This window comes from Brevibacillus schisleri, from assembly GCF_055685845.1.
On the sequence record NZ_JBVNDM010000002.1, the window covers coordinates 1 to 57671 of the forward strand.

At 41.9% G+C, this 57671-nt stretch carries 61 protein-coding genes, 1 other RNA gene and 1 pseudogene; all 63 read right to left on the reverse strand.

Translation table 11 applies throughout. The features are described 5' to 3' along the window. A pseudogene (locus ACUUHJ_RS31980) lies at nt 1–305 on the reverse strand (hypothetical protein); the annotation flags it as partial. 780 nt (nt 306–1085) lie between these two features. Next, nucleotides 1086–2336 carry a helix-turn-helix domain-containing protein gene (locus tag ACUUHJ_RS31985; RefSeq protein ID WP_472301264.1) on the reverse strand — a complete coding sequence of 417 codons (1251 nt, stop codon included), beginning with the start codon at nt 2334–2336 and terminating at the stop codon, nt 1086–1088. A gap of 168 nt (nt 2337–2504) precedes the next feature. Continuing rightward, nucleotides 2505–3212 carry a hypothetical protein gene (locus ACUUHJ_RS31990; RefSeq protein ID WP_472301265.1) on the reverse strand — a complete coding sequence of 236 codons (708 nt, stop codon included), beginning with the start codon at nt 3210–3212 and terminating at the stop codon, nt 2505–2507. Between the two features lie 763 nt (nt 3213–3975). Then, nucleotides 3976–9798, reverse strand: coding sequence for an Ig-like domain-containing protein (locus tag ACUUHJ_RS31995; protein ID WP_472301266.1), 5823 nt, complete (start codon nt 9796–9798; stop codon nt 3976–3978). Nucleotides 9799–10383: 585 nt separating this feature from the next. Further along, nucleotides 10384–12447 (reverse strand): CARDB domain-containing protein, encoded by a 2064-nt coding sequence (locus tag ACUUHJ_RS32000; protein WP_472301267.1) that lies wholly within the window; start codon nt 12445–12447, stop codon nt 10384–10386. Between the two features lie 49 nt (nt 12448–12496). Then, entirely contained in the window at nt 12497–13285 is a 789-nt protein-coding gene (locus ACUUHJ_RS32005) for a copper amine oxidase N-terminal domain-containing protein (RefSeq protein ID WP_472301268.1), read from the reverse strand. Between the two features lie 74 nt (nt 13286–13359). Beyond that, nucleotides 13360–14124, reverse strand: a complete 765-nt coding sequence (gene cpaB, locus ACUUHJ_RS32010; RefSeq protein WP_472301269.1) for a Flp pilus assembly protein CpaB — start codon at nt 14122–14124, stop codon at nt 13360–13362. Between the two features lie 15 nt (nt 14125–14139). Further along, the gene (locus tag ACUUHJ_RS32015) at nt 14140–14568 is read right to left on the reverse strand and encodes a hypothetical protein (protein WP_472301270.1); all 429 of its coding nucleotides are present in this window, start codon (nt 14566–14568) and stop codon (nt 14140–14142) included. Between the two features lie 6 nt (nt 14569–14574). Next, on the reverse strand, nt 14575–14994 hold the full coding sequence (locus tag ACUUHJ_RS32020) for a DUF4320 family protein (protein ID WP_472301271.1): 420 nt from the start codon (nt 14992–14994) through the stop codon (nt 14575–14577). Then, nucleotides 14994–15227 (reverse strand): hypothetical protein, encoded by a 234-nt coding sequence (locus ACUUHJ_RS32025; RefSeq protein WP_472301272.1) that lies wholly within the window; start codon nt 15225–15227, stop codon nt 14994–14996. Before ACUUHJ_RS32025 ends, ACUUHJ_RS32020 begins: the two co-directional genes overlap by 1 nt. 17 nt (nt 15228–15244) lie before the next feature. Next, a complete protein-coding gene (locus ACUUHJ_RS32030; protein ID WP_472301273.1) occupies nt 15245–16147 on the reverse strand; it encodes a hypothetical protein in 903 nt (300 codons plus the stop codon). An 18-nt stretch (nt 16148–16165) separates the two neighbouring features. Beyond that, a complete protein-coding gene (locus tag ACUUHJ_RS32035) occupies nt 16166–17053 on the reverse strand; it encodes a type II secretion system F family protein (protein ID WP_472301274.1) in 888 nt (295 codons plus the stop codon). After that, nucleotides 17044–18402, reverse strand: a complete 1359-nt coding sequence (locus ACUUHJ_RS32040; RefSeq protein ID WP_472301275.1) for an ATPase, T2SS/T4P/T4SS family — start codon at nt 18400–18402, stop codon at nt 17044–17046. Before ACUUHJ_RS32040 ends, ACUUHJ_RS32035 begins: the two co-directional genes overlap by 10 nt. Further along, nucleotides 18399–19079 carry a hypothetical protein gene (locus tag ACUUHJ_RS32045; RefSeq protein WP_472301276.1) on the reverse strand — a complete coding sequence of 227 codons (681 nt, stop codon included), beginning with the start codon at nt 19077–19079 and terminating at the stop codon, nt 18399–18401. The genes ACUUHJ_RS32040 and ACUUHJ_RS32045 overlap by 4 nt, the downstream gene beginning before the upstream one ends. A gap of 12 nt (nt 19080–19091) precedes the next feature. Further along, nucleotides 19092–19289, reverse strand: a complete 198-nt coding sequence (locus ACUUHJ_RS32050) for a helix-turn-helix transcriptional regulator (RefSeq protein WP_472301277.1) — start codon at nt 19287–19289, stop codon at nt 19092–19094. 287 nt (nt 19290–19576) lie between these two features. Continuing rightward, a complete protein-coding gene (locus ACUUHJ_RS32055) occupies nt 19577–20776 on the reverse strand; it encodes a hypothetical protein (protein WP_472301278.1) in 1200 nt (399 codons plus the stop codon). A gap of 32 nt (nt 20777–20808) precedes the next feature. Further along, nucleotides 20809–21762, reverse strand: coding sequence for a tyrosine-type recombinase/integrase (locus ACUUHJ_RS32060; protein WP_472301279.1), 954 nt, complete (start codon nt 21760–21762; stop codon nt 20809–20811). A gap of 21 nt (nt 21763–21783) precedes the next feature. Next, entirely contained in the window at nt 21784–22473 is a 690-nt protein-coding gene (locus ACUUHJ_RS32065) for a hypothetical protein (protein ID WP_472301280.1), read from the reverse strand. Between the two features lie 80 nt (nt 22474–22553). Continuing rightward, nucleotides 22554–22970 carry a hypothetical protein gene (locus ACUUHJ_RS32070; RefSeq protein WP_472301281.1) on the reverse strand — a complete coding sequence of 139 codons (417 nt, stop codon included), beginning with the start codon at nt 22968–22970 and terminating at the stop codon, nt 22554–22556. Between the two features lie 184 nt (nt 22971–23154). After that, the gene (locus ACUUHJ_RS32075; RefSeq protein ID WP_472301282.1) at nt 23155–23544 is read right to left on the reverse strand and encodes a hypothetical protein; all 390 of its coding nucleotides are present in this window, start codon (nt 23542–23544) and stop codon (nt 23155–23157) included. A 439-nt stretch (nt 23545–23983) separates the two neighbouring features. Further along, the gene (locus ACUUHJ_RS32080; protein ID WP_472301283.1) at nt 23984–24196 is read right to left on the reverse strand and encodes a hypothetical protein; all 213 of its coding nucleotides are present in this window, start codon (nt 24194–24196) and stop codon (nt 23984–23986) included. 49 nt (nt 24197–24245) lie between these two features. Then, complete coding sequence (locus ACUUHJ_RS32085) at nt 24246–24473, reverse strand: hypothetical protein (protein ID WP_472301284.1); 228 nt, start codon at nt 24471–24473, stop codon at nt 24246–24248. A gap of 319 nt (nt 24474–24792) precedes the next feature. Next, nucleotides 24793–25035 carry a hypothetical protein gene (locus ACUUHJ_RS32090; protein ID WP_472301285.1) on the reverse strand — a complete coding sequence of 81 codons (243 nt, stop codon included), beginning with the start codon at nt 25033–25035 and terminating at the stop codon, nt 24793–24795. An 86-nt stretch (nt 25036–25121) separates the two neighbouring features. Beyond that, nucleotides 25122–25286, reverse strand: a complete 165-nt coding sequence (locus tag ACUUHJ_RS32095; protein WP_472301286.1) for a hypothetical protein — start codon at nt 25284–25286, stop codon at nt 25122–25124. Further along, nucleotides 25261–25659, reverse strand: coding sequence for a hypothetical protein (locus ACUUHJ_RS32100; RefSeq protein WP_472301287.1), 399 nt, complete (start codon nt 25657–25659; stop codon nt 25261–25263). Before ACUUHJ_RS32100 ends, ACUUHJ_RS32095 begins: the two co-directional genes overlap by 26 nt. An 886-nt stretch (nt 25660–26545) precedes the next feature. Continuing rightward, the gene (locus ACUUHJ_RS32105; protein ID WP_472301288.1) at nt 26546–26878 is read right to left on the reverse strand and encodes a hypothetical protein; all 333 of its coding nucleotides are present in this window, start codon (nt 26876–26878) and stop codon (nt 26546–26548) included. Between the two features lie 632 nt (nt 26879–27510). Continuing rightward, on the reverse strand, nt 27511–27681 hold the full coding sequence (locus tag ACUUHJ_RS32110) for a hypothetical protein (RefSeq protein WP_472301289.1): 171 nt from the start codon (nt 27679–27681) through the stop codon (nt 27511–27513). Nucleotides 27682–27742: 61 nt separating this feature from the next. After that, nucleotides 27743–28039: a hypothetical protein gene (locus ACUUHJ_RS32115; protein ID WP_472301290.1), complete on the reverse strand. Its 297-nt coding sequence runs from the start codon at nt 28037–28039 to the stop codon at nt 27743–27745. A 15-nt stretch (nt 28040–28054) separates the two neighbouring features. Next, a complete protein-coding gene (locus ACUUHJ_RS32120; RefSeq protein WP_472301291.1) occupies nt 28055–28414 on the reverse strand; it encodes a hypothetical protein in 360 nt (119 codons plus the stop codon). A 210-nt stretch (nt 28415–28624) separates the two neighbouring features. Next, nucleotides 28625–29029, reverse strand: a complete 405-nt coding sequence (locus tag ACUUHJ_RS32125) for a hypothetical protein (protein WP_472301292.1) — start codon at nt 29027–29029, stop codon at nt 28625–28627. Between the two features lie 21 nt (nt 29030–29050). Continuing rightward, the gene (locus tag ACUUHJ_RS32130; RefSeq protein ID WP_472301293.1) at nt 29051–29359 is read right to left on the reverse strand and encodes a hypothetical protein; all 309 of its coding nucleotides are present in this window, start codon (nt 29357–29359) and stop codon (nt 29051–29053) included. 213 nt (nt 29360–29572) lie between these two features. Continuing rightward, on the reverse strand, nt 29573–30148 hold the full coding sequence (locus ACUUHJ_RS32135; RefSeq protein WP_472301294.1) for a hypothetical protein: 576 nt from the start codon (nt 30146–30148) through the stop codon (nt 29573–29575). A gap of 93 nt (nt 30149–30241) precedes the next feature. Beyond that, a complete protein-coding gene (locus ACUUHJ_RS32140) occupies nt 30242–31309 on the reverse strand; it encodes a M23 family metallopeptidase (protein ID WP_472301295.1) in 1068 nt (355 codons plus the stop codon). A 110-nt stretch (nt 31310–31419) separates the two neighbouring features. Then, nucleotides 31420–33825, reverse strand: coding sequence for a VirB4 family type IV secretion system protein (locus tag ACUUHJ_RS32145; RefSeq protein WP_472301296.1), 2406 nt, complete (start codon nt 33823–33825; stop codon nt 31420–31422). Beyond that, on the reverse strand, nt 33822–34139 hold the full coding sequence (locus tag ACUUHJ_RS32150; protein WP_472301297.1) for a hypothetical protein: 318 nt from the start codon (nt 34137–34139) through the stop codon (nt 33822–33824). Before ACUUHJ_RS32150 ends, ACUUHJ_RS32145 begins: the two co-directional genes overlap by 4 nt. 2 nt (nt 34140–34141) lie before the next feature. Next, nucleotides 34142–35158, reverse strand: a complete 1017-nt coding sequence (locus tag ACUUHJ_RS32155) for a conjugal transfer protein TrbL family protein (protein WP_472301298.1) — start codon at nt 35156–35158, stop codon at nt 34142–34144. Nucleotide 35159: 1 nt separating this feature from the next. Further along, on the reverse strand, nt 35160–35522 hold the full coding sequence (locus ACUUHJ_RS32160) for a hypothetical protein (RefSeq protein ID WP_472301299.1): 363 nt from the start codon (nt 35520–35522) through the stop codon (nt 35160–35162). Between the two features lie 52 nt (nt 35523–35574). After that, nucleotides 35575–37971 (reverse strand): AAA family ATPase, encoded by a 2397-nt coding sequence (locus ACUUHJ_RS32165; RefSeq protein WP_472301347.1) that lies wholly within the window; start codon nt 37969–37971, stop codon nt 35575–35577. 173 nt (nt 37972–38144) lie between these two features. Continuing rightward, on the reverse strand, nt 38145–39950 hold the full coding sequence (locus tag ACUUHJ_RS32170; RefSeq protein WP_472301300.1) for a VirD4-like conjugal transfer protein, CD1115 family: 1806 nt from the start codon (nt 39948–39950) through the stop codon (nt 38145–38147). Continuing rightward, nucleotides 39947–40678, reverse strand: a complete 732-nt coding sequence (locus ACUUHJ_RS32175) for a relaxase/mobilization nuclease domain-containing protein (RefSeq protein ID WP_472301301.1) — start codon at nt 40676–40678, stop codon at nt 39947–39949. Before ACUUHJ_RS32175 ends, ACUUHJ_RS32170 begins: the two co-directional genes overlap by 4 nt. 23 nt (nt 40679–40701) lie before the next feature. Further along, nucleotides 40702–41223, reverse strand: coding sequence for a prepilin peptidase (locus ACUUHJ_RS32180; RefSeq protein ID WP_472301302.1), 522 nt, complete (start codon nt 41221–41223; stop codon nt 40702–40704). 22 nt (nt 41224–41245) lie between these two features. Then, entirely contained in the window at nt 41246–41689 is a 444-nt protein-coding gene (locus tag ACUUHJ_RS32185) for a hypothetical protein (protein WP_472301303.1), read from the reverse strand. 358 nt (nt 41690–42047) lie between these two features. Then, entirely contained in the window at nt 42048–42914 is an 867-nt protein-coding gene (locus ACUUHJ_RS32190; protein ID WP_472301304.1) for a ParB/RepB/Spo0J family partition protein, read from the reverse strand. A 747-nt stretch (nt 42915–43661) separates the two neighbouring features. Continuing rightward, nucleotides 43662–44060, reverse strand: coding sequence for a hypothetical protein (locus tag ACUUHJ_RS32195; RefSeq protein ID WP_472301305.1), 399 nt, complete (start codon nt 44058–44060; stop codon nt 43662–43664). Between the two features lie 827 nt (nt 44061–44887). Beyond that, on the reverse strand, nt 44888–45034 hold the full coding sequence (locus tag ACUUHJ_RS32200) for a hypothetical protein (RefSeq protein WP_472301306.1): 147 nt from the start codon (nt 45032–45034) through the stop codon (nt 44888–44890). A gap of 74 nt (nt 45035–45108) precedes the next feature. Continuing rightward, nucleotides 45109–45420, reverse strand: a complete 312-nt coding sequence (locus tag ACUUHJ_RS32205) for a hypothetical protein (protein ID WP_472301307.1) — start codon at nt 45418–45420, stop codon at nt 45109–45111. 283 nt (nt 45421–45703) lie between these two features. Then, nucleotides 45704–46879: a DUF3560 domain-containing protein gene (locus ACUUHJ_RS32210; RefSeq protein ID WP_472301308.1), complete on the reverse strand. Its 1176-nt coding sequence runs from the start codon at nt 46877–46879 to the stop codon at nt 45704–45706. 156 nt (nt 46880–47035) lie between these two features. Then, complete coding sequence (locus ACUUHJ_RS32215) at nt 47036–48565, reverse strand: DNA cytosine methyltransferase (RefSeq protein WP_472301309.1); 1530 nt, start codon at nt 48563–48565, stop codon at nt 47036–47038. A 137-nt stretch (nt 48566–48702) separates the two neighbouring features. Then, nucleotides 48703–49008: a DUF5983 family protein gene (locus ACUUHJ_RS32220; RefSeq protein WP_472301310.1), complete on the reverse strand. Its 306-nt coding sequence runs from the start codon at nt 49006–49008 to the stop codon at nt 48703–48705. 62 nt (nt 49009–49070) lie between these two features. Next, nucleotides 49071–49439 carry a hypothetical protein gene (locus ACUUHJ_RS32225; protein ID WP_472301311.1) on the reverse strand — a complete coding sequence of 123 codons (369 nt, stop codon included), beginning with the start codon at nt 49437–49439 and terminating at the stop codon, nt 49071–49073. 626 nt (nt 49440–50065) lie between these two features. After that, nucleotides 50066–50476 (reverse strand): type II toxin-antitoxin system HicB family antitoxin, encoded by a 411-nt coding sequence (locus ACUUHJ_RS32230; protein WP_472301312.1) that lies wholly within the window; start codon nt 50474–50476, stop codon nt 50066–50068. 102 nt (nt 50477–50578) lie between these two features. Beyond that, nucleotides 50579–51484, reverse strand: coding sequence for a DNA methylase N-4/N-6 (locus tag ACUUHJ_RS32235; protein ID WP_472301313.1), 906 nt, complete (start codon nt 51482–51484; stop codon nt 50579–50581). A gap of 154 nt (nt 51485–51638) precedes the next feature. Further along, nucleotides 51639–52394 carry a hypothetical protein gene (locus ACUUHJ_RS32240; protein ID WP_472301314.1) on the reverse strand — a complete coding sequence of 252 codons (756 nt, stop codon included), beginning with the start codon at nt 52392–52394 and terminating at the stop codon, nt 51639–51641. Between the two features lie 125 nt (nt 52395–52519). Next, nucleotides 52520–52807: a hypothetical protein gene (locus ACUUHJ_RS32245; protein ID WP_472301315.1), complete on the reverse strand. Its 288-nt coding sequence runs from the start codon at nt 52805–52807 to the stop codon at nt 52520–52522. 95 nt (nt 52808–52902) lie between these two features. Beyond that, a complete protein-coding gene (locus tag ACUUHJ_RS32250; RefSeq protein ID WP_472301316.1) occupies nt 52903–54453 on the reverse strand; it encodes a DNA cytosine methyltransferase in 1551 nt (516 codons plus the stop codon). Nucleotides 54454–54483: 30 nt separating this feature from the next. Beyond that, an RNA gene (locus tag ACUUHJ_RS32255) (hammerhead ribozyme type II) lies at nt 54484–54549 on the reverse strand. Then, the gene (locus ACUUHJ_RS32260; protein ID WP_472301317.1) at nt 54548–55021 is read right to left on the reverse strand and encodes a hypothetical protein; all 474 of its coding nucleotides are present in this window, start codon (nt 55019–55021) and stop codon (nt 54548–54550) included. The genes ACUUHJ_RS32255 and ACUUHJ_RS32260 overlap by 2 nt, the downstream gene beginning before the upstream one ends. A 372-nt stretch (nt 55022–55393) precedes the next feature. Further along, nucleotides 55394–55711: a hypothetical protein gene (locus ACUUHJ_RS32265; RefSeq protein ID WP_472301318.1), complete on the reverse strand. Its 318-nt coding sequence runs from the start codon at nt 55709–55711 to the stop codon at nt 55394–55396. Between the two features lie 102 nt (nt 55712–55813). Then, nucleotides 55814–56428 carry a hypothetical protein gene (locus ACUUHJ_RS32270; RefSeq protein WP_472301319.1) on the reverse strand — a complete coding sequence of 205 codons (615 nt, stop codon included), beginning with the start codon at nt 56426–56428 and terminating at the stop codon, nt 55814–55816. A 102-nt stretch (nt 56429–56530) separates the two neighbouring features. Next, nucleotides 56531–56935: a hypothetical protein gene (locus ACUUHJ_RS32275; protein ID WP_472301320.1), complete on the reverse strand. Its 405-nt coding sequence runs from the start codon at nt 56933–56935 to the stop codon at nt 56531–56533. 15 nt (nt 56936–56950) lie between these two features. Next, nucleotides 56951–57157, reverse strand: a complete 207-nt coding sequence (locus ACUUHJ_RS32280; protein ID WP_472301321.1) for a hypothetical protein — start codon at nt 57155–57157, stop codon at nt 56951–56953. Between the two features lie 26 nt (nt 57158–57183). Next, complete coding sequence (locus ACUUHJ_RS32285) at nt 57184–57324, reverse strand: hypothetical protein (protein WP_472301322.1); 141 nt, start codon at nt 57322–57324, stop codon at nt 57184–57186. 15 nt (nt 57325–57339) lie between these two features. Further along, complete coding sequence (locus tag ACUUHJ_RS32290; protein ID WP_472301323.1) at nt 57340–57642, reverse strand: hypothetical protein; 303 nt, start codon at nt 57640–57642, stop codon at nt 57340–57342. Nucleotides 57643–57671: the final 29 nt, after the last annotated feature.

Below are 57671 nucleotides of genomic sequence, written 5' to 3' on the forward strand. Positions count from 1 at the left end.
GCCTGATAACCCAGGATTGGTCCCCAGAAATCCAGAAAATAATTGTCCACTCCGGTGAAGTTCCCATGTTCTTTCGGTAGTGGATCTCGAAGGCGCTCTAATGAAAATTTCTTTACTTCTTCTTCCGTGTAGTATCGCTTGTCATTGACGGTCTTCTCGAAGGCTTGGATCTCTTTTGTACCAGTCTCCTTGTTTTCTCGCAGTCTAGTGAATGGGGCTTTCTCTTCTGTATCGACAAAACGGAAGTAAATTAATTCCGTGGTGCCGTTCCTAAGGTTTTTGTTCTTCCTATCCTTTCCTTGCATCCTTACTCCCTCTCTTTCTTGGGAAGCAAAATAAAAAGTCCTGATCTCCCGTCTAACATACGGGTGACAGGACTTTTCGTTTGCAAGAAAAGACGAAAAGTAACCCATAACATAATCTATCATCACCATGCAAAAGATGGCAAAATCCGCCGTTGAGTTGTCATGTGCCATTGTGTATAATGGACGTACAACTAAGGCAAATAGATAAAAAAGTCATGGATACCTGTTCACCCGGTCCGTTCAAAAACCGTTGGGTGGGCAGAGGTCAGAAAGTGCTGGGAACACTTCTGTCTCTGATCTGTGGCTTTTTTATTTTATCTTCCGATTAATTTTAAAAGCATTTGTCCGTTAATTGCATTATAACACATCATCAGACACCAAAAGCACATAAAATACTTAAGCCGTTTTGGTTAAAATTAGTCTAACATGCCAGAATAAGAGTTTCAATATAAAGTGAAATAGATATATAGTATGACTATTTCAAATCAATCACACTTTCTATTTTCCTAGATCGATAAACAGAAATAGCCCCTTAGACACATTACCAAAGACCTCATACCGCTGAACATGAGCGTAGATTGAGAGAGCAATGCCCTGTTAACACAATCAAAGCCCTCCATTTTGGAGGGCTTTTGTCGTCTTTTCTATTACCAGTCTGGTTCAACTTTATAGGGTTCTCCCTTCGGTTCGCACGCTTCCGATACTACCGGCGAGGAAAAGAACACCACAAGAGCAAAAATCCAGAGCAGCTTTTGCATAAAACTCTCCTCCTTCTATTGTTTACAAAATATTATCACATATGTTCTCAATTAACTCCATGTGTTCAAACGAAAGACTCTTATTATTAGTTCGGTGATGACGTAAGAACAGGCGTATTCCTTCGATGACCTCTGTAGCTATACCTATCCGCTTGTAATGCTTGATACTTTCAATCAGACTTTGAAATCCTTGATCAAATCGCTCCAACGAGATTAGGCAGAGTGCCTTACGTCTGTAGTATTGCGCTAGTGTCTTAATTCGGTACGGATGTTGCGGCATCGTCTCAGGTAGAAACGTATCCTCCGTTTCAATCAAACGTAATAGCTCGTCTGCCTTCCCAGCATCCAAATAGGATTCCATTAGGTCAACAACGACCGATATACGCCCTTCCCTGCTCGCCTCGTTTAAGCAAACGTTGAACAGGTTGATAGCTTCGTCGTGCTGCCTCTTTTTCGCGAGCAGCGTCGCACGAAAATGATTCTTTCGGAAATCGGCATATTCGCTGTTTTCGTACTCTTTTAAGTAGATCCCAGCAACATGATAGTCCCCATAGTAGATGCAGGAGTTAAACAGGGAAATGTATGCTGATGCTTTTGGCCTGCTATCAGCGCGATCCTCACGCAATCCCTGCCTACACAAATCAATACTTTCATCGTGTAAGTCGAGTATGTTGGCATGTACGCCCATTTTATAATAGTAATCAATGCGATCCTCTGCATACAGATGCTCGGTGTAGAGCAGCAACTCCTTCCCACGGTGATATGTTTCTTCGAAACGAGAGAAATCGTCTCGCTCGATCAAATACCTTTCATATAAGGCGTTTGCAAGATATGAAGGTATGCCCTTGCTCCTTGCGAAGTTAATAATTGAATCGCACAGAATACGTTTTATTCGTTTGTTCTGTGTATCTCTGGCTGTACTGGCGATATGCTCTAAAGCTCTAAACGTATCGATACGCGGAGACTCTAAATATCTCCCGGTAACTTTAGAGACAAGCGCCTCCCAGCCTTCGCTGATCACCTCTGCGAGTATGACCTCTAGCGTCTTAGGATGCTGTGTGGTGTCTACATATGCGTTTATAATGGCAATAGGTGCTACATCGATGGCTTCTGCTATTTTTCTCCATGTAGTATAACTTGGCCGTTTAGTTTCTCCGATTTCAATTGAGGATATGGCACTTTTGCTAACTCCTGACAATTCTGAAAGCTCTGCGAGTGATACATTTCGTCGACTACGATGACTACTAATGAGTTCACCTAATGAAAGCGACACCCTTTACTGAACCCCCTTGATATCTCCTAATTTTTGTATTTAGTTCCACTTTACCACAAAACAAATTTGTACAGGAAAATAAATTTTCTGTAAAAGAAAAAAGAGACTAAAGCTCTACTTCCCTCCAGCAAAAAGAGAGCCCACTATGGCTCCCTTTTATGACATTAATTAAAGGATTTTAGGCACAAAGCAGACTCCGATAGGCAAGTAAGCAGTTCCACTACCAACCACTACATCATCTAAAGGCCATGGCCTTCTTTCCATTACATCAAATTCATAAGTTTGATACCAGGGATACGCTGTAATAATTCCCGTTTTCCCTGCTGGAACAGTTATAGGTTGCTCATCTGAAACAGTGTAACCCTTGGTAACGCTAAATCCAACACCAGCACTAACAGCCTCAGCGCTAACGGAAACATTTGCACTATATGACGCATTTACGCTTTCAGAAATGATCATTTTACCCCCAGGAGGTGCATAACTAGAACTTCTAATTTTTTTTGTCCCGCAGGCTTCCGATTCACGTTTCAATTTTACGTATTGAGCTGCTAAAATTGTCACATCAGGTCCTGTTCGATCAATTAATTTAGGTGTTGATTTAACCATCGGTACAACCAAAGTGATTTCGCCAGTCGGCTTAACGTTCATACCACTTATTTCACCAAATTTTTTTGTATCTTTTATCTTAATTACTTTTTTGGTAATACCATCAAAATTTTGGTAACTAACATCACCTAGTTTTTCTAAACCGTCACAATAATTAACCTTATTAGTATCTGCTGATTTCGCAAAAACCCCTGTTGAAAGTCCTGTCGATAACGTCAACACAAAAACCAGAATAAACATCAAAGATTTGGAAAGTCCATTTTTCAACATTATCCCTCCTCCTTTTTGGTATAATATACCATATGTGTATTTGTAAGGAAATGTAATATTCTAAAAAAATACAGGAGTGTGATTAATTCATGGAAAAAATGATTGTTAAAATCGTGCTATACAGCTTTATTGTCAGTTTTTGTGCCCAAATTTTATTCACAAGTCGATACCAAAGTGTACCTAAACCAGGTACTGATCTATTCGATATTGTTTATCTTCCCGTTGACGAGTACATCCTATCAATTCTTCAAAATTCTATTGTTATTTCTTTTGTTACCTCTATTGTTTTTACCGGTTCCTTCTACCTGTATAAAATAATCAAAGAAAAAAACAAATCTCGCTGATGATAGCATGTTTGGCCAACACCTGCAGCTGCGGTCGGGACGGCTTCGCACGTCGCACTCCTGGTTGTCCTTCCGAATCGATGCGCCGCCATCGGCACGCGGAGCCAGCATGTTTGGCCAACACCTGCAGCTGCGGTCGGGACGGCTTCGCACGTCGCACTCCTGGTTGTTCTTCCGGATCGATGCGCCGCCATCGGCACGCGGAGATAGCATGTTTGGCCAACACCTGCAGCTGCGGTCGGGACGGCTTCGCACGTCGCACTCCTGGTTGTTCTTCCGGATCGATGCGCCGCCATCGGCACGCGGAGATAGCATGTTTGGCCAACACCTGTTGTTCCCTGAGAAAACACCTACCTTAAAATAATTGCGAACACCAAAACAAAAGAAAGAGTGCCGTTAAAGGCACTCTTTTTCTTTTGTTATTGTAGATCACGAACAGACTGATATTTTACGTTTCCGGAGAAGTATGCATATCGGATCAAGAACGTCACAGCCTCTTCTCTCGTCACTATATCTGTTGGAGCTAATCGATTGCCACTCTTTCCAACAAGCAAATTGTGGTTGGCTGCAATGGCCAAATCACTTCGATATTGCTGCTGTACGTCTTTCCCGTCTACAAAAGAGCCAAGCTTGCTTAGATCGCCATTTAAAGGCGCTTCCAGGGCCGCCATATCCGTTTCAATGGCGCGGTTTGCCAGCGCGACTAACTCTTGGCGGGTTAACGTATCTTTTTGGAGACGGAGGCTCTGAGCTGCTTCCTGCACGCGATTAAATTGCCGCTCATTCGTGAAGCCACGGAACATCTCCAACGCTTCATTTACCGAAATGGCTCCCTTCATATCCTTGGTGGCTTCTGGCTTCATACCCTTCATGTTGTGCATTTTCTCCACAGCATCTTTGGCCCATGAGCTGCTAGAGACTTTGGCCAATTTCATCGGCTTGTAGTACCCTTCCCCATCAATCCGTGTCTCGATTGTATCGACGCTTGCAATGAATGTTGGGATCAATCTCCAAGCCATGGTGGACTGGTCCAGTTTATACAAGCCCCATTCTTTCGGATCAGCGCCTTGTGGTAGCTGATAACGGGCCAGCATCGGAATATCCCCGACCACCTTCACTGCCTGTCCGTCATCTGCGAGTAGATTGATATTCAAGCCAACAGACTTGTCGTACACGGTGTAATCCACGGCGACGACTTTTACGACATCCTCGATTACGCTATTATCTGCAGCCCGCAATACCTTCACGGATGTGCAAGGGGAAACCCCAATTACGCTCATATTGCCCCCATCAATTTCGACATCTGGCAGGGACATGTTACCGCAAGAATTAGCTGGGAAGGTAATCGTTTCGGTGGTCTTTTCTCCTCCAATAACATCCTCTAAGTTGTCACTCGGCTTCGAGGTAGTTCCTCCTGGAGAAGGGTTTGGCATTGGTTTCGAACCACCTGTATTCTTGTCTTTGTCGTGATTTTTGTCCTTATCCTTATCAGGATCTTCTTCGGCTTCCACAACAGTGACCTGTGCAGTACCAGCTTGTTTGGAGTACGTAGCCGTCACGGTTACTTCTCCCGTTTCCAAAGCAGTCAGTCGATTGCCAGAAATCGATGCGACTGACTCATCATCGACTGTCCACTTAGTATTGTTCGTGACATCACGTTTTTTGCCGGTAGCATAAGTGGCGAAGGCACGTAGCGTCTGCTTGCTCCCTTCTTCCATTTTCGCAGCCGCTTGGACGGTGATGCTCGTTACGCTTCCTGGTTGCTCGATGATGTGAACCGAAGCAGAGCCGTTCTTTCCTTCGTAGGTGGCGGTTACTGTTTCTGTGCCGATCGCATCGGACGTCACTTTCCCACTTTGAACAGATACGGCGCCAGAAGCACTCCATTCTGCCTCTTCTGTTACTTCCCAGCTTTGGCCATTCTCAAAATGAACGGTTGCCTTCAACTGTTCCTGCTCCCCAATGATGACCTCTAAGCTTTCTGGGGATACTGTCAGCTCTCTCACTACCAGCTGATACGCAATGTCTTGGGTTTGCTCGGTTTTATTCCCGCCAACGTCTACTGCGACGACAACAAACCGGTTTGCACCTTCTACAAGAGGAACGTCGATATCCGCTTTGTAGTAGTACCCCTCAAATTTCACAGGGTATGGCTTTCCGTTAATCAAAACGTGATCAATGCCTTGGTTGTCCTCCATCGTAATGAACAACGTAGCGGCCTTCTCGTTCTCTTTTAGCTTGTAGCTAATCGACGTAATCGTAGGCGGCGTTGTATCCGGAATAGCAAGTGTCGTGACTGTGTACGCATCCGGATCGATCCATAGCGGCTCTCCTGGAAGCTTGATTCCAATACGAACATCGTATTTGGTACTTTCCGACAGCTGCATCACCTTTACCGGCGTCTTTTCTTCTTCGAGAATCTTGTTGACATTGGCTTTTTTATTCTCTGTTGCAACGTGGTACATCTGCCCAGCCTTATGCTCGACATTAAAATGAGCATCGTAGCCATTGCTTTGCTCGTTAAATGTCACGTATTCTGCGTTAAGAGACAGAATTTCGTAGGGAACATCCACGACATTTCCAACGATATCCGACACCCTGACGTTACCCTTTTTGAATTTGTTGTCTTGCGAAAGAGATTTAGACAACTGAGTGATGTCTAATTTCTTCCACGAGTCTGTATCTGTTTGATACCACAGGTCATAGGTAAGGTTATCTGAATAGGTCATATCGATTGCAGCTGCGCTGTTTTTAGAAACTTTGTCATACGCAAGCGACAGATTTGGCGCGATCCAATCGGCCAGATAGAAATACACGTAAGATCCTGCGTCTTTTCCAAATTGATTCTTGAAGTTAATAGTTACTTTGTATAGACCAGGAGAATCAACATGGAAATCTTTTTTAATTTCGTTGTTCTGCACGGTACTCCACTCGGACCACGCCCCGTCATTGATTGAATATCTCCACTCAACAACGTTTGTTAACTGAGAGAGTTTAAGCGGTAGCTCTTGCCCTTTCACCAGCATTGCTTTATTATTACCTCGCCCATCCAGCTCGATGGTTTTTCCATTCCGATCATCTGGATTAAACTCCGAAGGGGCTGGGTTTTCTGGGTCTTTTTCATATTCCCCTAGCGCTTTCCTAGTCTCCGCACTACCAATATCTACGACTACTGTTTCGATGCCATCTCCATTTTTAGCAACGACTTCGTATTCATTCAAAGTTTCGTTTGCAAGAGGGCTATTGTCCCAGGTTAAATCAGGAGACCAATCTCGCACATTACCAGTGGTCTTATTCGTGATTTTATAAAGGGTGCCTTCTGGATTGTCTGCCAAAAGGGTTACCTTAATATTTTCATAGCCAGCATCATACCTAGCCGTAGTCACACGATTAGCCAAGGTGTACAGCTCAGGACTGAGTACAGCTGCAGATTCAACTCCGTCCGCATTGCGCGTCTTGATTTCATACTGCTGTTTCGTATTGGCCGTCAGATTGAGCAGCTGCAGAAAATTATTTCCTGCTACCCATCCGGAATCATAGCTATCTCCTTGGACACTCTTCACCAATACTTCCGTCACCATTGGATTTCCATTCATGTCAAATGACAAGAAGACTTCATTTGGACTGGCGACATTCATACTCACATTGATTACCGGCTTGGATAAGGAATACACATCTTTGGATACCGGCTCTGTCACGTTATTGAGCTGATCCCGCGCCAAAATGGTAATCGTATGTTTGTCATTGGCAAGTGGGGCTGGCAGCTCAAAGTTGACATTGGCATCGCTGTACGACAGAACCGTTCCTGTTGCGCCGTCCGAAATCTCGTATTGAGTTTCAGATGCGTTCTTCCCAACATTGAAAGAACCTTTGATTTTTCCATCTATGGCAACCAACGTCACATCTTCCGCTTTGATCGGATATGCTTTCGTTGTGACAGTACCTACCGGTATCGGGTCCGATTCACTATTTTGCCCTTGTGCTTGAGCAACAACCGTATAGGTCCGATTCCCTTGAGGGAGATCCTTAAAGGTGAAAGACAGGTCTGTTGAATACTCCGTCTTATCCGTTACCCCATCCACCCAGAATCGATATTTGGTACTGGCTGCATTATTATTCGGATCGACCGTTACTGTGAAGCTATTCTCCGTGACGTTCGAGAAAACTCCATGAGTAGGGACATCGACTTTCGTTATAGCCTCCGCTGTCACGTAGTCTGTTGCGATCCCCTTTTGACTAGGCCGTCCATTGAATGCACGAAGGCGTATCTCAAAATGGGTATCCTTGTCCAAACCATTCATGATATACAGATAGTTCGAGCTGGCTGAATTAGCAAATGGCAGCCAAGCAACATCTCCCTTTTTTCTGTATTCAATCTCATGATTTGTATAATTAGGGTTTACCGGCTTCACTTTGAGAATGATGCTCGTTGTAGTCGTCTCAATAGATTCAATCTCCGGAGCAGCCGCTAGTGAATACGCTGTTTTCGAAGGGGACAACGGCGACTCAGCTATCGCATTGTAAGAACGCACATTGTATGTCTGCTCCGTATTAGTCGGGAGGTTCGTATCCTCTACTTCCAGACCAGGGATGTCGCTAAATTCTTGTCCCCCACGATAGAACTTGTAACCAGTGGTGTCGGGTGTTGGTTTTGTTTTGACATGAATAGATGTCGGAGAAGTGGCTTCCACACTATCCAATTGTGGGATTTCGTTGGCACCAAATGCATACCAATTGCTCCAGTCGCCTAGAACACCAGTGTTTGAGATTGGTCGGATTCGCCATTCATGCACGCTTCCCCAATCCAACGGATTGCTAGACGGTTGAACGAATTGACTCGTTGCCTGCTCGATCAAGGCCGAATCATACAGTAATGTTGAAGCTCCAATCTTCCGGACTTGTAGGTAGAATCCTTTTTGGTCCTCCCCTTCGTCCTGTGAATAGTTCCACTTATAAGTAGGTGTGACAGTGTGAGTTTGCTCTCCACCGCTCGGCCCAATTGGTGTGATGACAGGCTTATGACTTGTTCGGAAAAGGAAATCCGGATCATTATTCATGTAAGAGTATACCGGCTCGTTGTGGCCATCTTTGGTGGATAACCGTAATTTAATCATTCCATCTACACCGGCCGCATCCCATCTATACTGAATATTGCTTCCTTGAATCGAGAATAAGGAGTCGGTTATCGTTTTATCCGTGAAAATCGGGTTCCAGTCATTGCTTCCTTCTTGTTGCCATTCCATACTCATCAGCAAGCTATTTTCAGGAGTATAATCATCTGTTGGTTTGCTGAAAGAGATGTTACCCCCATCAGATAAATCTTGTGGGGCTAGAAGCGTTGGAGCCACAGGTTGGAAATCCTTATAGTCGTAATTAATAATGGCGTTGTATGCATAAGTAGCAGTCCGATAATTAATAGTAGCTGAGTAGTCCCATCTAGTCTCGTAATTATAGACAGGAACTTCTGTGGTTGTTGTCACGGGCCTGCTGCAGGTAATATTACCGTTACCTCTTGAACCACTACCTTGATTCCATGTAAACCAGCCCCCGTAGCTGTGGGAAGTTGATTGTAGGTTGCAGTTGCTGTCGTAGGAATGATCATATTCAGTGGCAGATGTATACCACCGTTCAGTCCCATGCTCATCTTTTTCGTAACCTGAAGTTGACCAAGTGATACTCCACGAATAGTTACTAAAATGTTGATAAGTGGTTTCTGTTTTGGTTTGTGTGTACGGAGGAATACGAACCTGATAAGATGTACCGCCTGTCCAACCAGCTCCCAATGTATCACCATTCACAGTCGTTTCCAATGTACCGTTTGTTGTTGTCTTTGAAACAACATCATAGAGTCCAGGAATTACTTTACTTGCTGATCCCGTGCTTGTCGTGTTTCCATTATCAGTCAAAGTGGTCGAATCGCTCTTGAAAGAAGTTGGATTCCCTCCTTCCAAAGTAATAGTTGCTTGATTCTTATTAAGAGAAGCACTTCCCTTTCCATTATCTGAGGTAACAGTTGTGCTTGTTACCACATTCGCTGGTATAGTAACCGTTTGTGTTTGTTTAGCATAAATGCCTGTAGAGGTTACCGGCATCGATCCTTTCCTTATAACAAAACCATTGGTCAACTGCTTCTCCGGAGCTACTTGATCTGCTAATGCGATTGGTATATTTAAATTAGAAGGTGATAGCAAAACAAGAAATGTTAATAAAAACAATACTAACTTTCTAAATGATCGTTTCATGTAGAGCCTCCCTGTTACTATTTATGATTTCTAGCTACCCTATGACTGATCCAATTCCCGAAAATAATGAATATTCTGATAACGCAAAGACAACCTCATTGCACCCCTCATTTCACTTCGGAAATATTCAAGAGATTTTATTAATGTTTAATTAGCTTTCAACACCTCAGCTTGTCCACCCCTCTTTCCTAGGAAAATCGGGAGGGGCAAAAATACAGTTGTAATGACATCTCAAGCAGGCTTGGGAAGTCGGCGGCTCACAATAGGCATGTGCCCGGAATCGATTGCTTCAACTCTTTCCTGAGGTTCCGGGCGGCATGGCCCACATTGCCGCCGACCGGGTGCTGTCAAGGGATCGTGGAATACCGGAGCGCAGGACCGATGACGAACGCGCTCTTGTTCGTTATTGGTCCGAAGAGAGGATATGCCGCGAAAGCCCTTGATAGCTCCCGCCTTGCCGGTTAAGGAGATCTACTCCTAACACGCAGCCTTATCTTTTCCATTCCATCTACCTCCATTTAAAAAGCGGATATAAAACACCTTGGACAAGGCTTTTATATCCGCCATTAAAACTGTCTCCTGATGTTAGTTTCGCTGTCTTACGTTTTGTGTATCGTCATACATGCTGCCATATATAGTTATTACTTGCGTATCGCAGAAACTAAGATTGTTTCTTCCTGCACCAGTTGCTTCGATTCTTACATGCATCTTTCCATCTTTTGTTGTTGGGGGAGTCATAAATTTCCGATGGTTTACCGATCCGCCTGTTTTGTAATATGAGAATGATCCTTGTGGCAATTCCCATGTATCATTTATCTTATTCCCAGACGTTTTGACAAGATCAACAACTCCTATGACTTTTCCTTGTGTATCTGTGAAAGTTGCTTTCACTTTAGTAGGCCCGTAATACTTGCCTCCGTATGGATCTGCTGTGCCGTGGTAACCTTTTGGAACTTTTGTCTCCCAATCGGTCCAGTATTTTGTTTCGACTTTAAGCTCAATACCATATCCTGCTCGTGTAACTTTATTGGGGTCAAGCCCATTTTGTCTTGCCCAAGGGATGATTTCCCATGATCCTCGACTTTCCCAATCTGTAGATTTTGGTTTTCTAGGATCTGTCGTAATTCCTTGCTTTGTATTAACTTTCACATCAACATCTAATTTTTCATTATAGGTGACAGTGCTCGTTGACCAGATATCATGGTGGCCATCATCATCGGTGTAATGATCTGAAATATAGTTGTATGAGGTTTTCCAATCGTCACTACGTTTTTGATTGCCACATGCTGGTGGTGTGTTATTGATTTGGTTAATATCCAAATGCAGGTTGGCCGTATTGTTCCCACGATCAATGTCAGGTTTTTCGCTTTTAGGGTCAACTATGACAGAAATGTTTGCATCTGGTGCATTTGGTACTCTCCAGTTGAATGAGACGTTTTGCGTTTGATTAGCTGAAAAGTTCTTTCTTGTATCGTGTATGACCTTTCCTTCATGGTAGAAGGTGATTTGAGTGTTGTTGGTTGCTTCATTTGCAACGTTTTTAATATCTGCAGATAGCCTAATTGTGCTGCCTGCTTCACATGGATTCCTACTTGATTTAAGATTAAGAGCTTGTAAGTCAATAGGTGCAGCTTTTGTAGTGAAATTCAAATCGAATGTACTATAGCGTTCAAAACTATCCGAAACGGTGACAGTCAAGGTGTTAGTACCATCTTTTAATAAAGACTTATATCCAGACATGTCTCTTGTTATATTGAATTTGTAACCGAATTCACCATCTTTGCCTACATTTTTATTAGCTTGTAGGACTATCTGATTTGGATTTTTACCAGTTGAAACAGCTAATGGATTTCCATTTAAATAAAGATATACGTATGCTCCGGTTTCCCAGCCTGAATAATTGTTAAATGAAGCATTTAGTGTGTACGGCTTATTCTTATCGATCACTGTCGTTTTTTGACTACCTTGTGTGAATGATACATCCAGAAAACGGGGGAAGGGTGTAGTAATCACCATAGCTCGTCCCATATTAGGAGAGGAAGCAACCTCTCCACCAGTTGCAGCTATGTCTTGTGAAGTTCCGCAAGGCTTACCTATATAACTGCTACATTTCGTTCCGTGCCTCGCCAATGAATCTGTTGCCCCACTCAGATACGCTAGATGGCCTGCTGAGAGCCAATAGGATTCCTTCCCTAAAAATAGATCCCAGGTCTTGTAAATTTCTTTTGGAAGTGTTGAACCGTGCGCTTGTTCGTACAGAGTTTCTACTTGACCTGAAACATATTCAGGATTTCCGTTATACCTCTTGGATAGTATTTTTATCTTATTGACCCGCTCACTTTTGTTTTCAGGTAAGTACACCATTGAGTAGCCAGTAAGACCGTTAAAACGCTCACCGACATTTTCTTTCAAATTAAAGTTTTGAACTTCACCTTTATGCTGAATCTTCTTTTCATCAGTAACTGTAACGTACTCCCACTGCATTGTTTCGGCCATATGCACTTCATTTTTAGCACTTGGGGACGGAGAAAAGTCACCAAAAAATTTGACTTCCTCTGCCGGTATTACTGAGTGAGGGTAATTAAGTTCTTCCGCACCCACTGTATTGACAGCCGAAAGCAGCAATCCGACTGTAAGCAAGGCGGCCAAGAGTCTATTTTTCCTCATTTCCCTAGACCACTCCATCCATGACACTTTTTTATTGTCCACTTACAATTTCCATCGAAGGGTACTCGATACCAACAGATCCAAAAGCAGTTCCGTTTTGACCCGCAATACCAATGCCACCTTTTGCATCTGTTAGTTTCAGCTCAAATGACTCTCCTGGTTGCATGTATTTAGTTTTTACGACTTTTCCATTCTCACCTTTGAATTGAACCAGCGCGTAACCAGTGACATCGCTAGGAACAGTTCCTTTTAGCACACCATTTTCAACTGTAAAACCTGCTGCCATACGCTTTAAAGCATCAACATTCTCTGCTTGCCCTGGACGTTGAGCAGGATTCGCAGGTGTTCCTGTTATAGGAGGTTTGACATTGGAATCCTTTGTGGTTGTTGAAATAACGACTGTTCGTTCAGCTTCATTCCACTCTACTTTTGCTCCGAGTGTTTCGCTGACGAAACGCAACGGGACAAAAGTTCGGTTATTTTTCAAAATAGCTTTTGCATCGAATTTCTTTGCTACACCATTAACATTCGCTTGATTCTCTCCAATTTTCAGGAAAATCGACAATGCTTGATCTCCAACTTTCAACATACCGACTACTTGAGTTTTCGGATTCCAGCTCACATGTGACCCTAATTCTTCTGATACAAACCGTATAGGAATCATCGTTCTTTTATTAGCTGGATCGATATATGGTTGTGCATCTGGAAATTTCACTTCTGCTCCATTAACTTTTACTTTTACTGGTTGTTCAGCAGCTTGAACATATACCGGCAGAGTCAGAAGAGAAATAGCCATTAAAAACACAAGAATTTTCTTCATTGAAATCCCACCTTTTCCATTATTTGTTTATTTTTGCTTTTTTGAAAGAGAAGCCGCTGCAGACTTCTCTTGCCTTACTTCTTCTTGCTACTATCCAGAATTTGCATTCCCGCTTTTTCTTCTGTCTGTACTGAGCTGGTAGCTACTTTCGGATCGAAACCTGACGGGAGAAGATAAATTCTGCCCTGTTCTTGATAAGCAACTAAATCAGCAGCAACTTCTGGCTTTACTTTTAAAATTGCTACAGTTGGAATCTTGTTACGACCTTCTGCCTGATCTGGACTTTTCACATCCGCATTTTGCCGATCGTACACAAGCAGACCCTTTAGCTTTTTATTCTGTGCTGGTGTAATGAGGGCTGGTGGAGTTTGCTGATCGCCTTCAATATACACATAAGCATCAACTAAAACCCCTGGTTTGATGTAGTCACCTGTAGATCGAACTTGGTCAGTAGCTACCCCAACGAACAGCTCCCCATTTAATTCCATAGGGGAACCAAATTTTGACTCTCCAGCTGATACCAGTTGAGAACGTTTCACTGGATATCCTTTAGCGATACCTAGTTCGCCGCTGTACTGTAATCCCGAGCCTTGTAGTTCTTTCAAATCTGTAATTGCGTCCTGTGGAATCTCAGCCTCTACTACTTCTCTTGTCTTTAATTTGTTTTCAATCTTTTCATACGGCTTGATATCTTCTGCAGCAACCAGCACTTCTCTCGTTTTGACACGCCCTTCAACGTAGCTCGCATTCAAAGCTACAGCAGTAAAAGAAATTAATGCGGCTCCACCCAAAATCAAGGCTATGCGTGTATACCTGTTCCAAAGACCTTTGATTTTCACTTACAACGCTCCTTATTACTTATAGTTAACCAGATACGGTGTCTTCTTTTTAACGCTTATCGGGTAGGTAGGTAATCCAAGAATTATCCCGCTCACAACATCTACTTTTGTTCTAAATTCAGCCTCAATTCGTGGCTTATTTCCGGTGTAAGTGACAAACAAATCAAATTCACTGTCCTTGTAGTGATCATTCACAAGGTTTGAGTCCAAAGAAAGCGTATCAATAAAGATTTGCCTCCCCGCTTGATATGCGGTCATCTCGTCGAGTCGAACTTCTCCAAATTGGTAATCCTCTTCCTTGCTGGCAGCAATAATGGCTGAGTCAATTGCTTGATTCATCGTTTTTTCCAACCGCTCATATGATGCTTTAACAACCAAAACATCCTGGGTTAGTATTACAGCAAAGAGTCCAAAAATGAGTAATCCTATTAACTTGTATGGCATTGGTTATCACCTCACAAATGTATGGGCTAAACCGTTTACAGTGACCTCAGCCGGGAAAGTGATTGTATAACCAAGAGGCTTTAATGCCACACATTCATATGTTGCGACAACAGTTAGCTCGATAGGATCGCCACGCTGTACCATGGTATCCTCCGGACTAGCAGTAATTGTTAACCGGTTCGGATCGACACCTAATTGGCTAATGAATGTATTGAATTGATCTCTTGTAGTTGAATCAAAAATGTTTTCAGCTTTGAAAATTTCCATGGTTTCATTGGCCGCGAGATTCATATTTTGTTTGAGGTTGATATACCCATAGATATCAACGCCAAGGTAAGCCAAAATACAGAAGATAAAGAAGGAGTAGAGAAAGATGATGACTTGACCATCACCCTTCTCATTTTTCAAATGCTTAAGCATTTTCATTACAGGCCATTCAAAGGACCAAGGATTTTGCTTTGTATAAAGTCTGGCAACCAACCAGTCAATAAACCATGAGCAATTACAACTACGGCAACAGCAATAACTCCAAAGCCCACATTTTGGATCATATCTCCGCGTTCATTTGATACTGTACGCAGCGCATATTGGCCAAATCTCTTTACTTTTCCAACAGTAGTTATCAATCTGTTCTGAACAATATTTGATACCTTTTTCATAAAATTCCCTCCGGATTTTAAATTTCGTTGATTTTCATGAACACTTGCATGAATGCAATAATGACTGCTAAAAAACCATGGAATGCAAGTAAGACATATAATTGCTTCATTTGTTGGGGTTTGTTCTTGGTTAGTTCTTCCAATGAAGTTTTACGAATTACTCGGAGGTCATCTTTAATCATTTCAAAGTAGTTCTGAGCCTCTTCGTACCCTACCTCAATTCCAATTTTCACTGCAGCTGCGAATGTTTGCATAATAGGGATTCCCGTTTGTTTGGCAAACAATTCAATTGCTTCTGTTTCTTTCATAATTCGCATGTTCCCAATTAATCCTTTAAGCATGTGAGCCATAATCGGGTTGCTTGTTTTTTGAACTTGCTTAAATGTGACCGAGAACGGTTTCCCAGACTCTAATGCAATCATCATTTTATCGATTAGAGTAGGTAGATCTTTAATAATCTTCGCTTGCCTCTCTTTATACTCTTTTTCGATACTTCTCAAATTTTTCACAAACAGAAATACTGCAAATATTGGTGTTGCCAAAAAGTAGATAGGTGTTTGAGTCAAAATAGGAAGAATCAAAGTCGGTAATGAACCGGCAATTGACCAAAGGACCAACTTTGCTATCCGCTGCTCAAATGATTCATCCAACCCCAGCAGATTATACTTTTTCCGGAGTGAGCTACCAAATATTCTATCTAACGGTAGTTTTTTCTCCACCTTCGGAATGATTCTGTCCGAAATCAAGTTAACAACCGCACCATCTTTACCCTTGCGCAACTCACTATCTGTTTTGATAATCTGACTTGCTCGGCTTGCATGTCTTTGCTGCCCTTGAAATCCAGGTAAGATCAAATGCAAAATCGTAATGGTAAACAACGCAAGTCCTAGTGCAAGCAGAATCGAAACTATACCTTGCAATTAAGCCCCCCCTTCCTTTTACAATTCATCCAGATTTAGAGATAGGTAATCATCCCCTTTCACAAGGGCATATATGGTACACACAAAGAAAGAGACAATGAATATTTGACCAAACCAAGTGTCCAGAAATATATTCCCGTTGTCACTATTTAAGCCACTTACAATCATTGGCATTGCCCAGCAGCAAGCAATGACAAAAAGGAAGTTCTTCTTTTCTTTCTTTGATTTAATATCAAGAGCATTGATCTCTGAAATATCGAATGCCATTGCCTCAATCGAATCTTTCAGGCTTTTAATGGCTTGCTCTGTATATCCATCACTGTTAGCCATAAGCAGTTTTTCTATGAAATCATAAAATTTATTGATTTTTACTTTTTGCGCCATTTCGTAAAGGACAGCCTCTGGCTTTAGCCCAAGGTCCAGACCATTCTTTACGACTTCGAACATTTCTTTGGTTTCTCCGGTCATATCTGCAATTGAAGCATTTAGTGCCTGTTGCAATTGAGGAAAGTCAACTAATTTGGATGTAAGGATCTTCAAATTATCAGGAAGCTCCTTGAGTATTGTCATTCTTTTTTTCTTTTTGATTTTCAAAACCATATACCTTGGTGCATAGAAACTCAGAAAGAACCCAACGATGACGAAAAAGAAATTCTTAATGTACATGGAAATGAGGACACATATCCCCACTGCTGCAAACGAAATTATCAAGAACTCCTTTTTGTTAATTCTCCAACCAGCACTTTCCGCTTCCGCTCTAACCTTGTCATACCCTAATGCAGAAATTAGTCCGTTTCCTTTTTCATTTACTACCTGAACCTTTTGGGTACGTGGTAAGAGAAGTAGTAAAGCAATGAACCAGATCAGAAAAATGGCGCCAAACATATAAATGTCATTTAAAGCCATTCCGGATCACACCACTTTTCCATCACTTCTTGAGGACAATGGTTCATTTTCATTTTCTGAACGAGTTTCTTTACATTGCCCACCCTTTCAAATTCTTTCGTATCGTAGTTGTATCTAAAGATCGTATTCATAATCGGGTCTTTCCCGTCCTTATACCCCATCAACTCTGCGACTTCTAGCATTCTCCGTGTACCGTTGTCGTTCTTTTGGTGGAGAATTAAATCTACAAAACTCCCGACTTGTGATGCTGCGATGTCGTTATTACCGCACAACTGCATCATACGAGTGGCTCCATCTTTCGCTGTATTAGCGTGAAGAGTAAGGGCTGTATACTGTCCAGCATTCATTGCCTTTAGTGCTTCTACTGCCATTTCTTCATCCCGAATCTCACCAATGAATACCCATGTTGGATTTTGGCGTAGGGACATTTTAATCAGTTTTGCAATTCCGTATCTCCGAGACGGTTTTTCATGGTCTTTCGCAACAAATTGCTTGATATGAGGATAATGTGCATATTGTTTTTTATCTTTTAGAAGCATTTCTGCGGAATCCTCGATTGTAACAATTCCAGTTATCGGATCGAGATATAAAGGAATCCGAAGTAATTGACTCGTTTTCCCGCTATTCACACCACCGATAATCAAGGTATTTGGTCCACACGGATAGATCACTTCAAAAAACTCTATCATCTCTTCTGATAAGTTCCCATATTGGATGCAGTCTTCATCAGAATAAACATCTGGTGGGAACTTACGAATTGAAATGACGGGACCTTCTATACTTACGCCACCAAGTTTTTGATCCAATACAACGTTAATCCGGAATCCCTTGTAATTACTGTCAATAATCGGCTCAGATGCTGTCAATGTCTTCCCCATTGGCGAAAGCATCTTAGAAATAATGCGGTAAACGTGATCATAGTCATGGAACTTTATGTCTTTCCTATGTACCATTTTCCCGGACTCTTCCACAACAACCTCGTTCAGCATAATTTCAATGCTTGATATTTTTGGATTATCCAAAATGTCCTGGAGAACACCCAATTCAGTAATTTCCTTTTGGACATTGATAGTCAAGACATTTAAATCGGTAGTAAACCCTTTATGAAGGTTCGCTTCCTTGATGTACTCTGCAATGATGTGGCGCACCCTAGCCCGCGCCGTCTCATCGATGAGAGCGTTGACGAAATCATCGTTATGATTGTCCCGCAAATAATACTGGACATTTTTCAAAAGCTGTTCAAACCTCTGGTGGTCGGATAAATTAAGATCGGACGGCAATCCTGTTGTAACGCTCCCAACTTCATAACGGATAAAATCAAGTGGGTTAATCATTCCAACTATACTCAAACTTCACTCACCTTCTTAAGCAAATCTCCCATTTTGAACGTAAGCGACTCTTCTTTAAACTCCGGAATGAAATTTTTAGAGTGCATAAATATTTGATCGCGTCTAACTCCGTAGTTTTCAGCCAGTTTTTGGAATGTCGCGTATGCCCATGGTAACTCTTTGGAATCGTTTATTGTAATTACCACAACATCAGCCTGTCGAACAGAAAAGAACGTCATAGGATGAACAAATTGCCCCTGTAAGACCAGGTTGATAAAGCGGTATTGCCCTTGAAGTTCCCTCATGATGTAAGCCGGCATATCCATCAACGTCTCTTTATTTTGAAGGTTTAAAATCGTTGGCGTATCCGGTTTTGTCTTTGAAAAAATAGGAATGAAATGCACAGCATAATCTTTCACAATGTAGTCATCCACCGAATCAATCTTGTGCCGCTCATAATCAAGCAGTAGTTGATCTATGGATTTTTCTTTAGGAATTTCTTCATCGTACTCAAAAGCCAACCGAGGCATCCCCAAGCACGGAAGTTCACACAAAACCGAAGTATAGGACGGATCTTGTTTCAAGGCGTATTCAGCAAACTCTTTTGCCACACCTGAGACATCCGATCCATTCGGATTAAAGAAGGCAATTGTATAATTACGACTTAGCGTTAACGTTTGTTTTTTCCTACCAAACAAAAATGTTGCCTCCTAATCTCTTTTCATTTTTGCATTTTTGTCCAACCAAGCTTTTACCGCCTCAAGCTCATACCGTCTTGTACGCGGTCCAAGGTAGACTTCTGGCATCCCTTGTTCTACCAGTCGCCCTATTTGCCGAACATTAATGTTCAAGAATGCAGATAGTTCCTCTCTGGTTAACAATTTTTTGGGTTCGTTCTTTCCAGACATGAATAAATTGCCCCCTTCGTTCCTCCCTCCCTTGTAATGTGTACATCACAAGGGACGACCGATTGTGTTAAAATCAGGTTGTCCCTTGATCGGGGATATATCCACTCAGCGCTGCTCGACCAAAGCCCTGCTGAGTGGATATTTTTATTATACCGCAAATGTAAATAGCAGTCAATAACGGACATAAAAGTATTTTGGAGTAAATAACGGACATTGTAGACGTGAAAATTTGGACGCAACAATCGCCGCATCCAAATAGTGGTAATCGCCGTAGGGGTATAGTGCTTTTATTTCTTGAATAGCTTTTCTAATAAAGTCTTCCCCTGTTGTTCTTCCGCAACCAGAAACTGATCGAGCAAGCGACTCCACATTGATGCGTCTTCTTCGCTGACGTCATAGAGACTAGGGTTAAATGGTACACGTAAGACTTTCAAATCTCCATTCCATGAGTAAGATTTCAAGTCTGAGGTTATCTGGTTCACTTGTTTTTGATCCGAAAAATTGACCAGAACATTCCAATCAAATCGTTTGTCTCCAAAGATTTGAACAAATAGTTCCAATTGTTGATATCCCCATAATGAGCCAGTTGACACTACACAACCTAATGTAGCCCGCGCTAATTCATCTGCATGCGGACTATAGATCGTCCCTCCCCTACCATCTCGGTAGACCATGTGACCAATATCAAGTATCACCCAATCCCATTTTTTCAGTCTCAGAATATGATTTGCATTGGTCGTATAGGCAAAATCAATCCCCTTTAAATTGCCTACCGTAAACAATGCATCTTCCTGGTTAGTCCAAGCAGAAAGAGCCGGTTGTTTTATGGATTGGTCGTCAAACAACTCTAATACCAGGATGTTTTTGAAGTACTGACTCAAATAAACCGCTGCTTGAATAGCTACTTTTGTAGAACCAGCCCCTGAGGCAGCAGAAGCAATCGCTATTGTAGACTGACCCACTGAATGACTTCTTATGAGTCTTTCGACTTTTTTATCAGGTGGATTTGTGATTCTTTTTGCGGATAACTCATCCTGATTGTTAGCTCTTTCAGGTTCTGTTGTCCTAGGACTTTCGGTTCTCACTCTCCATATATCGGCATTTTTATATGTATCATTTAGTTGTTTTGTTATGAAATGTGCAATTTTATCAGAATCACCTTTCTCAGGTGCCACAACATCCTCAATCCCCAAATCGGCAATAGCAGCAAGCGCAGGATCTCCAGGTATTCTCCCCACTGCCAATACGATTATCCTCGTATGAGGCTTTTGTTGTCGGAACAAACTAAGACCATTAATCACTTCATCTTCTGGGCCACAAGATAAGTCAACAATAATCGCTTGGCGAACAACCAAGGAAACCGTTTGAATAACAGAACGTATATCCTCTGCCGAAAACGGTCCGATATGTTCCTGTAAAATCACCTCTCCTTCCAATGCCTTTTTAACAGCAGACAAATTTTGAGGACTGACAATAACTCCATACATATATACGGCCTCCCTTAGTTACTTATTTAGGTTTAGTCTCGCTCCGCTGAAAGCAACTCAACTGCTTGCCTTCTTTCATTACTACTTGATTTTGTATAAATTCGGGTAGTGTTTATGTCGTCATGTCCTAACATGTCGGCAAGTAAATCTAACCTCACTCCCTTTTCAACCATGTCGTGCCCAAAAGTATGACGGAGAACATGCGGAGTCAAATCAGGGAGGTTTACTATCTTTCTTAACTGCCTGAATATATGCTCAACACCGTCTACAGTCAATTCCCCTTTCTGGCTGGTAAACAGTTTCAAGCTATCCGGATGCGGTCCCTCCTTTCGAAACACGAGCCACTTTCTCAATAAAGTCGTGATCTCTTTATTCAACTCAACCCGCCTAAACTTCCCACCTTTCCCAGCTCGAACATAAAGCAGGCGAGCATCCAAGTCTATATCCTCATTCACATCAAGACCAACCAATTCGCCAACCCGAAGACCAGCATGCATCATCGTAAATACAATTGCTTTATTGCGAATAAGTCGCCACATATTTCTTTCTTTCATCTGCTCATCCTCGAAATAACGAATAAGCTTGTTCTTTTCATTTCGATCTAGCCAGCGAACCGAATCAGACCTATCCTGAATTTTATAAAGCTTAAGTTTTAATGCAGGATTGACAGGAATCCGTTTGGTATCAACGAGAAAATGAAAGTACGTTCGAATCGCTTCCAACCTTTTATTAATGGTTCTAGGCGCTAAACTTTTACCTGCCTTGGTTTTTGCATGTTTGGTTAGGTATTCCCGGTAATCCTGCAAATCAATTGCAGATAGGTTCGTTAAACCTTCGCTCGTTTGGCCATTTGTAACCTGCTGATACCAGGAATCAAGATCCTTTATAACACTCTGATACTCTTTTACAGTCTGGGCTTTACGCCCATGTTCATGCATCCATTCACTGAATTGCTTGGAAACCATCAGCACTTCACACCATTTCATTTCATTATCGTGTTGATTTTTCTAGTTGTAGGGTGGTTTATTTATAAACGTCCCGACAGGGGCGTTGTATTTTCTCGGCCTCGATGTCATTTGTTCCAAATATCGCTTCCCAGCCTCCGAGTTCATCAAAGCTTCTAAATCATCGTCTCGAAACGATATATAACCATTTCCTAGTTGTTGACTTAGCAGCTCACCTAATGGCAATTCTTCTATTTGAATAGTAACTTTCCCTATGGGGAATGCGGTCCCAATTTCTTGCTCTTCTAATTGTGGCGCCAGAAGCCCAGCTGTTTTTTCTATTGCACTTTCTTCCCTGTATGCTGCGGCATCCGTCATGTGAAGTAAAGTATTGATTAAAGCTGCCTTAGGTTCCCCGTAAATAGTCCCACTCGCAGAGCGATAGACACGAACGGGATGCTTTAGCGTCTCTTGTAAACTCATTTCATCTAGCAAGTGAATTTGCTCCAATCTTAAGCGTTCCCATTCCATTACTTCATCCACCGTTTCCGACCCAGTACGTTTGATTAAGGTTAGAACAAGATCCTTCTTCTTATCATCTCGGTATACCAGTATGGACCCGACAATTTGAACGGAATAAAACTCACCTTCTTTTCCAGCTCCCGTTTGATGAAGGTCGAGTGATGCCAGATCTTGCCTTACAATATAGGAAGAACCATCCAATAATTTTCGAAGCCACTCATAAAGTTTCATTTTCACTTTCCCTCCCTTTCACAACTCAAAAGATACCTCATTGACATGTCACCTTTCCCTCTACAAAGCTTTCCCTAACCTTAGTAGCGTTCTAGCTTTGCTCGGTGACTCTCGATCTCACGGTCAAGCTGCTCGTCATATTGTTTTTCACAGCAATCCGAACATAGCTCACTAATGTAGGAGAGGTCATTGGTTTTTTTGCACTTTTTGCAAAGCTCCTTGTCAATTTCATTCCCTGATTTCGCTGGATCTGGTATTACTTCAATACTTTCCATATACCCCACATGTTCGTTGAAAGAATCAATCAATGCCATGATATTTTTGCGTCCTTCTTCAATGTTCCCACCAATTCTTACCGCAGGGACAAATAACGTTTTGATTCTCCCTTTGCATTCGCCACAAACAGTATCATTATCACCTGGCATATACCACACTAATTCCATATCGCGAAAATCACGATGGCAAGAAGCACAATATCTTTTAGTTGAAATTTTCATTTTGATCTCCTCATTTTATTAAGTCCAGGTAGGACTCGCTTATTTGCTCTCAGATCGCTCCAATCTTCGCGCCTTTGCAGCAATCACTTGTCGTAAAAATCACTTCATGATGGAGATACTCACAAATATCACATCTAAACATGGAATATTCTTCCTCTTTCTTCCGTGAGCAATGTGTATCCAACTATTTTGATAAATGTTCGATAGCATCGTTTATAGCCCACAACGGCTCTTCCCATGCCCCATGTCCATTTCTTGAATGTCTGTTTACTAAAGCTCTCACTTGCTTTAGGACAGGTAAGGGATACTTCTTTAATTCATCAACATCAACCAATTGCACAGCTTTATATGCATTGGAAACTAATTCTCCACGATTTTGCATTATTTCCACCTCATCCTTAGCGTCCATAAGCCCCCCTTGAGTAAAATCAGTAATCGTCTCTATAAACCGTTCATTCTGCCAAACCTCAATCCCAGTTGCCGCCATTTCTATTGCCCGATCTATTGCTCGGCCCTTTGCTTTATAAACACCCACTATACAACCGTCCGACATTACGATGTATGTTTTAGACATTCGTCATGCCTCCTTCTATCCAAAATGAGCAATTTGTATTCAGAGTATTCATTGTATGAACGACTGCAAATCAAAATAGTGAAATAGTAATATCGCTATTCCGACTGCCATTAATACCTGGCCGTTACCACTGATCGAAAAGTACAACCTATTAAGTGGCCCTTCCATATCATCAGGTCGTTTTTCGTTACGCCCGATGAAGATAACAACTGCACCAACCAAAATTAAAAATACTGAAAAGTACAGAATATTGCTCCCCTCCACCTTTAATCAGCTCTAATCGCGTATGATACTGCCCTCGGAACACCATATTTATTAGGTTTCCTTGACACATCCAGCACAAAGCTTATTATTGTTTACAATTGATGCCTCAAGGCAAATACGGCAAATGTCCAATATTTGAAACATCGTTTTTCCTCCTCTCAGCACTACATAACTATTAAGTGAAAGCATCGTTCGCCTTTTTTACATGTCGATGCTTGAGCCATATATTCTTCAATTGCCCGTCGAGTCGAACGTATAAATCTTTGTCAGCTTCCGAAGCAGGATAACCAATCACAGTACCCCTAACGCCTACTTTCGCTAAAATCCTTTGGTTATTCCATGACATTTTTGGCTCTACGACCTCGATACGGTCACCATGCATGAACAAAATCAGTTGCCACCTTTCCTTATTAACTAATAAGTAAAGCAGTCAATACTCAGCTATATAGATTTAATTTTTTTAAGCATTTATTACATGCAAATTGTTTCTTTTTCATTAGCTCGATTACGTCGATAGTCGTATCAAAAAAATCAGTTTTTTGACCATATTTACCACATATCGAGTTGTAGTTTTTAAAAGCATGGTATTTTGCTTTTGGGTGAATCCAATCATGGTCAGTTTTATTGCTCTGTTTAACGGGTAATTGCCAAATTATTTCAGACATACCTTATCTCCCTACATAGTAAATTGAAATTACCTAAATGTACGTCAAAGCCTTGCTATAACTACGTTTCTATATAGTGTACAAACAGGATTTACATGGAGAGGCGAGCATGATAGGCTATCGCACCAAGCGAATCCTTTCTGGTATTGCCCCGTTCGCTCTCCATTCATGCTCGTAGAGGCTCCATGTCAATCCGTCTATACTGTTGGTACACCATATGTAACCACTACAGCCTGTAAGGATGACAGGCGTTTCTCGACAAGTTAATCTAATACACAATTAGTAAACTAGACTCTCAACCTCATCATTCAACCTAAACTTAATCGCCTTCAAATCCAGCAATAGACTTAATCAAAGTCATGGAACCTGTTCTAGTGTTCATCTTCAATGTAACTTTTAAATTCAAACTTTCATTAAACGGATCTATTTCAGAATCACAATGAGGGCAACGTGTTAAAGAATCAAACTCGAAAAACACTCTTCCACAAATAGGATTTGTACATATCACTTTGTAATAATCAATCGTTGTCACTTGATTTAATTGCTGTTGAAACTGATTCATAAAAGCCCCCCCTCCTTCACATAACGAGCAGAATGCTTAGTCATTGGAACCCCTCCAATTTTATTTTTTGAGCAATTTATTTATAGCTAAAAATAAATCAATAACGCATACACAAACATGCTTGCACATACAAGATAAATCAAAGCTCGCAAATATTCCTGATGCCATGCATAATCCGCAGCTATATGGCCATGCTCTATCTCCTTATCAATTTGAGTAGCTGCTCTATCCAGATAACCAATTCGTTTCATTATCGAATCCTTCCACCCATTTGATTAGCATTTTTCGTTGCTCGACAGTGAGTTTATCGTAGTTGTCTCGGAACCACCTGATCTGCGCATCCGTTATTCGAACTTTATTATTCTCACGGTCAATATGCAAATCCAAGAATGAGTTTCCCCCATATAGTTGCACGCCTAATGGTATGTAGCACTTCACACGCCGCAAAAATACATCATTAAATTGGAGTAAAGGATGCTTATCCACTTGATTAGCTCTTAGCTTATCAGCATGCATCCTCCCTTTGTTTACGATTACGTTGGCCATCTCAAGATGCTTTCCGTACTCACAAGGGAGGAACATCCCATCAGGAGTTAGCCACCCTGTAAGTCCTTGCTCGTTCATCGAATCACCCCTTTCGCATCCAGCTCACAAAATGCAAGTCCTAACGATTCCACCGAGGCAACGGAACCATTTTACCCAACTACAATGAATTACACGAGACAGTTGTGTTATTTGTCTTTTTTTCTGATTTAATTATACTGCATTCTTTGTCGTTTTTCCAGCCCTTGGATATAAAAAACGACAAAGAAACTATATTCTTTGTCGTTTTTGTAAACCCGCATTATGATGCTGATTTTTCCGATTCTTTATTTAATTATCAGATAAATCAAACTAGAAACCAAGAGACCAATAGCTGTACCTATGTATCCATAAATTGTAATACGCCAAATGTTCGAGTCGGATAGCGAACCAAAGAAAGATTCCTCCCCTTCATTCGCCTTATTCAAAAAATACGCTCCTATCACAAAAATCCCCAGGGCGTATCTGTATGGCGGAAAAAGATAAACCAACAAAACATTCACCAATACACAACTTGTTAAAAAAACAACAGCCTTACTCGTTATAGTCTCCGACACTACGATCAACTCCCAACATGCTTATTTACCAATTAATCACGTTGCAGAAAATTCCTCCAACGGCCTTTCCTAGGAAAGACGGGAGGGGCCTATCTACCGATCCGCATACGTCTGCAGCAGGCTTGGGGAGTCGGCGGTACACAATAGGCTTCCGTCCGGAATCCTGGAGTATCGGCTTTTCCTGAGGTTCCGGGCGGCATAGCCCGCCGCTACCGCCGACCGGGGGCTGTCAAGGGACCGTGGAATACCGGAGTGAAGGGATCCGGACGAACACGTTTTTTGTTCGGCCTCATCCCGAAGCGAGGATATGCCGCGAAAGCCCTTGACTGCTCACGCCTTGCCGTTTTTCTCGATGATTCCTCTAAACCCCTTCACCCCTCATACTCTTCTTCATTACGAAGACTAATATAGGCATCGTAAAGTTTGATCATGGCTAAAATCGGTGCTTTAACAAAAAAACCACGGGGGCTATTAACCGGACACAAACTTCTCAACGTTGCTTTATCTTGGTCCGAAAAAACAAGCGCCCCCGTGCTAGGTTTATATAGCTTTCCTAGTCTATCGAAGTCATCAAGGATTTCCATGAGTTGATAAGCTGCAATATCAACTGTTTCATATCCATTTTGATACCGCTCAAAGGTATAAACAGCGGATGAATCCAACATGGGCCTAGACAAAATAACTGACGGTTGTCTTTGCGACATAACGGCACCTCCAATAATCTTTGAAAAGTGTAATGAAAAAGGGCGTTAGTATTCTATCGAATGTTGAAAACATCCAGTTTACTCCTAGTCTCCTGAACATTATGTATTCAGACTCGTCGATCCGCGCCCCTGGACACACAATATATAAATTAGCAACAATGTTTCTTGTCAATCTCTTGTATTGCTTTATTAGATAAAGAAAGTTTAACAATTTTGAGTTAAGACTCACCCATATCAGTAAAGAAAACTTCACATCTGTAATATAGAAAGCCAGTCACAACTAAAGCAATCAGCAAGCATAGCAACAAATATCCTAAAGGATTAGTAATTAATCCAGCTAACCAATCCACCATCGGAATCATCCCTTTTCACATAATGAGCAATAAGTCAAATCTGAAATAAATGTCTGACCCATTTTGTAATAATCGGAATGACTCCTGCAAATAAAGCCGAAAACAAGAATTGTGGTGACCACGTTAACAGAGCAATAATTAGAAAGAAAATAAACATTGTAACGAAAAAAGGCGTTAATATTCTATCGAATGTTGAAAGCATCCATTTCCCTCCTTATCTCTTTGAACATTATGTATTCAGGCTCGTCGATCCGCGCCCCTGGATACACAATAGATAAATTAGCAACCATGTTTCTCGTCAATCTCTTGTATTGCTTTATTAGATAAAGCTTGTATAGCTTTTAGCTTTCCGTAAACTGCTTCTTCATCTTCTGCCTGTACATACTGCCAAGATTCTAATGCAAAGCTTTGAATTTGTTGTACTAATAGCAATAATTCATTTTTGTTCATGGTCTTCTTTCCTCCGATTATTTATTTTGAGCAGTGTGCAGGTGTGGTCGATCCGCGCCGCTTATAACTCTGTCGTATTACTTTCTATAGCTGCTACTAGAGGAAGCCCTAAAACCTCAATAAATTGTTCATGCGTCTGGTAAACTAAATCGTCAACAACAACCAATAAAACACCTTGTTTTCTAAACTTTTGCAAAGCAGAAGTCAAGTTCTCAATCCTATCCTCATAATCGGCTATAGTGGATAAAAAAATAAAATGTGGTGTAATTAATTGAAGACCTTCACGAAACCTGCTTTCTCTCACTATTTCAAGAGCTGAGTCCAAACCGTCCCTCTTTACATAAAAATGAGTAAACATATTCCCTCTCCTATCCTATATTGTTTCTTGTTCTAGTTTTTTGATTTGTTCCTCTTCCCATTTAATCATTTGCTTTGCCAGTGCTAACGCTCGTTTGCGCTGCTCAATACTGTTTGAATCGCTTCCATATCCAATTGCTGTCATTGCATTTTGATAAATCAATAACAGTCTTGGTTCATCGGCATGATGACTTGCTAGAACATCAATTTTACCAGCGTGATTACCCAAGCTATAAGTATTGATATTCTTATCCCGCTTGTTGTCTTCACTTATTCCATGCATCCCAAGATTTACTTTCTCTACAAATCCAATTGGATCTGCTTTGATATTGCTCCACCCATCATTCAAAAAAGTTACAGTTGTCATGTATCCCAATTTCATCTCTCCTATTCTTATCAAAATTACCAATAGCCTTCCTCTCTGATCCTGTACACTTCATCCTCGATTTCTATGTCTGACCCAATCAAGAAATAAGTCACGAATAGATGGAGCTATATACCACAAAGCAAAACATACAGTCATCGACAGAACAAACCACCCTGAAAACAAACCAGTCTCCATCAACCCTCACCCTTCCCTTTTCTGTTATTCACGATTTCTAGGACTTTTTTGTTCCATAGCTTCCTTGTATGCTTTCATAAGGTTTTCCATATATTTGACTTTCTCTCTGGGTTTCACATTCGCCTCAAGTGTACGTTGAGTCAAAAAAACAAAGTTATCTTGAAGACATTTCACACCCTCGAAATCTTGCCTGAAAAACTCAGGGCTACCAAACTCGTAAACATAACGAATTTTCCCACTCGCTTGTTCTTCATCCCTGAATGAGATCAAAAATTCCAGTCGCTCTTGTAAACGCGGGATTTCTTGCTGTAAGTATTCAACTTTGACGTCTTTAGGATCGCTGTTTTGAAGTTCATTTTCCTTTCTTTCCAAAGCATCCATAAGATCCGAAATGAGTCCATTCAGTTGCTCTATAACGGTGATAGCCATTTCGTTCAGCTCCTGGCATTTTTATTTATAAAGCATCCATCTTTTGTACTTTTCATCTTTTTTTAGCCTCTCTATATCCAGCATTTCCATTTTGTTCTTTCGTTTTACTTTTTTATGTTCTTCGTAAACGTGCCCTGCTTTTTTTGCTAATACATGAGCCACACAAAGAATGCCGTAGCCTATGAAAACGGCACCTAATCCTAAGAAAAATGCTTCAATCCCTAAATATAAGAATGTGAAGATCAAACATAATCCACCTAAAACTGACGCAAAACCAGCAATCACCAAAAACCATAAAACACCTAGCGCCATCCATAATTTGGCGTTCACGTTCTCACCCCTTAAGTCAACATAACCCACAAACCAGAAATGGACCCAATACCAGCAAAAACGATTCTCTTCGTTCTATCCCTTTCAAATAAAGCCCACAGCAGATTTAATAGCGACACTGTAATGACAATGCCTTTCAAGTAACCTATTTCCAAATACGCTCACCTCGTTTGATTAATGTTGTATAAATCAAAACCTAGCGAAGTGATTGTTCTACAACTCCAATATTCGCGTTCCATTAGATGTCAAAACAGGTATCTTCCTCACTCCTATGCTTTCTACATCTAACAGTAACGCTGTTTTCAAAGCTGCAATCCGACTCTGAAATATTCGGTATGCCACCTTTCCTTTAGTTACTTTTCCATACAATTCCTTTATGGAATCAAAGCCTTCCTCATCACGGAGAGCCTCCAAAATCTTCCTGTGATCTCCTTGGAGTTCCACTTTGATTCTCCGCAACGTATCCTCCTGGAGTACAGGATCAGGGTAAAGATCAGTAACCACATCGATGTTTCTCCCCAAGTCCATGAGTCTCTTACCAAATTCAGTAATCGCGACTAACTTAGACCTTTTATCTGTCTTGTCGGTATCTGTCCTAACCATCAGCGACAAAGAAAGGCTTTCTACTTCTTCGGGAGTTTTTTGCATCCCTACTCCTTGTTGCAACATGTATAAATATAGATCCGATAAGCGTATAGACTGACCTTCTTTCAATTCTAAATAGGTAAGGATATCGGAACTGGCAACCGATAAGTTAGATGCAATAGCAATCAAATTCTGGTCATTCATGATTGGGAACCTCCATTGTTAAAAAGAAATCATACCTCTATTATAAATTAACAGTAAGTAATAGTAAATGATTGATTGACAAAAAACCCTTTCCTATCGTTTAGATAGAAAGGGTAATGGATTCACTGGCTTGCCATCAATCCGGACCTCAAAATGAAGGTGATTTCCGTCTGATTGTCCGGTCCTTCCGACATAGCCGATCAGATCCCCTTTGCTTACAATCATCCCCGGAGCAACCGCAAATTTATTTTGATGAGCATACCATGTTTGATAACCGTCATGCTGTATCTTTGTTAGATTTCCATAGCCACCGCTATATTCTGTTGCAGTTGTCGAAATCACCTTACCATCAGCGACAGCAATAATAATCGCATTCCTTGGGGCACCAATATCAATTCCCTTGTGATTTTCGTTTTTACCGGTTACAGGGTTTGTTCGATTAACAAATCCCGAGGTAATAGTAAAATGACCAGGGACAGGCCATATATCAAAATGGATATTATCAATATCCTTTAGTTCTTGAAGGTCCTTGATAAATTCAATGACTTCATTTTCTTTACCAGGGAAGATGTATCCTAAAAGCTCTTTGAGTCGTGTCTCGTGCCCATTAGAGGAAAGATAATTCGCAATGGTAAACATAACGTCTTCGGGCGTTGTTACCAATGCAATTCCATCGCCGTTTCCGTCCGCTTGGTATTGTTTCCATATAAATTCATTTTCCGGAAGTGTTACCCGTCCATTAGACCATTGCCAAATTCCAGCCAATATATGCCAATCTACTCCGTACTCTTTTTCAGCAAGCTTGGCTAGTTCCATGATTTTAACAGGTATTGCATCGTCATGGTCGGAACCATAATCTTCTTCTATGATGCTATCTAAAACCTCTTGAACATCCGCCTTTTGCTCGTCCGTGAATTGAAGGCCGTTCATTACTTCCTCTAATGTGTAGTATCGTTTTACTTTCCTTGTTTTTGTTCCACCCTCCCCATCGCTAACCTCAATCGTTTCATAATAGTAAAACAAGCTGACAGAATTGTTAGGGAGGGCTTTTTCCAAATCAAACTCATAACGCACTACATCAACTGCGTACACCCATTTCCATTCAACACCATGCCTTAAAGCCGCTTCCTTATAAATAGGAACATAATCAGGATCTCCCATAAAAATACTCATGATCCCGCTAATAACAGACGAGATGATTGTCAAGAAAAGAAAAACAACACTCAAGGCGGTGATGAGCAACGGTCGCCAGTTCTGAGCTGCCCATACAACTAATTGAACCTTAATAACTCATCACCACTAACCTGTTTGATCATATCGAAACGCTCTGGGTTAAGGATTTGCATTTCATCCAGATTATAGCTAGTACGGGTTTTCATGCGATGATTTCCAATAAAGAATAGGTTTGTGCCTCGTGGTTCACTGGTAGATCGGATGAAACTTTCTTCTACTTCGGTCAATTGCACAATTTTACTCAATGCTGCTGCATCTTCTTCTTTTAGTTTGAAATAGCGTTGAAACACCGCGTTATTAATAATTGCGGTCAATTTTGGATGCTTCATGACATCGACTACGTTTTGGGTTAATGCGTTAGCATAACCATTATATTTTCGAATCCGCTTATACATTTCCCAAATGAAATCTAATGTCTGTGGCCTGTTTGGATCTCCAAAATACCAAAGCTCATCCATGATAACTCCCACATTACCATTGTTCAACTTAGCATCTTCCCAGAACTCCTGAATAAGCAGTTCCATCGTCGCCGGCAAGATCTCCAATGGACAATCACGCACATTTGCGACAAACATATCATCCATTGTCCAGTTGCGCTGTCCGTTAAACATTTTGGCATATGTACCATTCACGAACGGATCTAACAATTCCCCAACACGTCTTGTATCGGGATCTTCATAACAAATCTTAGCTAAATCTTCTAATATCGGGAACTCGGTCGGTGCTATGTTCGATTCAAAGTTGTACTCTTTCAGTCCGTAGGTCATAAGGATTTTACGATGCAACTTTGCTCTTTCTGTTGGGGTAAGGTCTTCAATGATCCAAGAGAACCAGCGGACGATTTGCGGAATTTTGACTCGCAAATATTCTCCTGGATGAATAATGTCCTCTTCATCTTCATCTTTATCAACAATAAAACTGGAAATGTGGAGTGGATTAAACACCCACTTATTTGCTGGTGAAACTTTTAGGAATTGACCAACCCCAAAATTAAAACCCGGTTCTGGTGTCACAACACGAATTTTAAAACCTTGAGAGTGTTCGCGCAAAATGTCCATCTCTACCCCGGATGTTTTACCGCCTCCAGAAATCCCAATAGTAACCTCATTTCCATTCACGAAACGAGATCGGTCCATACGATCAACAATCACAAGAGAGTTATTATCTACATTGATTCCACGGCGAATGCCTGTGTTCATTTGGTAATCGGTACGAACAAAAGGATACATTCCGGATATGGCCATTGAATGCATAGGATTGGAAAAACGCTTATTTAATTTGCATTCATACATTATCGGCAACGCTGCAAAAAATCCATCCCAGCCTTCATATTCCAACCTAAAAGTAGTCCCTTTTGCCCGTCTTATTTTAGATTCAGCATCTCTAATTAATTTTTCGAGTCCTTTAACAGTTTCATCACGTACCATTACATAAACCGTAACATTATAAGCTGCCTCTTCTTCACTCAAGACTTCATCCAACACTAAATCAGCATCATCATAATCTCTTTGTTTTTGTTTTTTCTCTTTAGCTGATAATGGTCTTACCAAATCTGTTTCAATTTCTCCCATCATATTGGAAAGATCATTAATTACCTTGTCTTTACTTTTTCCTGTATGCTCAATATCAATCAAAATATCAACATGCCCTTTGATTTTATACAGTTCGGTCAACCACGCAGCCTTTGGATCTCGTGGGTAGGTCTTGAAAACCAGCGTACTATAAAAGTAACCATCAATTTCATAATAGGTATCGTGGTCAAACATATGGTGTGGGGCCATGTCATTTAACCGGTAATTCTGCAACTCCCCAAAGCTTGCAGATTTTCGAGCATTAATTTTATCAAACAGGACGCGCCCATATTCCGTTCCAGTCTTCATAAGCAAGTTCAAATGCTGAGAATGAAGCGAAATTCCACGGAACCCTTCAATCAAAACGTTATTCTGCTCACGCAATTCATCTAATTTATCATCATCTGCTGACAAATCCGATCCAGTAATCACATAAAATCTCTTCGTAAATCGATTCTCATTCGCATGTTCTATAACATGTTCCCGCTCTGCATCCAATCTTGTTGCTCGATATTCAGATACTTGCTCCTTTTCGACTTTATCTTCCAAGTACGCCACATAATCGGCAACATCCATTGGCTCAGAAGAAATATAAACTTGCATTCGTTTTCCTTCGAACTCATTAAGGACAGATTGAAAACCAGAAACGACCTCTTCCTTTTCATTTGTGCCCAATAAATTAATGTTAATCAGGCTGGTTACTTCGAGCATGCTCCGAATCGAATTATTTTTCATCCGCAGAACATGTCCATCAATTCCCGTCAAAGGCATGATATCCTGAATAGTTTTGTCTACAGATTTTTCTTCACTGTTGACTGATTCTGCTTTTTGTGAAGAAAAAGGAAGTTTCAGTTTCGGTAATTTCATTTTCATTTTTTACGCCCCCAGTAAAACGTCTTCTGCCGATAACGAGATTTAATTTGTGTGCGCCAAATATATACAATCGGTCTTTCGGTTAATTGCGGCAATGGTTTTACTAACCCATAAGCCAGCAATGCAATAAAAGCAGCTCCACAAAAAAGCGAGTATCCCAGCACTTCTCGTCCAGAGTCAATAATGGGATACGATTGATAAAGGCAAAAAAAGAAGAGGGCAATAAAGGGTGAGATTAAAACCCAACCTTTTAAATCCAACCCTCCATATAAAGTAGCCTTGTTTAAATTTCGTGGAATCTTATACTTCCCCAACTTTATCCTCTCCTCATGATAGAACCTGAACCACCACCGGTCCTCGGTGCCCCACCACCTCCAATTGGCAAGCTATTAAGCGCCGCTTGTCCAAGAGATGATATTGCACCGCCTCTTGCTCGTAGAGCCAGAAATGAAACAGCTTGTCCTGCAGCTGCGCCTGCTGCGTCCCCTACTCCGGTACTATATAACCACTCACGTAACAACTTTGAACCCCGGAGTAGTAAGACAATAAACCCAATCGTTATAAAATAGTGAGCGCCATTAGGCTGATTCGTGAAGTTGCTAAACACTAAACCTAAAATGGAAACTTGTGCTGCCTGAGTAAAAATAATCCCAATAGAAGTTCTGAAAAAATGTGACATGGTATTCGCTGATATGTCACCCGCCATCAGGATAGGGCCGAAAAGATATAAGCTGGCAATCTCTGCGTAGCGAACAACCCCCATAAAAGCCAATACCAATGCACTTATAACAAAAATCAGGAACAAAATAGCCTGATCAGCACCGACCTGTTCAGGGAGCGTAAACATCCCTCTGATCTTATCCACTTGAATTTGCAAAGCTGAAATATCAGAGATGATATAATTGTTAATCTCGATCATTAAATCCAGTAGATACCGCACAGATACGACCATTGCACCGCTAATGATTGTTTTTGCATAAATTTGTGTTGCTGGCGTAGTTCGTTGTCCCATCCCAGCTCGTAGCATATTCAGGAACATTTCTTGTACTCCGAAATAAACAGCACATACTATCCCAAGACTCATTGAATATCCCATGAGTTTGTCAAAGAACGGACCAACAGCACGGATACTTTCAAAATCTGTTTCAATTAAAACGTATTCATTTAGATACTCGAACATCCAGGAAGCAATGCCAGTCGAAATGCTGTTTAGAATGGCATTAAACCAATCAACAGCCCTTTCTTCCCCGCCCGCTAACACAATGTTAGCGGGTATCAGGAAAAAGAATAAGGAAGACAATAGCCAGATTTTACGTTTAGCCAAAAATCTCATACTATTTAATTCCCATCACTTCGAAAATTGCATATACGATTGAGACAATGCAAAACACACCGGCGCCATAAACACCAACGTTAAACATGGTTTCTTTCGTTGCGGCTCTCTTATGATTGTCTTTCACACCAAACATCCCCGTGTAAAATAGATATCCGCAAATTCCAGCGACAGTGAATGGTGTGAGCCACATAAGCCATCCCATGATTTTTTTAAAAACAGAGTCAGTATTTCCTAATGGCCCTGGTGGCCTTTCAGGAGTACCGATGATGTTTGCAAAGGCTGGAACCTCAGGAATCAACATGACAATTAACATCAACGCAAAAACAACGCACACCTTCCAATTCTTCCGCTTTTTCATCATAACCGGCATAACCCTTTTGAAGGGTTAAGTGCCTTTCTCTCCCTTCAAACGATTATTTTTGTAAAAAGGCCATTAAGCCTTTTCTGCCGTTTTTATCACTAGCCAATATCACCTGTTCAAGATTCCGACACATCTGCATAATTTGAGTAGTTTTGTTCTCAGTAGCGTTAGTCACTAAAAAGCTTCGATTATAAGGCAACGAAGCAACGGGACGTTTTCCAAATGTATCCTGCACTCGTTTTTCATTTACAATGCCGCCCTCATCGTATTTATTCAAGACAAATTCCATTTGATGCTCCGTTAACTTTTGTTGTTTAAGCAAGCTAACAAGCAAAGTAGTATGGCCAAGAACATTCGGGCTGCTTGTGACCGGGATGATAACATGATCACTTTTCACTAACACATTCAAACCGCCAACAGCTGACAGATACTTGTCCGAATCAATGATGATAATGTCAAAGGCCGGTTTTAACATCTCAACTACAGTTAGTAAGAAATCATCGGTAACATGCGGAATTACAGAAGGATCAGGAATCCCAACTAAAACGCTTACTCCCCGTTCGAAGATCATTCGTTCTTCGATAGCCAAGGCAGACAAGTTTCGATTTCTGTAAAGCATCAAGACATCGTATAGCGTCTTTTGGAAAGGAAATCCGATGCCCGTCCTTTCACCCACATCTGGATTCTGTAAATTAAAATCAAGCAACGCCACTCTAAGCCTATTCCCGAAATGACTAGACAAAGAAATTGCTAGTTCGGTCTTACCGATCCCTCCTGCCGCACCTGTTACCGTAACTACACACGCATTCCCTTTTCTAACTTTTGGCTGCTTGAAACCAGCGTAATGTGATTTAACCGGTAGAGCTTTGACAACAGTTACCTTATCCTCTTTTCTTGCTTTATTCTGCCATGATCCGTTTCCCTGTATGGAAGGACTATCCAATGATTCAATAGCACTGTTGTGTACAGACGATGTTTCCTCGGAAGCCTTGCTGGTAGGAATCGTACTTGAAGGTACTATATCAATTCCTTGAGATACAGGTTCCTTGCCGCTCCCAACTTCATCCTGCACAGCTGCTGTGCCAGCGCGTGACTCAATGGAAGGTTCTTCTTCCATCACTGGCTCCGCATCTACCTTGCCGCTCCCAACTTCATTCTGCGCAGCTGCAACGCCAGCTTGCGGCTCAATGGAAGGTTCTTCTTCCATCACTGGCTCCGCATCTGTTTTGCCGCTCCCAACTTCATCCTGCACAGCTGCTGTGCCAGCGCGTGACTCAATGGAAGGTTCTTCTTCCATCACTGGCTCCGCATCTACCTTGCCGCTCCCAACTTCATTCTGCGCAGCTGCAACGCCAGCTTGCGGCTCAATGGAAGGTTCTTCTTCCATCACTGGCTCCGCATCTACCTTGCCGCTCCCAACTTCATCCTGCGCAGCTGCTGCGCCAGCTTGCGGCTCAATGGAAGGTTCTTCTTCCATCACTGGCTCCGCATCTGTTTTGCCGCTCCCAACTTCATCCTGCGCAGCTGCAACGCCAGCTTGCGGCTCAATAGAAGGTTCTTCTTCCATCACTGGCTCCGCATCTACCTTGCCGCTCCCAACTTCATCCTGCGCAGCTGCTGCATCAGGGGACCGATAACTTGCAGCCACTTGTCTCATGACCTCATCTAATTTCGCGTGATCGATTTGAAATTCTTCTTCTCCTTGTTCTTGGATAGTCTCAACAATCGATGTGGTTATTACTTTCTCTTGTCCCTTTACTTCTTCATGCTCATGGCCAACCACAACATTGTTCTTGGATCTCTGAGAAGAACCTTCTGTTTCTATTGTCAACGGCTTTGGATTTCCATCTGAGCCACGTAGCTGTTGCCCCTCTTTATTGTCGCTCCCTTTCTTACCACCTTTTTCATCAGGTTCTTTTTTCTGCATCCGACTAAAAAAGGGAATTTTACTAAAGAAGCTTGATGAAGATTTTGCTTTTTCCTCATCGATTTTCTCTTTTGTTTCATTAAGCAAATCATTAACTACTTGAGTAGACTTTTCGTGATCCTTTACCTTTTCAGACTCTTGTACATTTTTAGCATCATCTCTTGGTTCGCCTTCATCCTTAAGTACAACAGAATCTTTTTCAGAAGAATCGTTCGGCGATGCTACGTTGTGAACTTCTTCTTTTTTCCCATTTTTAGCCCGTTGTTCTAAAGTGTCAGCGATCCGGTGTTTCAGCGTATTGTATGTGCCTTCATAGGTGACAATTGGAATACTGTGTTTCAATACCATGACATTCGGATAAAAGTCCAATTTCTGATCGACCACAATAATATCAGGAGACTCGTCCCCCATTGCCCGAGTGAAAAGCTCAAGGGTATTCAGATTCTCTGAGATATCAAATTGATCGCCTAGATTTTGAACAACCTTTTTATAACTAACCGGATGCTTAATGCAAACATACATTTTCACAAGAGAATCCCCCTTTCAGAAATAGTCAATTTTAACTAGAGAACCCCCTTCATCTATACTTTGGTATAATTTCACCAGGATAATTGTACCATCAAGTGTTTTATACGTCAATAACGGACATATAAAACAAATAAAGTATTTTAACGTAATTAACGGACAAAATAAACCTAGATAAAGAATACCTCTTCTCCCTTTCCCTTATTAGATCCCCTTGTAAACTCATCGTAGTCAACAATCGGGATGCTCAGGTCAGGAAAATCAGGTCTTTGTATCCAGGAATCAAACTCTATATTCGGTTCTAATTCTTCAAAATCCACCTTATCCAAAATAGCCGCTTGCCTTCCATTTTGCATTACAATGATCTTCGAGCGATCCCAACGAATCAATTCTCCAGGAGTCAGTAGATTTCGGCCTACAAAATTTCGGCTTACACTCGACCCTCCACTGTCCCTGTCAGATTGACTCTGAATTTGAATTGTTGTCTTATCTAATCGCCTAGAAAAATATTCAGCCGTTTCCATTTCATTTGTGGTCATAAAAACTATTGTATCGCAGTTCCCAATGATCTCTGACCAACGATCTCGATTGTACCTATTCTTAAATTGAGACAAACCTTGGACGATCATGGTCGGATAGATTCCCCGAGAACGGCATGTGCTGGTGATACGTTCGAAGTTACCAATTACTCCGATATTATTGAACTCATCTTTTAATACCCTTACTTCCACCGGGCATCTTCCATCGTCAAATTCTTCTGCTAAGTCATACAAGGATTGATAAAGCTTGGAAAATACTAACGCTACCGGCATTTCATAAGTCGTATCGCTATCCTTAATCAGCAAAAAGAGCGCGATCTTCTCTCTTCCTAAATCTTTTAAATCAAAATCACTATTGGACCACATATACGCAATACCTGGATCAAGAAAAACCTGCAGCCGAGTGGAGAAACCAATTTGTATCCCCTTGCGCATTTTCTCTTCTGCAATTTGGAAAAGCGCATATGCCTTTTTAGCATCGTGGCCATTCGGCAACGCATCAAACAATTGGTCCATCAACTCAGGATTTTGAGCACCCCACACCCCAAATTCAAGAACAGAAGGCATATGACGTTCTTCATCCGGGCGCTCACGTAATATGTACAAGATGCATGCTTGCAAATACGCCTTTTCAGCATTACCCCACACTTCATCAGATCCACTATGAGGATTACGAGTATTATCCATAATCGCTTGAGCAAGTTTAAGAACATCCGAAAAATCAGTTATTGTGTCCAAAATGTTCCAGCAGTCACTTTTCGCTGGCTTCAAGAAATTAAGAGTGTACACCTTATATCCATTCTTCCTCAATTTCTTGGCCGTTGCATTATATACAGCTCCTTTGGTGTCAGTCACCACAATGGAAAGTCCATCGTACATGGCTTTATAAACGTTCGGGTTGATAAAAGAACGGCTTTTTTTCGCCCCGGATGCTCCAAAAATAACTGTACATTGATTTAAGTCTGTCTCCCTCCAATCTGTAGGATGAACGGCTGACCTGCCATTAAACTGACCAAGATACAATCCCACTTTACTCTCGTGCTGCAACCACCATTCCTCTATCTCGTCTTCTGTAGCCCAACGAGAAGTTCCGTGCGCCCCGTATTCCGCTGCTTCTTCGACCTTCATTTCTACAGATTTCGATTTATCTAGTTTATAGAGAGTCATCACAAAAAAGAAGAAAAACGGGATTTGAAGAGTTAACCAGAACTGTCTCGTTTTCAATTCAGATTCTGATTCAGCATGCAACAAGACATCCAAGGTATTGAACGGACGCATGAGCACCATTTCCTCAAAGTCTTTTAATGGAACCTTCATCCCCACCATATAACTTAATGAGCCGATCAAATACAAATCAAGCATCACCAATATGATCCCTACTACCATATATCGGTTAATCAAGAGCTGCCTTATGCCGATTTTTTCTTTCTTCTTCATAATATCCTCCCCCCTCTTTCCATCTCCCGCTGTTTGCGCCTTTGCTCTAATTCCTGTCGGAACTCTTCTTCTCGAATTAATCGCCTCATCTGATTTGCAACGGATTGACCAGCACGCATTGCTTTAGGGGCATCTCTTTGGCGTTCCAATGTATGATTCCTCCCTTCCCGAGCTTGTTCCAGAATACTACGCTCGATAGATCGCCTAACAGCCCGTTCCTCCCGTAAAATCCGATAGATGTCCCCACGTATCTCCCGAAACTCGTCTTTGTCGATGCGAAATCGTTTATTTCGACCTTCTGGTGTCTTTCCAACTGCCTTAACAATGACATGAACATGAGGATTCCTCTCGTTAGGATGAGTCGCTGCTACCCAATCAAGCTTGATTCCTTTTTCCCTCTCAATCCCTTGCATAGTCTCCCTTACTATCTTTTTGTAGTCGGCACCATAACGATCAAAATCTTCTCGTTTCATTGAAATGATTAAGTGATGAGACTTCACCGCCTTTGGATGTCTCGTAGCTTTATCGTCCAACCTGTCCATAAAAGATCTATAATCTGCTCTGTCCTCAGTGGAGCTAAAGACTTCACGGTTCTCCTTTTCCAGTTCCCTTGATCTTTCGGCAATATAAAGGACTTGATTTTTGGCATGATTAAGTTTCTTCGTATACCGAACTTTAAGAACCACAAGGGAACCTCGCCGCTGCTTTTGCGGCTGTCCCTTTGCCATTGACGATAGCCTCCCAAGTATCATTAATTAACTATTAAGTAATGGTAATATTTCAGGATATCTGCTCCGTATAGGTAGGTCACAATGGCAGAGGCCGCGATTGCTGGTCCGACTGGAACACTATCCTTCCTACTCTTTGCCAAAATCAAAAAAGTGATAACTCCAAAAATAATGAACAATGGGAAAGATAGGATCAAAAGATACGGACCCACTAGTAATCCAACGACAGCATTTAGCTTGATATCTCCCCCACCTATTCCACCTTTTGTAATAATGGCAAGAAGCCAGAACACGCTAAAACTGATTGCCATTCCAATGAAATATTCGACTACGCTATAGACCGGATGCACAACCAATCTCAGACAAAAAAACAGAGCCAACCCTGGAAGAACAATCCGATCAGGTAACAACCTCTCTTTTAAATCTATCCTCGATAGCACTAAAAGAAAAACCGCAAAAACACATCCTACTAAAGCCTCCCCTGTCAATCCGTACCTTCCGATCGTCAAAAAGCAAAGCGCAGCTCCACCAATATACCAATACATTGATTTTCTCCTTTCTTTGAATTCACACATCACCCAGCCCTTCTTTATCCAATTTCCTTTTTACGTTCGCAGCTGCCCTTTGCCTTGCAGCATAGTACATATCGTCAATCTCCTTTTCGCTCCTACCTTTACTCAATGCTTCAATAAGCAACTCAAGCGAAGTTGCCGAATCCATCATTCCTTTAGCTGATATATTGGCAAGACGGGTCTCTACCTTCTTGATCGCAGCCATGACTTCTCCTGTAAAACTCATTTCATGTAATCGATTGTTATTGTAACTACGCACGTAAAATACATGGGCCTTATCAAACTGTTCCTGAATAGTTGTATTTTCCTTTTCCGCTATGAGAGCAATATCCCCATAAATTTTCTCTGGAACCCTAACTTGCTTATTTGACCTAGCATTAACAGTCTTTCTTCTGGGTTTTCTCGGTGTATCGCTTGTACTCTTTTTTGTACCAACCATTTAAATCACTCCTTGTATACACATCTATTCTTATTATAGCAATGTTTTCCAATAAAGTGTATGCTAAAAAAATAAATCTTGCATACACAATCAACCTTGCGGAAGCAAGGTTTTTAGAGTTGCCGCTGGCAACTCTTTATCCTGCAAACACCCCATATCCCCCAAAATACGGGGGCATGGGGGTTCGGCTGCCACAGTCGCTACGCTCCAGGGCAGTACCTACACCGCCGCTTTTTCCCCGTTTTACAGGCGTATTTTCTTGCTTCGAGGCCCTACTCACGCCCTATTCATCGAAACTCATAGTGCGTTTAAAAGCCATAAAAAATGCCCGCAACCTTTAATGATTGCAGGCTTACCGTTACATAACAGTAACTATACGATCAGCTAATTCTCTCAGGCGAATCGACATCTCCTGTTTCTCATCGATTGTCATTTTCTCCCCGATTTTTAGAAGCTTTTGCTCGATCTTATCGAAAGTATCACTTTCATTCTTTTTTGCCTTAACCTTGTCCCCTTCCTCAATTTCAATTTCTTCCTGTACTCCAAGGACCTTTTGGCAAACCTCTTTCACTAGCTTCAATGTTAATGGTTCTTCATAGCTAATTAGCATCTGATAAGCTTTTTGCTGTTCTTCCTCCGTCAGAGAAGCCAAAGCATTGCCAGCATACAAGCCTAGATCATTACTGGAAACCAGCGCTTGAATCGGTTCGATTAGACAAAGAAGCTTTAAGAGCCGCCTAAGAGTCCTTACGTCAACACCGAAAGATTTTGCGATATCTTCCTGATTCAGTCGGTCTAATAGACCTTTTGCAGTACGATCACCGCCCCGAGATATGCCAGCGCGTCTGCAAAGTACCTCTGCTTGCCTTGCTTTTCTCATTAAATCCTTTTCTTCCTGCCTTCGATCTGTGTTAGCTGCTACGATCAAAATTTCAATATCTTCCTCTGGTGCCTCAACAGTCCTGGTGGGAATTTGCTCTTTGCCAATCTCTGAACAAATCTCCCACCTTTGATGACCTGAAATAATAACCATATCAGTCGTAATCCAAACCGGTTCCAGCACATCTTGAAGCTCGATACTTGTTTTTAAGTTCTGCCGATCTACAATGTCTAAAGGTGAATGAAAGTAAAGGTTCATTGGGTGCGGCTTCAAATCAGAAACGCGACGATAAACAACATCAAATGAAACGCTAATAAAAAACCCTCCTTCCCCAACTACTACCATTAAAACAACAAAAGGAAAAATGTACAAGCAAACAAATAAAAACCATTAATTAATAGTAATTAAAATACTGTTATATAAAGGTAATTTATTGTATATGCAATGCATAACTAATGTTATACAAAAGATATGCAGTTATCTTGGCTCCTTCTTTTCTTATCCGTTCGGCTGAACTGGTCAAGGGCTTTCGCGGCATAATCCTCCCTGCGCTTCGCTCCGGTCCGGTATTCCACGGTCCCTTGACAAGCTCAGGTCGGCGGTTGGCGGTCGATTTGCCGACCGGGACCCCTCAGGAAAACGCTCCTTCTCCTTGCGCCCCGGTCGCTTCGGCAATTGTCCACCGCCGACTTCCCTCTCTACTGTAGGTTTACTCGGGTGTGTCCTTTGCCTTCCCCGGTTGTCCTCGGAAAACGCTGATTTCATGCGTTTAATTCCGTTACAGTTATATATAAGTAATTCAATTACTGTTATATAAGGGTAAATAAAAAAGAGAGGGCTTTACCCTCTCTCAAACTGCTTCGGCTGCTTCATTAATTTGTTGAGTGTGCCGGTTATGCGAGTCCACCGTCAACCGTGTTCCTGTCGGCCCTGCGTGGCATACTCTTACAATCGGGCATGTTCCGCAGCCGCATTTTTTGTAGCTTCCATAGTGCTTTTTACAAGTTTCTTTCGCTCTTTCGCTGAGTTGGATAAACATGAAATCATCCCCGCCTTTTACTGAATGTGATTTTCGAACTGGTCAGCCAAGAATTAATCCCGGCTGTCCCAGTGGATAAACGGCTCATCAGGAACGGATCGCAGCGCCCGCTGTATGTATTCCTTATTGAAGCATGTCAGGCTGTGCCCGATGGAAACCCCTCCCGACTCTTCCCGATGGACTACATGATCTGAATCGACGTTAATCCACCCTTGCCAAATCAGGAATCTTTGGTTCGGCTTGAATCGTATTGCGGTTTCCTTTCTCTTCCCTTTTTGCTTGAAGCGAAGAACCAATGTCTCAGGATATTGAGCGTATGGCTTGATATCAGCCTCCAGCAAAGTAACGTGCATATGGTAAGGGAATCCAAACTCGCTGAATGCCCAAAGAGTGTATTGTGTTTGGGGGGTAAACTGTTCGATCAGGCTGGACAATGTTTTTGTTTGACTCATGATTAGCACTCTCCTTGAATAGTTGATTATCGCTTACATTTATTATTATAAACCAAAAATAGTGATATGTCAATTAGCTTGATAAATAATACCGGTAAACGCACGTCTTTTTTGCGGCTTTTCCTAGGAAAGACGGGAGGGGCAAACTACCGATCCGGTTACAGCTGCAGCAGGCTTGGGGAGTCGGCGGTACACAATGGGCTTCCGTTCGGAATCCTGGAGTATCGACTTTTCCTGAGGTTCCGGGCGGCAAAGCCAACCCCTACCGCCGACCGTAGGTTGTCAAGGGACGTGGAATACCGGACCGTAGCGAAGCGAAGGGAGGACTATGCCGCGAAAGCCCTTGACTACCTATGCCTTGCCGGTCATTCCATCGATTAAGCTGCTCATCCCCACAGGGGGCATAGCCCCCTAAGGATCAGGATATCCCGGCGTAGACGGGATATCTCCTTTCCGGTTTTGCTCCTTCATGTTTTTGCGTTAGGGGACGGAGGACCAAGAGGACGACAGGAACCTAGGGAGAGTTGGGCGGCTTGCCGCCTTACTCTCCCTGGTTATCGGCGTACTCCCGACCCCCGGCGGGAGGGCTATGCCCTCCCGTAACGCCCGCGCCCTGCCATAAGTTTTTCAGGCTTCTATCCTTTCTGTAGACTTAGGACTTCCCACGAAACGATGAGGACACAACCGCAATTGGACGATTTTTTTCTCATAGAACCAGCGCGAAGCATAAAACACGACGACCCCGAAACTAATCCTTACAGCCAGCGCCGCCCCCAAAAACAAATACAAGAAATCCATCGAGACGAACTTGCTATTTCAACTGCTCGTCATGCAGCCTCTTCCATATCGACCAATGCGCTACGAATTTCCTCGATGACACTCGATGCCCTAGCCATATCCCCCTCATGGATAGCATCCTTTAAATCAACACTCAAATCCTGAACGCGCTGCGCTAACTTTTCCAATTGATTCATTTATATCCCTCCCCGATAGGCTTTCATGGTCATTTTGGTATCCGCTTGGGCATGTCCCAAGCGGATACCAGCACTTAGATGACATCCAAACCAGCTGTCGCTTCTATCCTCGTCTTTTGGCTGTATCTCTCGTAGTAGGACTGGTTTCTTTCAATACACAAGTCTGTCCGTCCAGTCGCAGGGTTTTTTAGCTCCTTTTCGTTAAAGACCAAGACTGTTTTATAGGGACTCATACGACTGTGGAGCTGAACCAATTCCAAAGCTTTATCCGCGGGCACTCCCCCATGCGTAAATTCCCTTTGCCCGTTTTCGAAAATGATCACGACATAGCGCTCATTCTTGATTTGATCGTATTTGGCTTTAGAAAATGCATTTTTTCTTGGCATTCTCGGTTTTTCTCCTTTCGTTTTTTATGTCCGCTTGGGGCAAAACCCCAAGCGGACCGCGTGACTCTATTTCAAGAACAAGCTGCCGCTCGTTACAATTCCTCCACCGTTTCGTAAGAGCTGGAGCCTTCCGCTTGACTGACCCCATCATTCCAAGCTGTACCCAATTCATACCGTTTCATTGTTCCTCATCCTTTCACTCAAAATGGTCTATCGCTTACTCTTTAATAATAAACCATTTTAAGTGATATGTCAACAATGAAGGCTAGAAAATCCCTTATTTTTATACTGCGCTGTTATATTTGTATAGATACCAATCATCATGATTTACTACAAAATTGTTATCTCTATCTTGTTTAACTGCACGTCTCTCTTGTAATCCTATTTTGAAGTTATTCCTCTGGGGAATATTGTTTTCTATATATATTTCTTTGATTGTCACGCTTTTTTCAGTCTTTTTAACAACTTGGAAAGCTTTAATAATTTTATTGCCGCCAATAGCTGTACGAATTAAAATGTCGTCTACCTCAAAAGGATTAAATGCTTCCTTTTTCTTTTCCATCCATCCCTCAGGAATTTTCATTTCCTGAATTTCAGCATAAGCGTATTTGAGCGTATATGGAACAACATCAGGTTTAACCTCCACAGTCTTTGCATTCGCTTTAACAACTGGATACCAGCTGCCGCGAATTTTAACGAGATATCCAGCCTTTAGATTATCTTTATTAAATTGTACGCCGCCGATCTCGTCCATTTTATTATGGAGAAATGCAAGTTTATCTAATTCATATTCCATTTTCTCTAGTAGAGTTTCCATGTATGATTCGTTTTGAGTCTCTTCTGCCCGAGCAATTCGACGCTGGTACTCTCGGATATTTTTATTGCATTCTTCAATTCTGTTACTTAGATACGATCTATTCTTAAATTTACTCATACTTGCAGTTTGTTCTGCTGTTGTAGCTTTATCGCGGAAATACTCACTTTTGCGGTACTCTTCAAATCCTTTATGATAACGGTCATACATTTTTTCTCTTTGACGTGCAAACCGTTGACTTCCTGCATGTCCTGCAATAATCGGTTGCGTAAAAAATGAAATGTCACCGCGCTTACTGTTTAAGTCTGCTTGCAGGTTTTTTGCTCTTGTCTCTGCATTGTCCGCATACTTCTCATAGCGCTCAATTCTTGCTTCTGCTTTTTCTACTTGCCTTTCCACTTTCTCAGCGTAAGACAAGCGTTCTCCAGTTTTTCCGCCATCTGTAAAGCCTAGTTGTTTAGCTACACGGATAGCTGAAAAATGATTATTGGTTGAACGGGACACCCAAGCGGAACGAGAACCTGAGAAAATAAAAGCACTTCTTAATGTCTTTTTCTCATCCATGGCTAGAGATTGATACTCTTCTTTAGAGAACTGCAATTCAATTTTAGACGTTTCGAGATTTAGAACATATTGTTTAGTCATTGTAATTTTCTCCTTGAAAGTAGTGGAATATCGCTTACACAAATAATTATAAACCATATATGGTGATATGTCAACAAACTATTTTCAAATGGTCTATTAGACCTTTTGTATATCACTAGACAAGTAAAAAAGCCAGCTTATCACTGGCTTTTGCTACTAAAGTATCGGAATTAATTGCTTTCTAATTATTTTTGCAAGGAACCGTGAAACTTTATAGTCAACAGCATTTTTCAACATTTCGAACACAGCTGTCAGGCTCCCCGTGAACAAAAAGTCATCAGGTAATGAGAATAACCTCGCGGTTTCCCTTACGGTTAAGTACCGATCTAATTCGTAATGAAAAAAAACCTCGTCCTGAACGTGTGTGATGACCGGAGCTTGTCCATGTCTATTCAATCGCATGCAATAGTTTGTAAATTTCTTATTTGGTGCCCTGAGGTGCTGGGGAACGCTGGTGATATTGCCCCCCTCTGGGACATGCTTCATTCGCTCCAAAATTAACGGCGTAGGATTGAAATGCCAGTCCTGCTGCGGTGCGTTTTCTATGTCTTGAAATGCGTCTGCTACTGTCCGATACTCCGAAAGATGGGGAAGCTGTAGTGTAGGACTCGCACCACGAATACCAAGAATGAATGCCCGCGTTCTTTTTTGAGCTGAACCAAGTTGGGCCGCATTAATATATTCCGGTATCAACCCAAATTGTGGTAGCCTTTCTTTAAAGCGCTTTACCATTGCACCCCCTTTAACCGTTAAAAAGTTCTCTACATTCTCGATCAAGAAAGCTTTTGCGTTACTCCATTCAATGACATTTAGCGTCTGCTCAACCAATGGATGAGTGATTGAATCGGTGTCACGAAAATTATTGATGGTATTCAGAGAACTAAATTTCACGCAGGGGATACCGGCTGCTACAAAATCTACTTGGGGGATGTCCTCCTTTGTAAAATCCAAAACATCTTGCGTAATGATATGATCGCCAATATTTCGGCGGTAGGTTTCAATATGATAATTCCGAAGCGCTCGCTTGTCGAACCGATCATTTGCGAAAACAATGTCATAACCTCCGTCATCCAGAAAACCCTTGTCCATGGAACCGCACCCCGAAAACAAACTTATCATAGAAATAGCCTTTTTCTTGAGCCAACTGCCTACATTGTTCTTAGTGGACTGATTTACTTCCTTTTGATCGGCTTGGAATAGGTCGAAAATGGATAGCTGTGAGTAATTCGCTGCCGCAGCAAAGTCACGGACGCTGACCGCGTATTGCCGTGTTTCTTTCTCTGCACGCAGCTCATTTAGGCAGACTACGTTTTCGATTTCCTGGGCTTTAGCCTCGACCGAAACAGTAAAGAGAATCTTTCCCTTACGGATCTCTACTTCTACTTGCTGGTGAGAGGCAAAAAACTGCCGAACCTCCTCCCCTTTGATATCAATTACTGGAACGACTTTTCCTGTTTTCTGGGTCGTTTTCGCTACGTGACGCTTTGCCTCGCTTCGAACCGGTGTTATCGTGATTTTTTTGTTTTTATTATCGACTTCGTATTTGATGGCTTGACCAATAGAAAACCCGTAATCTGCCAGATACTTTGCTTCCAAGTAAAGCCGGTCTTTGATTTTATACAAACGCTTTAGGAATGATTTTCTCATTTTCTTTGCTTCTGGTTGGTGTTTGGAAAATAGCTTCACTCTTTATCAACTCCACATTATTATCGCTTACCATTAAATTATAAACCATTTTTAGTGATATATCAACATTTTTACACAAATAAACAGTGGTCCCATAATCGAACCACTGTTTACCAGTTTTCCATTCAAGCTGATATTTACCAATCAAATACAGAAAGTGAATCAATTTTATCGGCATCCCGATCAAACATTATCCATTGGCATTCATTTTCTTGAGCAATAGCAATAATTGCATAAAGTTCTTCCGGTAGATCGTCAGGAATATGAGCATCCTTATCGTCCTGTACAGGTACTTGCATTAACCAACCAACTTGGTCTTGATTGGCACCTTTGGAATAGAATACAACTTCCACCTCGTCTCTTTCAAATAAACGGTTTGTTTCTTTTTTAATATGAGCGGTTGATAACTCCAGCGTTTTTGTAATATATACAGTTGAACACATAAGAAATCTCTCCTTCAAATAAGTTTTGTACAAATCGGTACTAAAACTTTATCAGTTCACTTTTAGGCTTCTGGAAGTTCATCCAGGAGTTTTGTTATATTTTGAACAAATACCGGATTGTTGTCGTCTTCAAAATCCTCTGCACGTAACAGCTTGAATGGCACCCAGCTAAATGTGATGCGTTTGGTAGAGATATGTTTTTCCAGTTCAGCTTTATTCATTTCCTGAAAATTTAACACAACCTCATCAAAAGTAACTTTTTCGCTTGGGGTATCCCCTCGCTGTCCTTCCTTGATTTCCTCAAGTGAGTATGTGGAAAGGACCTTTCTCAGATCAGATAGTGTTTGAATTGGAGGATAAATATCATTTCCAAGATCAAAAGGAACGGCATGAAAAGTGCGGCTATTTTCCATTTTTTCAAATCTCAACATACAGCTTCTCCCCTATCAGTTTAGTATCGCTTACATTTATAATTATAAACCATATAAAGGGATATGTCAACTATTTTTGATAAAAAATACCGACGACAGCATGCTTTATTCTCGGCCTTTCCTAGGAAAAACGGGAGAGGCTATCTACCGATCCGCACGCAGCTGCAGCAGGCTTGGGAAGTCGGCGGTACATAATAGGCTTCCGTCCGGAATCCTGGAGTATCGGCTTTTCCTGAGGTTCCGGGCGGCATAGCCCGCCACTACCGCCGACCGTAGACTGTCAAGGGACCGTGGAATACCGGACCGCAGCGCAGCGCAGGGAGGATATGCCGCGAAAGCCCTTGACAGTCTACGCCTTGCCGGTAATGCCATCGCTTACGCCACTCATCTCCCCAGCTGTCGCAGGCCTTTCTTAATCAAGGTATCCCGGCGCAGACGGGATACCTCCTTTCTAGTCTGGGCTTTTATCCTTCATGCTTTTGATTTTGCGTTAGGGGACGGAGGAACTAGAGGACGACAGGAACCTAGGGAGAGTTGGGCGGCTCGCCCGCCTTACTCTCCCTGGTTATCGGCGTACTCCCGACCCCCGGCGTGAGGGCGCAGCCCTCGCGCAACGCCCTATACGATTATTTCTTATTAACCCCAAGATAATCTTTTAGCGCCTCTTGTAGCACTCTTGAAAAATTCACTTTGTTCGCTATTGCCAATTCATCTAGCCATTGCGGGATAGTCAATGTTTTCTTTACGGCTTTATTGACCATTTCATCCCTAAAAGGAGGCATCCACACTTCAATCAGCGCAACAGTGCAGTCAGGATCATCCATTATGATTTTTGATAAATTCGATGCTTTTGGAATTTCTTCACCGTCTTTTTCCATACCATAAATGTGCAAGGCCATAGCATCTTTGGCATAATTCATTGCTTCTTCATAGTCGGTTGCACATGAGAAGCAACCAGGAAAATCAGGAAACTCGATGGATATACCATCCTCAGAATCTTGAAATTTTGCTGGATAGACGTATCGGTCTTTTTTCACACAAACACCTCACACGTTTAGTTATACGTATCAATCATTTATAACACGTACAAATGGACGTGTCAATTAATCGGAGGAAGGATTCCCCTCCCCCGAACCTTATCACGCACAAGCTTTCCCATCGTCAAATGACGTTAATTTCCAATAACCTCGTTCTACACGTTCAAAATCCCTGTAGATTTGTAATGTTTGGCGTATTTTCTCCCGCCAGTGACGATTGGATTTAGCTTTCGCAGAACTCTCCAGGACCCCATACAACGTTTCTAGGCTGCTCTCACCACCAATTGATTCTAAGGCAGCTTGGACCAAATCCCTCCATGTAACTTTCAAAGAATCCCGAATGTCTACCATGACTTTTTTACTGATTGCGATAGGCACGACCCAAACATTAGCCTTTTTCATGATGATGAGATATTCATGTTCGATTGGGATAAAGCTACCTCGATACCGCCGACGATCTGACTCGCAATTATGCTGCTCTTTGATGATGATGGATTCAATATGACCAAACCATTGCATATCTTTTTGAAGAGAGTACAGTTGACCATCCTTTCTGACATCCCCCACCAACACAGCCATTCTCCCGCCATTTCGCAGTCCCGAAAATGCTTTTGCATTGACCAGATTTGATTTCATTAGAAAGTCTGCGTAGCTCGTGCAGCGAGAAAGGTCGTCCAGGTGCGGCTCCCCGTACATTTCGCCGCTATATTTTATGATGTTGTAATAAGGGGGATGGAGAAAGGTGAAATCGCTTCCTCCTGGTAAATCATCGGTAAGGGCGTTCCAGCCGCCAAACTGCGGGTTTAAATCAAGATGGATACTCGATGTGTACCCCAGCTCTTTGGCCACTTCGTAACCGGTTCCACCCCCGGCAAATATTTCGGTAAATGCTTTCGGCTGAAAATGCTTAAGCAAATTATATATGACCCAACCGGAGCAATTTCCTCGATAACGGGGATTTCCCCATTTACCACGGTCTTTATAGGACATGATGCTGCTTGTTAACATAGTTTCCCCCTTGCTCATTGGTAGCTTTTGGGGGAGAGAAACTCCCCCAAAAGCCAGCTCGAAATTCAGTTATCGCTTACAATCACTATTATAAACCATATATTGTGATATGTCAACAAAGAAACTAGCCGAATGCCCTCGGCTAGTCACTTTATTATGCCTGTTTTTCACATACGTCTTCTAGTTTTATTTCTGATATATCAAGGTCACCGACATTTATAACGGATGGCGATGGGATTCCAAATACTAAACTATCTGCAATAACATCGGAAAATTGAAGTTCCCTATATTTCAAATGATTTACTTCTATCGGTTCCATTCGGGATAATGTGCCATGATGAACAACATACCGATAGATAAATCTATATCGCTTCCCTAGTTCAAGGCTTACGATTTCTCCTGAACTCCTGTCTTCCTCCTCCCCTTCTGAAACCAATCCTGTCCCCCAGCAAAGGTCGCACTTTTCATCATCATCTGCCCTACCTGTTCCTTTGCAAGGCTGACAAGAAACAAGTGCAGGAGTTGCATTGCTTCGCAAATCGTATAGCACTTCACCGACCAGCTCCATAATCAAACGAGCTGCATCAAATGAGTTTTTGGAATACCCTTCGAAGGAGTTATAGGCATCATTAGCCCATTCCTTCGGAATATTAGATGGGGAACAATTTGCAATTGACTCTTCGGTACTAAAATCTCCCCCACCAATTCCCCAATGACGAATCCACTGCGTTGCTTCTTGATTAAAGCCCTCCACCGGATCAGTTGGTAGAGTTTCTATCCATTCATTAAAATCTGCTTCCAAATCGACATCTACAAGTATCCCAATTGACTCCAGCATGTTTTTAATTTGATCGACTGTCTCTGCGGTTCCGCTGCCAACTATCCGAAACATTTTTCTAGTACCATTCATTTTTACGCGCCCCTTCTCTTTCCGCTTTTGGGGAAGATCCTTTCCCCAAAGTGGTTTGATTTTTGCCTTGTGAATTTTACTCCCGAGGACCGATTGGCGACCTTTCCCAATCGGTCCTCGGCATTCTATTTCAGGAACATTACGCCACTCATTGTTTTAAAAAGATCATACCCGGCATCCTGGAATGCCTCCATAATTACTTTGTTTTCGGACTCCACAATTTCCTGGCGAATTCTGTAGTTCAAACTGTTCTTATATTCCAGCGATAAGCCGATGTACTTAACGACCCTCGCTGAGTCCACTTTGACCTCTCGGTAAGCCTCTATCAATTGCTCGACCGAATCATAATAGTTGGAGCCTCGAACCTGACTAACTCCATTATGCGAGCTAGTGCTTAACTCATACTTTTTCACTTTCTTTCACCCTCTCGTTTGATCTATCGCTTACTATTTTAGTATAAACCATATATAGTGATATGTCAACAAACGGTCTTAAGAAAATCTCCTCTCTACGTATACGCCTGTTGTCGTTGGGTGATGTTGAATTGCATAACTGCCGCCTTAATAACCTTGCCTATTGCTCTCGCCAGTTCCACAGGTACAGCATTGGCTATCTGTTGTTGCATACTTCCCAACTTTCCTCGAAAGATATATTGATCTGCCAGCCCTAAAAGTCGCGCCCCTTCCCGAACAGAAATAATCCGGTCTTCTTCTGGGTGAAGAATCATAGACTTACGCGGGTTAACTATAGTGATGGAAGGTTTGTCCCATTCCAAACGCCGATACATGTCACTGTGTACGCCTCCCGGTCTTATTGCTTCTGGGATATCAAATACATTCCCACCAGCAGGCACATGGCGCATACGCTCTTTGGTGATGTCTTTGGCTACCGAATAGTCAAGCTGGTTTGGGATTCCATTGTGAAGTCCTTGGAATGCTTCGTAGACCGTTGTGTACTCTTCCGCTTTAAATTCCGGTTTGGGTAAATCAATCTTGCCGATCGTACTGCCAATAAAGATTGCTCGATGCCTCAATTGAGCTGAACCATAATCAGCGGCACACAGAACATCGGAGGTAATTTCAAAATCTGATAACTCCTCGTAAAACTCCTTCCTGATCTGCCCATCGCAGGCAGTCAGAATCGGCGGTACATTCTCATACACAAACACCTTACAGTTCTTGTTCGCTTTGACCGAATCGATAAAAGCCCGTACTAACGTAAAGTCTGGATGATTCAACAACCTCGTTTCCTGCCTGTTTGAGTTGGAAAACGGCTTACATGAACCTCCACCAATCATTACTGGAGCTTTTGGTAGCGTGTTCTTGTCAATCTCGATCATATCTGCCTCTATAATTGTGTCACCATGATTTGCTCTATAGGTCTTTACTGCATCGGTATCATTTTCAACTGCGAGTATAATTTGGAAGCCAGCCTCTACGAATCCCTGATCCAGCACCCCAGCACCCGAGAAAAGACTCACTACATCAAGAGGAATTTTTACATTTTTCAAGCGGGACTGAATAGCTTCTATCTGGTCTGAGCTGTAAGTTTTTCCGTATTCCCCGAAATCAAATGTTAATTGCTCTCGGACTCCGCCGACACTGACTGCCTTTTCCAATTCCTTCTGCGAAAAGACAACCCGCGCCTTTTGCTTGACGGACAGTAATTGAGTAATATCAGTAGCGGGTACAGCCTTCCTGAATGCTTTCTTAACCTCATGTACGGCTTTCGTCAGGAAACCTACCGGCTCTTGTACGAATCCCTCTACAACGATCTGGTCTTGGAAAATTTCAACTTGCAAGTAGTCTGCCCCAGCAAAAACCGAAAGAGCTTCTTTGCTACGAATATCGATGACCGGCTTTTCCCCACCTGTGACTTGCCGCTTTGAAACCACGTTATCACTTGCATCTTGCGAAGACAGAATGATGATCTTCCGACTTGCAACATCCACCACGTATTTATAATTCTGTCCTGGCTGGAAAACTGTCTGTTTCAGTTCTTTATCTTGCAGGTAAATCCCGCGAACGGATTTTTTCGCCTGTCTTTTCTTCAGGAGCATTTGATTCACCTTTTCTGTAGTTTATTGCTAAACAGCCTGCCACATCAGTACGGGTCGGCTACCTCCCGTAGACACCCCATAAGGGGTGTTTCGGCTATTCTTTTAAGTGAATCACAAATGTTCGATCATCGAAGGAAAACCCGATTTTACTGATATCCAACATCAAATGAATAGCCTTTAGCATATCCACTTGATGGTAGTGGGGAGAAACCGCAATCGCTACCATCCCGTCTTCTGATAATCGCTTGAGCAACTTAGCTTTTTCTGCAATAAACACCTTTGCATTTTCTAACTCTTGCTTTTCTTTAGGAGCCTCGTCGATATTGCCCTCATATTCCCAATAATCCCTATCATACGGACGGGAGTATACCCTCCCCCTCTCGATCATATAGTCATTCCCAAGCGTCACCTTGTACTCTTGATGAATCTTATCTCCATTTGAGTGCGTCACCGTCACATCGAAATATTCCGCATGACTATCTACATCTGAAAATTCCTCTACCAAAACTTGAGAAGATCTGGAGTTTTGAATAAGAAACAATTTCAGCCTTTCTTGAAAACCACTCATGTCAAACATCTCCTTAACCATTTAGTATCGCTTACATTTATTATTATAAATCATAAATAGTGATATGTCAACAACGAATAACGGTGACAGTAAGCCTTTCCCCCGGCGGGAGGGTACAGCCCTCCTGCAACGCCCCGCAATCTTCAAGACAGAGTATTTGTTAGGTGTTCCCTATAGATTCTCGTAGTGTTTTGAGATTCATTAAATACCGCTCCTTCTTCTCTAATGATTCTGTAATCCGCTTTACCTCCCGACTACAGAATTCAGCCCAATCGTTATAAGAAGAAGTCAATCCGAACTCAACTCGACGCTTTCCTGCCCTCGCTTTGTTTACCTCCAGCTCTAGTCCCCCAATTACGTAGTCCAACGCCTCTAGCATAACTTATCTAGTTTCACTCCTTCATCTGTACAATCGCCTTCTTCGTCATCATATCTATCTTCCGCGAGTTTCAATGCAAAATAATCGTCAGCTTCATCTTGGCTTATCTTTTCTTTTGAAAAGACAATTCCTTCATGGCTAATGTCCGGGGATACTACATGTGTTAAGGATATTGGTCCTGAGTAGCCTTCTAGCGTACAATTGACCGCACTTGTAAACAATGCTAAATCCCAGCCTTGCCCATTGGAGAAAAACACTTCTATAATCTGCGGATATTTTTCTTCCGCTTTGATACCTTCCTTGTTGTTCACTTGATTCTTCCACCCTTTCATACCCCATTTGTTTATTCGGCAATCAGTCAAGCCGACTGATTGCCGCCGTGATTATCAGCCCATAACCTCAAAACGGAACTGTCAACTTAGTTTTAAGTAGTTCTCTGCTTCTTTTTTTTCATCGAAGAGTCTTTGGAGTGCGCCCCTACTAACGCCAGTAAATGAGTATCTTGAATCAATGATTTGAAGGCTATAACGGTCATTGCGATCATAAGTGATTAATACCGGGTTAATTTCACCTTGATTCACAAGATAACCAACATCACCAACGCACCAACCGAAAGTTGCTTTCAATTCCAAATTTCTTCTCCACATGATTTCATCAATTGATCTATCTGTTTTTTCAAAGGCAGATGGGTGACCATTAACAAAAATCCTTCCCTGTAAAACAACTTTAATCGTTTTGATATTAATTGCGAGGATGAAGCCATATTTCTCTTCATTCGCCAGTTTAACAGGCATACCGACTTTAGCTGTCTCGAATGTCAACTCATTGCCCTGTGTTACGATATAGGTAATGGCAGGCAACTTATCGCTGCTTTGCAATTGTTGGATGAAACTATCGCGTACTTTTGCTAACAATGTCTTCTGTTCATTCAAGTCAACCTGTTCCAAAGAGACGCAAAGCTCTTGTTTAAACTGGAATGTAACGGTTACGTCCTGTAGATTTGGTTGAACAGATGTGCTTTTTGTCATGTTTCGGTTCCTCCTCAAAGATGGTGTATCGCTTACTTTTTTATTATAAACCATTAATGGTGATATGTCAACAAAAAAGCAAGGATTTCTCCTTGCTTTCTACTACCAGATATCCATGGAGGGAAACAGATTCTCTAAATTTGGCAACTCTTCACCATCTACTTTCATTGTGATCGTATATACCGCATGATATAGCTGTTCACCACGTTCATGTGCATCCGTTCCCGCGGGGAACCCATCCTCTGTTTCGTTTCGCACATAAGTGATTGCATTATCATCTTGATTTAACGTAAAGGCATCATCATTGATATACGTCTCTACGGAGACGTCTGCCATTGCACAAATCACTGCATAGGGAATTTGACTTGCACTTTCCAATTCAGCTGTAATTACCCGATCAAACATATGCATGCAAGCGTTATTAAACGTGCCGTCTTTTTGGTAATTCACACCTTTCCCCGGATGATCGTATTGAATCGTTTTTGCGATGTTGATTTCAAGTATCATTTTTTTCTCCTTTAATCAAATTCCGAGGCGTTTACAAAAATCCGGATCAAGCTGGCGTAAGCGTCCAATGGCAATTTGAAGAGACTTTTTTGGCATCCGCAGTTGATAACCGTATCTTCCCTGCCGTTCCAGCTCTTCCAAACGCTTGAGCTTTTCAATGTAAGTAGACCATGCTTGTTCCCATTCCTCCGTTCTCTTTTTTGTGTCGTCTAAAGCTGTCATATGATCGCCTCCCCTTTCAATCACAATTAGTAAGTTTCTACTTCCTTCAACTCTTCCAAAAGCGATTCAATAGCCTCTGCTTTCTCTGATTCCCCATTGGCAACATACGAATCAATACGCTCTTGAATAAAGTCAACAAGATCGTCTGTTACGGTAAATCCTAGCAATAGAAGCACTCCTTTTTAATTGGACGAGGTTGGACTGGTTACCTTCGATTCGTTATGTTCTTGTCCCAGAAATACTCCCGGAAATGTCTTGAAATAAGCGTCCGCGTCTTGATGAACTTTGATGATATCACCTTGATAGACTTTCTCTACCCATTGACGAAGGGATTCACTATTATCAAACGATTCATGTACAACAAACGGTTCAGGATGAGAGACATTGACAAGTCGCATACGGTCGATATCCAATACGACAATGAATGTACTCGATTCCGTTTCGATGATGTTCCCTGCCTCCAGGACTTGCGCTGATTGATTCATGATTCACACTCCACTCAGTTATTAGTATC

Bases quoted from the DNA above. Each gene is read 5' to 3' on its own strand.
- ACUUHJ_RS31990 (WP_472301265.1), bottom strand. From the start codon at position 3,212: ATGTTGAAAAATGGACTTTCCAAATCTTTGATGTTTATTCTGGTTTTT.
- ACUUHJ_RS31995 (WP_472301266.1), bottom strand. From the start codon at position 9,798: ATGAAACGATCATTTAGAAAGTTAGTATTGTTTTTATTAACATTTCTT.
- ACUUHJ_RS32005 (WP_472301268.1), bottom strand. From the start codon at position 13,285: ATGAAGAAAATTCTTGTGTTTTTAATGGCTATTTCTCTTCTGACTCTG.
- ACUUHJ_RS32015 (WP_472301270.1), bottom strand. From the start codon at position 14,568: ATGCCATACAAGTTAATAGGATTACTCATTTTTGGACTCTTTGCTGTA.
- ACUUHJ_RS32020 (WP_472301271.1), bottom strand. From the start codon at position 14,994: ATGAAAATGCTTAAGCATTTGAAAAATGAGAAGGGTGATGGTCAAGTC.
- ACUUHJ_RS32025 (WP_472301272.1), bottom strand. From the start codon at position 15,227: ATGAAAAAGGTATCAAATATTGTTCAGAACAGATTGATAACTACTGTT.
- ACUUHJ_RS32035 (WP_472301274.1), bottom strand. From the start codon at position 17,053: ATGGCTTTAAATGACATTTATATGTTTGGCGCCATTTTTCTGATCTGG.
- ACUUHJ_RS32050 (WP_472301277.1), bottom strand. From the start codon at position 19,289: ATGTCTGGAAAGAACGAACCCAAAAAATTGTTAACCAGAGAGGAACTA.
- ACUUHJ_RS32055 (WP_472301278.1), bottom strand. From the start codon at position 20,776: ATGTATGGAGTTATTGTCAGTCCTCAAAATTTGTCTGCTGTTAAAAAG.
- ACUUHJ_RS32060 (WP_472301279.1), bottom strand. From the start codon at position 21,762: ATGAAATGGTGTGAAGTGCTGATGGTTTCCAAGCAATTCAGTGAATGG.
- ACUUHJ_RS32065 (WP_472301280.1), bottom strand. From the start codon at position 22,473: ATGAAACTTTATGAGTGGCTTCGAAAATTATTGGATGGTTCTTCCTAT.
- ACUUHJ_RS32070 (WP_472301281.1), bottom strand. From the start codon at position 22,970: ATGAAAATTTCAACTAAAAGATATTGTGCTTCTTGCCATCGTGATTTT.
- ACUUHJ_RS32075 (WP_472301282.1), bottom strand. From the start codon at position 23,544: ATGTCTAAAACATACATCGTAATGTCGGACGGTTGTATAGTGGGTGTT.
- ACUUHJ_RS32085 (WP_472301284.1), bottom strand. From the start codon at position 24,473: ATGTCTGAAATAATTTGGCAATTACCCGTTAAACAGAGCAATAAAACT.
- ACUUHJ_RS32090 (WP_472301285.1), bottom strand. From the start codon at position 25,035: ATGAATCAGTTTCAACAGCAATTAAATCAAGTGACAACGATTGATTAT.
- ACUUHJ_RS32095 (WP_472301286.1), bottom strand. From the start codon at position 25,286: ATGAAACGAATTGGTTATCTGGATAGAGCAGCTACTCAAATTGATAAG.
- ACUUHJ_RS32100 (WP_472301287.1), bottom strand. From the start codon at position 25,659: ATGAACGAGCAAGGACTTACAGGGTGGCTAACTCCTGATGGGATGTTC.
- ACUUHJ_RS32105 (WP_472301288.1), bottom strand. From the start codon at position 26,878: ATGTCGCAAAGACAACCGTCAGTTATTTTGTCTAGGCCCATGTTGGAT.
- ACUUHJ_RS32110 (WP_472301289.1), bottom strand. From the start codon at position 27,681: ATGAACAAAAATGAATTATTGCTATTAGTACAACAAATTCAAAGCTTT.
- ACUUHJ_RS32115 (WP_472301290.1), bottom strand. From the start codon at position 28,039: ATGTTTACTCATTTTTATGTAAAGAGGGACGGTTTGGACTCAGCTCTT.
- ACUUHJ_RS32125 (WP_472301292.1), bottom strand. From the start codon at position 29,029: ATGGCTATCACCGTTATAGAGCAACTGAATGGACTCATTTCGGATCTT.
- ACUUHJ_RS32135 (WP_472301294.1), bottom strand. From the start codon at position 30,148: ATGAATGACCAGAATTTGATTGCTATTGCATCTAACTTATCGGTTGCC.
- ACUUHJ_RS32140 (WP_472301295.1), bottom strand. From the start codon at position 31,309: ATGGGAGATCCTGATTATGTTCCTATTTATAAGGAAGCGGCTTTAAGG.
- ACUUHJ_RS32145 (WP_472301296.1), bottom strand. From the start codon at position 33,825: ATGAAAATGAAATTACCGAAACTGAAACTTCCTTTTTCTTCACAAAAA.
- ACUUHJ_RS32155 (WP_472301298.1), bottom strand. From the start codon at position 35,158: ATGAGATTTTTGGCTAAACGTAAAATCTGGCTATTGTCTTCCTTATTC.
- ACUUHJ_RS32160 (WP_472301299.1), bottom strand. From the start codon at position 35,522: ATGATGAAAAAGCGGAAGAATTGGAAGGTGTGCGTTGTTTTTGCGTTG.
- ACUUHJ_RS32165 (WP_472301347.1), bottom strand. From the start codon at position 37,971: ATGTATGTTTGCATTAAGCATCCGGTTAGTTATAAAAAGGTTGTTCAA.
- ACUUHJ_RS32170 (WP_472301300.1), bottom strand. From the start codon at position 39,950: ATGAAGAAGAAAGAAAAAATCGGCATAAGGCAGCTCTTGATTAACCGA.
- ACUUHJ_RS32175 (WP_472301301.1), bottom strand. From the start codon at position 40,678: ATGGCAAAGGGACAGCCGCAAAAGCAGCGGCGAGGTTCCCTTGTGGTT.
- ACUUHJ_RS32180 (WP_472301302.1), bottom strand. From the start codon at position 41,223: ATGTATTGGTATATTGGTGGAGCTGCGCTTTGCTTTTTGACGATCGGA.
- ACUUHJ_RS32185 (WP_472301303.1), bottom strand. From the start codon at position 41,689: ATGGTTGGTACAAAAAAGAGTACAAGCGATACACCGAGAAAACCCAGA.
- ACUUHJ_RS32190 (WP_472301304.1), bottom strand. From the start codon at position 42,914: ATGGTAGTAGTTGGGGAAGGAGGGTTTTTTATTAGCGTTTCATTTGAT.
- ACUUHJ_RS32195 (WP_472301305.1), bottom strand. From the start codon at position 44,060: ATGAGTCAAACAAAAACATTGTCCAGCCTGATCGAACAGTTTACCCCC.
- ACUUHJ_RS32200 (WP_472301306.1), bottom strand. From the start codon at position 45,034: ATGAATCAATTGGAAAAGTTAGCGCAGCGCGTTCAGGATTTGAGTGTT.
- ACUUHJ_RS32205 (WP_472301307.1), bottom strand. From the start codon at position 45,420: ATGCCAAGAAAAAATGCATTTTCTAAAGCCAAATACGATCAAATCAAG.
- ACUUHJ_RS32210 (WP_472301308.1), bottom strand. From the start codon at position 46,879: ATGACTAAACAATATGTTCTAAATCTCGAAACGTCTAAAATTGAATTG.
- ACUUHJ_RS32220 (WP_472301310.1), bottom strand. From the start codon at position 49,008: ATGTGTTCAACTGTATATATTACAAAAACGCTGGAGTTATCAACCGCT.
- ACUUHJ_RS32225 (WP_472301311.1), bottom strand. From the start codon at position 49,439: ATGTTGAGATTTGAAAAAATGGAAAATAGCCGCACTTTTCATGCCGTT.
- ACUUHJ_RS32235 (WP_472301313.1), bottom strand. From the start codon at position 51,484: ATGTTAACAAGCAGCATCATGTCCTATAAAGACCGTGGTAAATGGGGA.
- ACUUHJ_RS32240 (WP_472301314.1), bottom strand. From the start codon at position 52,394: ATGAATGGTACTAGAAAAATGTTTCGGATAGTTGGCAGCGGAACCGCA.
- ACUUHJ_RS32250 (WP_472301316.1), bottom strand. From the start codon at position 54,453: ATGCTCCTGAAGAAAAGACAGGCGAAAAAATCCGTTCGCGGGATTTAC.
- ACUUHJ_RS32260 (WP_472301317.1), bottom strand. From the start codon at position 55,021: ATGAGTGGTTTTCAAGAAAGGCTGAAATTGTTTCTTATTCAAAACTCC.
- ACUUHJ_RS32270 (WP_472301319.1), bottom strand. From the start codon at position 56,428: ATGACAAAAAGCACATCTGTTCAACCAAATCTACAGGACGTAACCGTT.
- ACUUHJ_RS32275 (WP_472301320.1), bottom strand. From the start codon at position 56,935: ATGATACTTGAAATCAACATCGCAAAAACGATTCAATACGATCATCCG.
- ACUUHJ_RS32280 (WP_472301321.1), bottom strand. From the start codon at position 57,157: ATGACAGCTTTAGACGACACAAAAAAGAGAACGGAGGAATGGGAACAA.
- ACUUHJ_RS32290 (WP_472301323.1), bottom strand. From the start codon at position 57,642: ATGAATCAATCAGCGCAAGTCCTGGAGGCAGGGAACATCATCGAAACG.